Annotated in this window: 48 protein-coding genes and 2 tRNA genes (1 of these 50 running past the window's edge); 32 read left to right on the forward strand and 18 right to left on the reverse strand. The window is 30.1% G+C overall.

Features of this window, described 5'->3' with window-relative positions; genetic code table 11:
• Positions 1 to 24: 24 nt before the first annotated feature.
• The gene (locus tag FIA58_RS12725) at positions 25 to 1893 is read left to right on the forward strand and encodes an OmpA family protein (RefSeq protein ID WP_140962868.1); all 1869 of its coding nucleotides are present in this window, start codon (positions 25 to 27) and stop codon (positions 1891 to 1893) included.
• A gap of 75 nt (positions 1894 to 1968) precedes the next feature.
• Here the strand turns inward: FIA58_RS12725 and FIA58_RS12730 are convergent, their stop codons facing one another.
• Positions 1969 to 2421, reverse strand: a complete 453-nt coding sequence (locus FIA58_RS12730) for a 6-pyruvoyl trahydropterin synthase family protein (RefSeq protein ID WP_140962869.1) — start codon at positions 2419 to 2421, stop codon at positions 1969 to 1971.
• A 100-nt stretch (positions 2422 to 2521) separates the two neighbouring features.
• Here FIA58_RS12730 and FIA58_RS12735 point away from each other — a divergent pair, with 100 nt between their 5' ends.
• On the forward strand, positions 2522 to 3139 hold the full coding sequence (locus FIA58_RS12735) for a 2OG-Fe(II) oxygenase (protein ID WP_140962870.1): 618 nt from the start codon (positions 2522 to 2524) through the stop codon (positions 3137 to 3139).
• A gap of 109 nt (positions 3140 to 3248) precedes the next feature.
• Here FIA58_RS12735 and FIA58_RS12740 read toward each other — a convergent pair whose 3' ends face one another.
• The 5 genes from FIA58_RS12740 to FIA58_RS12760 all read right to left on the reverse strand — a co-directional run bounded on the left by FIA58_RS12740 (position 3249) and on the right by FIA58_RS12760 (position 12828).
• A complete protein-coding gene (locus tag FIA58_RS12740; RefSeq protein ID WP_140962871.1) occupies positions 3249 to 4001 on the reverse strand; it encodes an enoyl-CoA hydratase/isomerase family protein in 753 nt (250 codons plus the stop codon).
• Between the two features lies 1 nt (position 4002).
• Positions 4003 to 7506: a T9SS type B sorting domain-containing protein gene (locus FIA58_RS12745; protein ID WP_140962872.1), complete on the reverse strand. Its 3504-nt coding sequence runs from the start codon at positions 7504 to 7506 to the stop codon at positions 4003 to 4005.
• A 68-nt stretch (positions 7507 to 7574) separates the two neighbouring features.
• The gene (locus FIA58_RS12750; RefSeq protein ID WP_140963030.1) at positions 7575 to 10973 is read right to left on the reverse strand and encodes a hypothetical protein; all 3399 of its coding nucleotides are present in this window, start codon (positions 10971 to 10973) and stop codon (positions 7575 to 7577) included.
• A gap of 69 nt (positions 10974 to 11042) precedes the next feature.
• Positions 11043 to 12296 carry an aspartate kinase gene (locus FIA58_RS12755; RefSeq protein ID WP_140962873.1) on the reverse strand — a complete coding sequence of 418 codons (1254 nt, stop codon included), beginning with the start codon at positions 12294 to 12296 and terminating at the stop codon, positions 11043 to 11045.
• 55 nt (positions 12297 to 12351) lie between these two features.
• Positions 12352 to 12828 carry a GNAT family N-acetyltransferase gene (locus FIA58_RS12760; RefSeq protein WP_140962874.1) on the reverse strand — a complete coding sequence of 159 codons (477 nt, stop codon included), beginning with the start codon at positions 12826 to 12828 and terminating at the stop codon, positions 12352 to 12354.
• A gap of 350 nt (positions 12829 to 13178) precedes the next feature.
• Between FIA58_RS12760 and fbp the strand changes: the two genes are divergently transcribed.
• The gene (fbp, locus tag FIA58_RS12765; protein WP_140963031.1) at positions 13179 to 14183 is read left to right on the forward strand and encodes a class 1 fructose-bisphosphatase; all 1005 of its coding nucleotides are present in this window, start codon (positions 13179 to 13181) and stop codon (positions 14181 to 14183) included.
• 31 nt (positions 14184 to 14214) lie between these two features.
• Here fbp and FIA58_RS12770 read toward each other — a convergent pair whose 3' ends face one another.
• Entirely contained in the window at positions 14215 to 14646 is a 432-nt protein-coding gene (locus FIA58_RS12770) for a tellurite resistance TerB family protein (RefSeq protein WP_140962875.1), read from the reverse strand.
• A 179-nt stretch (positions 14647 to 14825) separates the two neighbouring features.
• Between FIA58_RS12770 and FIA58_RS12775 the strand changes: the two genes are divergently transcribed.
• From FIA58_RS12775 to FIA58_RS12785, 3 genes are read left to right on the forward strand one after another with little or no spacing between them, the layout of a single operon-like run.
• The gene (locus tag FIA58_RS12775) at positions 14826 to 15419 is read left to right on the forward strand and encodes a HupE/UreJ family protein (protein WP_140962876.1); all 594 of its coding nucleotides are present in this window, start codon (positions 14826 to 14828) and stop codon (positions 15417 to 15419) included.
• A gap of 1 nt (position 15420) precedes the next feature.
• A complete protein-coding gene (locus tag FIA58_RS12780; protein ID WP_140962877.1) occupies positions 15421 to 15846 on the forward strand; it encodes a deoxycytidylate deaminase in 426 nt (141 codons plus the stop codon).
• A gap of 4 nt (positions 15847 to 15850) precedes the next feature.
• Entirely contained in the window at positions 15851 to 17422 is a 1572-nt protein-coding gene (locus tag FIA58_RS12785; RefSeq protein ID WP_140962878.1) for a S41 family peptidase, read from the forward strand.
• A 7-nt stretch (positions 17423 to 17429) separates the two neighbouring features.
• Here FIA58_RS12785 and FIA58_RS12790 read toward each other — a convergent pair whose 3' ends face one another.
• From FIA58_RS12790 to FIA58_RS12800, 3 genes are read right to left on the reverse strand one after another with little or no spacing between them, the layout of a single operon-like run.
• Positions 17430 to 18038, reverse strand: coding sequence for an FAD-dependent oxidoreductase (locus tag FIA58_RS12790; RefSeq protein WP_140962879.1), 609 nt, complete (start codon positions 18036 to 18038; stop codon positions 17430 to 17432).
• Positions 18039 to 18060: 22 nt separating this feature from the next.
• Positions 18061 to 18258 (reverse strand): hypothetical protein, encoded by a 198-nt coding sequence (locus FIA58_RS12795; protein ID WP_140962880.1) that lies wholly within the window; start codon positions 18256 to 18258, stop codon positions 18061 to 18063.
• 21 nt (positions 18259 to 18279) lie between these two features.
• Positions 18280 to 18867: a MarC family protein gene (locus tag FIA58_RS12800; protein WP_140962881.1), complete on the reverse strand. Its 588-nt coding sequence runs from the start codon at positions 18865 to 18867 to the stop codon at positions 18280 to 18282.
• A 106-nt stretch (positions 18868 to 18973) separates the two neighbouring features.
• Between FIA58_RS12800 and FIA58_RS12805 the strand changes: the two genes are divergently transcribed.
• The 14 genes from FIA58_RS12805 to FIA58_RS12870 all read left to right on the forward strand — a co-directional run bounded on the left by FIA58_RS12805 (position 18974) and on the right by FIA58_RS12870 (position 38625).
• On the forward strand, positions 18974 to 19540 hold the full coding sequence (locus tag FIA58_RS12805; RefSeq protein ID WP_140962882.1) for a DUF3109 family protein: 567 nt from the start codon (positions 18974 to 18976) through the stop codon (positions 19538 to 19540).
• Positions 19541 to 19807: 267 nt separating this feature from the next.
• Positions 19808 to 20785, forward strand: coding sequence for a ribonucleotide-diphosphate reductase subunit beta (locus FIA58_RS12810; RefSeq protein WP_140963032.1), 978 nt, complete (start codon positions 19808 to 19810; stop codon positions 20783 to 20785).
• 262 nt (positions 20786 to 21047) lie between these two features.
• A complete protein-coding gene (locus FIA58_RS12815; RefSeq protein ID WP_140962883.1) occupies positions 21048 to 23441 on the forward strand; it encodes a ribonucleoside-diphosphate reductase subunit alpha in 2394 nt (797 codons plus the stop codon).
• Positions 23442 to 23555: 114 nt separating this feature from the next.
• Entirely contained in the window at positions 23556 to 23786 is a 231-nt protein-coding gene (locus FIA58_RS12820) for a hypothetical protein (protein WP_140962884.1), read from the forward strand.
• Between the two features lie 41 nt (positions 23787 to 23827).
• Entirely contained in the window at positions 23828 to 25168 is a 1341-nt protein-coding gene (dgt, locus tag FIA58_RS12825) for a dGTP triphosphohydrolase (RefSeq protein WP_140963033.1), read from the forward strand.
• A gap of 18 nt (positions 25169 to 25186) precedes the next feature.
• Positions 25187 to 28009, forward strand: a complete 2823-nt coding sequence (locus FIA58_RS12830; RefSeq protein WP_140962885.1) for a sensor histidine kinase — start codon at positions 25187 to 25189, stop codon at positions 28007 to 28009.
• Positions 28010 to 28108: 99 nt separating this feature from the next.
• The gene (locus tag FIA58_RS12835; protein ID WP_140962886.1) at positions 28109 to 29560 is read left to right on the forward strand and encodes a T9SS type A sorting domain-containing protein; all 1452 of its coding nucleotides are present in this window, start codon (positions 28109 to 28111) and stop codon (positions 29558 to 29560) included.
• Between the two features lie 96 nt (positions 29561 to 29656).
• A complete protein-coding gene (locus FIA58_RS12840) occupies positions 29657 to 31180 on the forward strand; it encodes a T9SS type A sorting domain-containing protein (RefSeq protein ID WP_140962887.1) in 1524 nt (507 codons plus the stop codon).
• Positions 31181 to 31268: 88 nt separating this feature from the next.
• Complete coding sequence (locus tag FIA58_RS12845) at positions 31269 to 32543, forward strand: T9SS type A sorting domain-containing protein (protein ID WP_140962888.1); 1275 nt, start codon at positions 31269 to 31271, stop codon at positions 32541 to 32543.
• Between the two features lie 123 nt (positions 32544 to 32666).
• Positions 32667 to 33926 (forward strand): T9SS type A sorting domain-containing protein, encoded by a 1260-nt coding sequence (locus FIA58_RS12850; RefSeq protein WP_140962889.1) that lies wholly within the window; start codon positions 32667 to 32669, stop codon positions 33924 to 33926.
• Positions 33927 to 34023: 97 nt separating this feature from the next.
• The gene (locus FIA58_RS12855) at positions 34024 to 35529 is read left to right on the forward strand and encodes a T9SS type A sorting domain-containing protein (RefSeq protein WP_140962890.1); all 1506 of its coding nucleotides are present in this window, start codon (positions 34024 to 34026) and stop codon (positions 35527 to 35529) included.
• Positions 35530 to 35542: 13 nt separating this feature from the next.
• Complete coding sequence (locus FIA58_RS12860) at positions 35543 to 36568, forward strand: hypothetical protein (protein ID WP_140962891.1); 1026 nt, start codon at positions 35543 to 35545, stop codon at positions 36566 to 36568.
• 112 nt (positions 36569 to 36680) lie between these two features.
• Complete coding sequence (locus FIA58_RS12865; RefSeq protein WP_140962892.1) at positions 36681 to 37862, forward strand: hypothetical protein; 1182 nt, start codon at positions 36681 to 36683, stop codon at positions 37860 to 37862.
• Positions 37863 to 38007: 145 nt separating this feature from the next.
• Positions 38008 to 38625 carry a response regulator transcription factor gene (locus tag FIA58_RS12870; protein WP_140962893.1) on the forward strand — a complete coding sequence of 206 codons (618 nt, stop codon included), beginning with the start codon at positions 38008 to 38010 and terminating at the stop codon, positions 38623 to 38625.
• A 3-nt stretch (positions 38626 to 38628) separates the two neighbouring features.
• Here FIA58_RS12870 and FIA58_RS12875 read toward each other — a convergent pair whose 3' ends face one another.
• The 3 genes from FIA58_RS12875 to FIA58_RS12885 form a co-directional block, all read right to left on the reverse strand.
• Complete coding sequence (locus FIA58_RS12875) at positions 38629 to 39288, reverse strand: tRNA1(Val) (adenine(37)-N6)-methyltransferase (protein WP_140963034.1); 660 nt, start codon at positions 39286 to 39288, stop codon at positions 38629 to 38631.
• A gap of 64 nt (positions 39289 to 39352) precedes the next feature.
• Positions 39353 to 39883 carry a ribosome maturation factor RimM gene (gene rimM, locus FIA58_RS12880; protein WP_140963035.1) on the reverse strand — a complete coding sequence of 177 codons (531 nt, stop codon included), beginning with the start codon at positions 39881 to 39883 and terminating at the stop codon, positions 39353 to 39355.
• 15 nt (positions 39884 to 39898) lie between these two features.
• Positions 39899 to 40438, reverse strand: coding sequence for a 30S ribosomal protein S16 (locus FIA58_RS12885; RefSeq protein WP_140962894.1), 540 nt, complete (start codon positions 40436 to 40438; stop codon positions 39899 to 39901).
• A gap of 170 nt (positions 40439 to 40608) precedes the next feature.
• Here FIA58_RS12885 and FIA58_RS12890 point away from each other — a divergent pair, with 170 nt between their 5' ends.
• Positions 40609 to 41295 carry a DUF6252 family protein gene (locus FIA58_RS12890; RefSeq protein ID WP_140962895.1) on the forward strand — a complete coding sequence of 229 codons (687 nt, stop codon included), beginning with the start codon at positions 40609 to 40611 and terminating at the stop codon, positions 41293 to 41295.
• A 54-nt stretch (positions 41296 to 41349) separates the two neighbouring features.
• Here FIA58_RS12890 and FIA58_RS12895 read toward each other — a convergent pair whose 3' ends face one another.
• The 4 genes from FIA58_RS12895 to FIA58_RS12910 are packed head-to-tail and all read right to left on the reverse strand — an operon-like array spanning position 41350 to position 45901.
• Positions 41350 to 43962, reverse strand: coding sequence for a carboxypeptidase-like regulatory domain-containing protein (locus FIA58_RS12895; RefSeq protein WP_140962896.1), 2613 nt, complete (start codon positions 43960 to 43962; stop codon positions 41350 to 41352).
• Between the two features lie 3 nt (positions 43963 to 43965).
• Positions 43966 to 44793: a GLPGLI family protein gene (locus FIA58_RS12900; protein ID WP_140962897.1), complete on the reverse strand. Its 828-nt coding sequence runs from the start codon at positions 44791 to 44793 to the stop codon at positions 43966 to 43968.
• A 3-nt stretch (positions 44794 to 44796) separates the two neighbouring features.
• On the reverse strand, positions 44797 to 45609 hold the full coding sequence (locus FIA58_RS12905) for a GLPGLI family protein (RefSeq protein WP_140962898.1): 813 nt from the start codon (positions 45607 to 45609) through the stop codon (positions 44797 to 44799).
• 55 nt (positions 45610 to 45664) lie between these two features.
• Positions 45665 to 45901 carry a hypothetical protein gene (locus FIA58_RS12910; RefSeq protein WP_140962899.1) on the reverse strand — a complete coding sequence of 79 codons (237 nt, stop codon included), beginning with the start codon at positions 45899 to 45901 and terminating at the stop codon, positions 45665 to 45667.
• 308 nt (positions 45902 to 46209) lie between these two features.
• On the opposite strand from FIA58_RS12910, the gene dnaE reads away from it, so the two are divergent.
• The 7 genes from dnaE to FIA58_RS12945 all read left to right on the forward strand — a co-directional run bounded on the left by dnaE (position 46210) and on the right by FIA58_RS12945 (position 53975).
• Positions 46210 to 50730, forward strand: coding sequence for a DNA polymerase III subunit alpha (gene dnaE, locus FIA58_RS12915; protein WP_140962900.1), 4521 nt, complete (start codon positions 46210 to 46212; stop codon positions 50728 to 50730).
• 70 nt (positions 50731 to 50800) lie between these two features.
• Entirely contained in the window at positions 50801 to 51385 is a 585-nt protein-coding gene (locus tag FIA58_RS12920; RefSeq protein ID WP_140962901.1) for a peroxiredoxin-like family protein, read from the forward strand.
• 139 nt (positions 51386 to 51524) lie between these two features.
• On the forward strand, positions 51525 to 51842 hold the full coding sequence (gene trxA / locus FIA58_RS12925; protein WP_140962902.1) for a thioredoxin: 318 nt from the start codon (positions 51525 to 51527) through the stop codon (positions 51840 to 51842).
• 88 nt (positions 51843 to 51930) lie between these two features.
• Complete coding sequence (locus tag FIA58_RS12930) at positions 51931 to 52854, forward strand: DUF58 domain-containing protein (RefSeq protein WP_140962903.1); 924 nt, start codon at positions 51931 to 51933, stop codon at positions 52852 to 52854.
• Between the two features lie 97 nt (positions 52855 to 52951).
• A tRNA-Asp gene (locus FIA58_RS12935) sits at positions 52952 to 53025 on the forward strand.
• A gap of 244 nt (positions 53026 to 53269) precedes the next feature.
• Positions 53270 to 53343 (forward strand) — tRNA-Asp (locus FIA58_RS12940).
• Between the two features lie 251 nt (positions 53344 to 53594).
• Positions 53595 to 53975, forward strand: a complete 381-nt coding sequence (locus FIA58_RS12945; RefSeq protein WP_140962904.1) for a hypothetical protein — start codon at positions 53595 to 53597, stop codon at positions 53973 to 53975.
• Between the two features lies 1 nt (position 53976).
• Here the strand turns inward: FIA58_RS12945 and FIA58_RS12950 are convergent, their stop codons facing one another.
• Entirely contained in the window at positions 53977 to 54477 is a 501-nt protein-coding gene (locus FIA58_RS12950; protein WP_140962905.1) for a DUF456 domain-containing protein, read from the reverse strand.
• 112 nt (positions 54478 to 54589) lie between these two features.
• On the opposite strand from FIA58_RS12950, the gene FIA58_RS12955 reads away from it, so the two are divergent.
• The 4 genes from FIA58_RS12955 to FIA58_RS12970 form a co-directional block, all read left to right on the forward strand.
• Positions 54590 to 54958 (forward strand): BlaI/MecI/CopY family transcriptional regulator, encoded by a 369-nt coding sequence (locus FIA58_RS12955; RefSeq protein ID WP_140962906.1) that lies wholly within the window; start codon positions 54590 to 54592, stop codon positions 54956 to 54958.
• A complete protein-coding gene (locus FIA58_RS12960) occupies positions 54951 to 56243 on the forward strand; it encodes a M56 family metallopeptidase (protein WP_140962907.1) in 1293 nt (430 codons plus the stop codon). The genes FIA58_RS12955 and FIA58_RS12960 overlap by 8 nt, the downstream gene beginning before the upstream one ends.
• 6 nt (positions 56244 to 56249) lie before the next feature.
• Positions 56250 to 57359, forward strand: coding sequence for a tetratricopeptide repeat protein (locus tag FIA58_RS12965; protein ID WP_140962908.1), 1110 nt, complete (start codon positions 56250 to 56252; stop codon positions 57357 to 57359).
• Positions 57360 to 57571: 212 nt separating this feature from the next.
• On the forward strand, positions 57572 to 57671 hold the 5' portion of the coding sequence (locus FIA58_RS12970; RefSeq protein ID WP_140962909.1) for an energy transducer TonB. It continues 386 nt past the right edge of the window; 100 of the gene's 486 nt are visible here — the first part of the coding sequence; its start codon is at positions 57572 to 57574; its stop codon lies off the right edge, out of view.

A 57671-nucleotide genomic window follows, 5' to 3' on the forward strand; every position in this document is an offset into this window, starting at 1 on the left:
TTTTAATTTAAAAGCGATAAAGAAATGAAAAAACTATATATAACATTAAGTTTTGTAATCGCTAGTGGATTGCTAAGTGCACAAAACTCAAAAACTAAAGATGCCGATAAACTATTTAATCGATTTGAATACATAGATGCAGCTTCAGCCTATTTAAAATTAACAGAAAAAGGATATGAAGATAGTTATGTTCAAAAAAGATTAGCAGAGAGTTATTATAACGTTTTTAATACTACAGAAGCTATAAAATGGTATGCAAAACTTGTTGAAGAAAAACAACAAGAAGCAGAAATTTATTATAAATATGCTCAAATGCTAAAAGCGGAAGGAAATTATGATGAGGCTAAAAAGCAAATGCAACAATTTGCTGAATTAAAACCTAATGATGAAAGGGCCATTAATTTTCAAAATAATCCAAATTATTTAACAGCTTTAAAAGCTAAAAGACCACTATTTGATATTAAACTATCAGAAATAAGTAGTGGTAGATCTGATTTTGGAGCAATATTAACGGATGATAGTTTTATTTATTTTGCTAGTGCAAGAAATGAAGCTAGAAAGACCTCTGGATGGAATGATCAGCCTTATTTGGATATGTACCAAGCTATATATAATGAAGATGGAACTATGAGTCAGCCAACTTTAGTAGAAAGCGTAAATACTAAATGGCATGATGGACCAGCAACTGTTTCTACAGACGGTTCAATAATGTATATTACAAGTGAAAGTTTTAATGATAATAAGTTCGAAAAATCAGAGGATAAAAAGTCTAAATTTAGTAGAATGTATTTATTTAAAGCGATTAAAAAAGATGGCAAGTGGTCGGATTTAAAAGCATTACCTATAAATAGTACAGAATACTCATTACGTAACCCTAGCATTAGTAAAGATGGTAAAACCTTGTACTTTTCTTCAGATATGCCTGGTGGTTTTGGTGGAGAAGATATTTGGAAAGTAAGTGTTTCTGAAGACGAATATGGAATTCCTGAAAATTTAGGTGAAAAAATAAATACACCTGGAGATGAAAGTTTTCCTTTTATTACAAGTGAAAATATACTCTATTTTTCTTCTGATACAAAAGAAGGTTTTGGTGGTTTAGATATTTTTGAAATTGATTTAAATGTAGGTTCAGAAGCTGTCAATATTGGAGCTCCTGTGAATACTAAAAAGGATGATTTTGCATTTAGTTTTAATACATCAAAAAAAGTAGCTATTTTCTCAAGTAATAGAGATGGAGTAGATAATTTATATACTGCAAATCCAGTATGTGGTGTAAATGCAATTGTTATGGTTAGAAATGCGACAACTAGAAAGACAATTGAAAGTGCACTTATAAATGTATTAGATGATACTAACTCTTTAATTGCGACGAGTAATAGTGATGGTACTGGTCAGCAAAGTTACGAAGTTGAATGTGAAAAAGTATATACTTTTAAAGTATCTAAAGAAGGTTTTGAAGACGGAATTTTTACAATGCCCGCTTCGCCAAACGGATCTGCTTTAGTAGAAGCTTATTTAGAACCTGTTAAACCTATAATTACAGAGAAAGAAGTTATCCTTCAACCAATATTCTTCGAATACGACAAAAGCAATATCACAGCTCAAGGAGCAGAAGAACTAGACAAGCTAGTAGTGGTGATGAACGAGCATCCTAACATGGTAATATTTGCAAAATCACACACCGATAGCAGAGGTAAAGACAAATATAACCTTGATCTATCAGAAAGAAGAGCAAAATCAACTGTTCAATATATTATTTCTAAAGGAATTGATAAAGAAAGAATATCAGGTCAAGGATTTGGAGAGAGTGAATTAAAAGTACAGTGCGATAAGTGTACCGATGAAGAACATGCTCAAAACAGACGTTCTGAGTTCTTAATCATCAAAAAATAATTGTATTAAATTAAGTTGCAGTTATATCATTAAATTAAAAAACCCTTAAAGATTTACTTTAAGGGTTTTGCTTTTTTATAAATTATCTGAAGCATACCATTCTGCAAAAGAAGTATCAGTTTCTTGTAATTTCAAGGAATGTAATTTAATGTAATTTGGAAGCCTATCTTTTATTTTTTTAGCAAAATCAATTACCATATTTTCACTTGTCGGTTGATATTCCACTAGAATAACATGATGTCCTCTGTCGCTTAGCTCTTTGGCTAGTTCTATATGAGGTGTGTTTTTATTAAAAACTGTTGCATGGTCAAAAATATCAACGATTTCTTCTTTTACAATTTTTTTTAAATCAGTAAAATCGATTACCATTCCATATTTAACATTCGAAGTATCAGTAATAGGTGTACCTATCACTGTTACAGAAAGCTTATAGCTGTGTCCATGAACATTTTTACATTTGCCATCATAACCATACAAAGCATGACCAGTTTCAAATGAAAATTGTTTTGTTATTCTTATTTTACTCATCTTTATTATTCCTAAAATTTCATACAAAGTTACTAAATTTTAATTGTTGTTTTTCGCATCCTTTTTCACACTATATTTGCTCACTTTTTTGAATATAATTATGAGCGAATTTGTTTTAATTCCAATGTATGAAAAGGTCATTCAAGATCTTTTAGAAAAGCAATATAGTGTTGTAGATCATTTTTTCTCCATAGAAGATGTAGAACACCTTCGTGAAAGTCTTTTGCAGAAATATGACGAAGACGAATTTAAAAAAGCGGCAATTGGAAATCAATTCAATGAACAAATCATTAAAACCATTAGAGGTGATTTTATTTCATGGATAGATGAAATTCAAAAAAATGAAGCTGAATCTATTTTTTTCGATAAAATAGAACATTTTACGAATTATCTAAATAGGACTTGTTTTTTAGGTATACAAGAACGTGAGTTTCATTATGCGTTATATCCAATAGGAACTTTTTATAAAAGACACTTAGATACTTTTCAAAATGATGACAGTAGAAAGCTATCTATTGTTTGCTATTTAAATGAGGAAGATTGGCAAGAAGACTTTGGAGGAGAATTAGCCATTTACAAAGAAAAAGAGAGCATAAATATCTTCCCTTTAAAAGGTAGAATGGTTGTCTTTGAAAGCCAAATACTAGAACACGAAGTAAAACCTGTTCAAAGAGAACGTTTGAGTATAACAGGTTGGTTAAAAACGAGAAAATTATAATTTTTTAAGAGCATAACAATACTTTTCAGCAGAAAATCGACCCACTTTCCGCGTTACACAGTAACTTGTTCCACTAAGGAATAAACAGTATTTGAATCTTTTTTAATGACTATTTTTTAAACTGCAACAATGCGTTTTTCGTAAAATCAGATAATACTAATCTCCCAGAAATAGCCGCTCTCTCAAATAATAAACTATCCCAGTTTTCAGTTCCTTCCCATAACACTTTTTTCATTGCTACTAAAGCATCAGGGTTGTAGCTTGCTAATTGTTCTGCAAAAGAGGCTAGGTTACCATCTAAATCTTCAACACTTGAAAAAACTTTAGAAAACAAGCCTTTTTCAAGGGCCCAATTTGCATTTTTCCATGCTGTTGGTTCTAATGTCATTTCAGCCATTGCCGTTTTTCCTATCTTTTTTGAGACAGCTGGTTCTATTACAAAGGGTCCTATTCCTATCGCTAATTCTGATAATTTTACAGCAGCATTATTGTGAGCAAAAACATAATCACAAGCTGCCAGTAATCCTACACCACCTCCAACAGCTTTTCCATGTGCTCTCCCTATAATTAATTTTGGACATTTACGCATGGCATTAATTATATTAGCAAACCCTGAGAAGAATTTACTGCCTTCTTCTAAATTAGTAACGGCTAGTAATTCATCAAAAGAAGCTCCAGCACAAAAGGCACCAGTTCCTTCACTCTTTAAAATAATTACTGAAATCACATCTGATTTGCCAGCAGAATTTAATTCTTGAGTTAGTTGCTCTAACTGGCTACTAGGAAATGAGTTTCCAGCAGGATGAAAAAATGAAATTGTGGCAATATTATCTTGAATATTTGTTGTTATAGTTGCTTGCATATTATCTTTTTAAACTAAAATGGGATTTAAATTCTTTTAAGGAGCCATTGTCTTTATATTCTAACTTAAACCAATAATCGGTTGAAGGTAACAATTCTCCATTATAAGTTCCGTCCCAACCTTCTCCATTAGGACTAATTTGTTTAATTAATTTACCGTAACGATCAAAAATATATAATTTAGGTTCGAATGACTCTGGTAAGTTACTTATGTTCCAAAAATCATTATAACCATCACCATTTGGAGTAAAAAAACCTGGGTAAGTTATAGCATATAATAAACTTGATGATAAAATACCGCAACCTAGAATATCTCTTACATAAACAGTATAACTACCATTTGAAATATTGGTAAAAGTAGAGCTAGATTGCCATTCAATTTGGTCAAGACTATATTCATATGTGCCATATCCACCTGAAGTTATTGTTTCAATAGTTGACAAACCAGAGGAAAAAGTTGGGTTTATGATATTAGCTTCAAAATGTACTGGTTCTGATGAAAAAGTGGCAATAATACTATCATAATTAATACACCCTGTAACATTATCAGTTACAATAACTGAATAGATACCTTCTTGAGTAATATTGTAAATTGGAGTTTCATTTCCTAATCCATTTGTTGATGGGTTTGTTGGTGTCCATAAGTAAGAATAGTTTCCAGACGTACTTGGAGTAGCATCAACTAATTGAGTGCCTAAACCAGTAAAAGGGTCGACACAGAGGGTAAAATCTAATCCTAAATTAATTTCTGGAGTTGTAACAACATGCAAGTTTAAGTAAGGCCCTAATCCAAAACATTCATTATTTATAGTGCTATCTAGTCTTACCCAAAGCGTTTGTGTATTTGGTGTAGTGTTTCTGTAATTGTTAATATTTACTGGGTTTTGTTCAGCCAAAGCTTCTGCTTCATTTTCATAGAAAGTAACTACTAAATTTTGATTGGTAGTAAATAAGTTTTTAAAATGAAAAACAGCGTCTTTTGAAGGATTAGAAATGTCATTTAGATTAAAGTAATCAAACCCATCTGTATTAGTATCATTTATACCAATAAAGTCATCACATTCATATATATCAAAACTATCATTTTGAGAAAGTGAAGTAGCTGAAACGACTAAATTAACTCTTGCTATCCTTGAACAGCCTTTTATAGTTGTTATTCTTGCCCAAACTACACTTCCATTTGTAGCTGTATGATTGGTTTCATTAGAAATAGGATTTGTATTGTTTGTAGCTTCTGTTTGTGTTAAATGATAGCTAAAAACTAAATTGGTGTCATTTGAAATAATACTATTTGCTTCAGTTAAATTAAAACTAGTAATCGCATCATTGTCAGTATCACATTGCTTTAAAGTCACTATATCTTGTATCACTGGAAGTGGGTTCACTACTAAATCCATACTAGTTACAGCATAACATTGGGTACTAGTATTTCTAAGTCTAACATAAATGGTTTTTGAGTCCGAGTAATATAGATTAGGTAAAGGGTTCATTCCTTGTAATGCTTCAGTTTCCAATAAATGATAAGAAACAATCATACCTGTTTGCCCATTTAAAGCTTCTGCATTTTTGGAATTCAAGACAAAATTTACAAATCCATTAACATCATTCCCATCTACATTGTTATCACACAATTCATATGGAGTAATGGATGTAATTTGTGGAACAGGATCAATGGTAACAGACACGGTCGAAAAAACAGCCTCACAAGCATCAGTTGCAGGAATAGTATACATATAATCTCCTGATACATCTACTGATGGATTGATTGTTCCGTCTGGTCTTAGTGCTCCATTGAATGACCAAATACCTGATGTATCAGTTGTGCCTAATAAAAGAAATAAGTCGTCATTTGCATCAGTAATACAATACGATTTTGAAGTACTAGTTCCAGCATCTGGAGCAGTTTGAATAGTTACCTCTATATTTACTGATTCCGTTACGGTAAATCCATCACATGTAACATCATACGTATATTCATAAATTCCAGATGTATCATTAACAGGATCATAAATGTTAGTACCACTAGCTAAAGTTGGATTCCAAGTCCCTCCAGGTAAAGGATTACCTTCAATGGCATCAAATAAATCAATAGTAGCATTTGAGCACACATCAATAAAAGTGTCTCTTGGTTGGCTTCCAAAGCCAGAATAATAACCTCCATAACCTGCTGATTGTCCATCCGAGCCAAAAACACCAACGGCTAAAGCTCCTGTAGATTCTACCACAATATCTCCATTAATTCCATCAATTCGATAGGTTTCCCAACCAGCATTTCCAATTACTGGTTGTGGAGAAGAAGTAGTGGCAATTCCATTTATAGATACTATGGAACCTGACTCTGTAACAACTATTATACCACTATTATTAAAAGATTTATTTCCAATAACATTGTATTGAGGAATCATGTTAACACTTTTTTGCCAATAACAACTTAATGGCGGAATAAAATTTAAACCAGAAGTTGCATCGTTTGTGTTTCCAGCTAAAATTTGATAAAGATAAATAGGTTGATTACTCTCTATGTACATATTGTTATTAGTTCCTATTCCTTGATAATTAGATGTAGGAATGGTAAAATAATCACCTGCATTTAAAGTGGTTATAGGAGTTGTGCTCCCATTTACGAATATTTCTGTATTGTTAACAGTTGCAATAACTAGGGGTAGTTCGGAGTTGTCACTTCCATTTCCTTTAACTACAACATATTTTTGTCCAATATTGTCAAAACCAACGATTTGATCTAAATTAAAATCTTGTCCAGATACTCCAGTACCAGGATCAGGTCCAGTACCACCAGTTGCATTCCCAGTATTAACGACAATAGGTTTGTTAGAAGTTATTAAGGCTCCAATAAACCCTTTCTGATTAGCAATAACATTTGTATATCCAGAAAGAACCACAGTTTGTCCTTTGTTTAAAAGAAAAGTTTGTGAAGAAGTATTAATGTTTCCTGAGGCTGATACAAAGGTTACACCAGCATCATAATCGGAAATGTTTACACTAGTATTGTCCTCTGTAGCCATAAAACTAGTTACAAAGTTTCGTATTGTACTATCATATTGTTGTGGAACACTTCCAATTCTAAAAGCGGTTCCTAATGCAGTTTTTCCTTTTGGAACAAGTATTTCAGCATGAAATTGAGATTGAACCCTAAAGCTTACATAAAAATCTTTTGAAGCTTCTAGAATTAACCCTTTATCTGATTGAACCGTATTTACATCATTTCTGTTTAAAAACATTGAAGAAGGTTGGCTATTTCCTATTGTTATTCTTACAGGTGTGGTTTGAGATATTATAAAAGGTGAGCCTCCAATTGGAACTCCATTTCCTAATGTGACAGTAACTTGAAAGGCCGTTGTTTCTGGTGTAGATAAATAGATATAATGATCATTTACTGTTCCATTATCACGTGAATGTAAGGGTGGAATCCAATGCTTGTTGCTAAGTTGTGAGTAACAAGTTGTGTTAGCAAGTAAAAGGATAAAAATAGCTAATAATTTCTTCATTGGTAAAGGATGAAAAATTAAAATTAAGTAAAGTTAATAAGTTTATCAGACTTTATTGAAATTAAACGTTAAAAAAACGCTCTTAACTGGATATTTCCATTGTGTATTGTTTTACTAGTTTCTGATTTTCTTCCTTGGTAATTAATGTTTATATCTAGATATTTGGTAATATTTTTTTGAAGAAGTAATCTCCAGACACTGTTTTTGCCTGCTTGTAGTCCTTGTAACATTTGAAAGGCAACAGGTGACAATTGATTGCCTGAAAAATTGTTATTGTAAAGAGAATACTCTCCATTTAATGTAAAGCCTTTTTCACTATTAAATGAGAATGAAGTGCCTATTCTATTTTGTTCCAATTTTTCTAATGCATTGATGGTGTTTTCTTGACTTTTGTATTCATAAAAAATGTCCCAACTAGCATTTTTTGAGAATAAATAAGAAAGTTTAGGATTAATATCATTATTATTAATATCAAAATTTCTACTTGAATAATTTTCTGAGGTACTAATTGTATTTCCTAAGCTTGATTTTAATTGTATTAACCAGCTTTTAGCAATTAAATGATTATATTGAAATTGATGGGAAAATATATTATTTTCTTGAGAACCAACATTTAAAAGGCTTTTAATCTTACTGTTTAAATATGTGTATATCATAGAGTGCTTTTGTTTGCCTCTATTGTAAAATAAGCTATTTCTAAAACTGTTATTTAAACCAATGATATTCTCATTGTTTGAAAATGGGTTTAAATCGAAGTCATTTTCATTTCTTGCTATTTTTCGTTCAACTAAAAAAGAGGTTTGATTATAGAAATAGGAGAGCAGTTTCTTAAAAGCAGTTTCATTTTGCCAAATAGAACCATTAAAGTTTAAAGATTGTGAGAACTTATTTTGATGAGTTCTTATAAAAATTTGATTGGGTAAAAATACTCTAACAAATTTAGCCTGATCTGTAAAAGTAGCTACTTCAAATTCTTGTAATTCTTGAATACCATTGTTGTTGTAATCATTCCAAGTATAAACACCTTGTCCTGGTTCTACTTCTAAATAAGTAAACTCTTGTTGTGCTATAGTTCCTGATGTAGTTTCATAAGCAATTGAGGTTTGTAACAAGTTGTTAAATAGGTTGTTATTGTATAAAACTCTTGAATTTAAAGAAGGTTCGTTTTTTTTAGATTCATCTTCGTATTTTAAATTACGATAGTTGATAAAAACGTTCAAGCTACTCTTTGAATTCTTAATTAATTGTGATTTTAAATAATAGGAGTCAGAATGATTTACCCGATTAATTTGTCCGTTTTGTAAACTATCATTAGTTCTGTTTAAGTAACCTATTTCAGTAAAAACTTTTGTAGAATCACCTCTACCAACAAAAGCACCGTATTCAATAAATCGCTGACTTAAATTGGTAAACTCATTTGAAGGAATTAATTTTTCTTTGTTGTTTTCAAATCTTAAAGAACTACCAATCCAATTTTTATGAAAATGATGTCTTACTTGAGATTGATTCCGAATGAAAGTTGAATTTGCAATTGAACTAGTACTATTTAATGTGCTAAAATTTGTATTCAAAGTTGTTTTTCTGAACTTTATAAAGGATTCAATTATGTGCCTGTTTCCAGAAAAATTTTCTGAGAAGTCTAGTTTTTCGAATTGGTATTTTGTAAATCCATTTTTTTTCAAATTTAAGTTCATGCCTGTGGTCAGTAAGCTTTGGTTGCCTAATGGATTGCTTAAATTCCAATCTCTATTAAATTCAATATTAAATAAACGTTCAATAGTTTTGAAGTCTCTATTTATAAATTGAAAATTGCCAAAACTATCTACATTATACTTTCCAGAATAGATTCTCTTATTTAAATTTATTTTTCCTGCAATACCTTTGTTGTTAGTGTCGTCTATTGAGGAAAATAAATTTTTATCATTATTACTTAAGGCTAATTCAAAGTCAATATTGGTTTTTTCTGATGGATTATAGCTACCTAATATGGTAGCAATTTGGATTTTGTCTGGAGCTATTAAAGGAATAATTGGTTCATAATTGCCTTGAGGAATACCAGCATTTGGAGCAATGTATTCATAAATTTTACCAACGGCATTATTATTTAATAAAATGTAGTTTCCAAGATTTTGTCCAATGAATGTAAATCTCACATTATATAGTTCATCATTTGGATTGTTTGAAAACTCAAAAATTTCTGTAGTTCCAATAAATGATTTTTTGTATAAAATTTTATTTTCTGAATATGAATCAAGATAGGCTGATGGAGCATTCATAAGATTAGGATTGTCTCCTGCATCTTTTAAGATAGCGACTTGTTCTTCAGATAAGTTTTGCTGTAAAGGCTGATTTTTTATATCATTCTCAGAATATACAAATCCTCCTATTTTAAATTTTTCTTGTTCATGCATTACACCAGAATAAGTGACAAATCGAGTATAATTCCTATCTGAAAACTGATATTCAATTATAATTCGCATTTCTGAGGTAATTTGAAAAAGTGAGGTAAAAATCACTTCTCCAGCATTATAGTCTATGATATAGTCATTGTTTTCGCCACGTTCAAGTAAAACACCATTAACATATACTCTTTCCGAACCAGAAACAACTAAAACAAATAGTTCTCCATTGTTGCCTTTTAATTTATAAGGACCTTGATTGCCTTCTTGCCCAATAAAAGTACTTCTAGCATATTGACCTCGGACCAGAGCAGCAGCAGCAAAAATATCCGTTTTATTTTCGAGTGTTCCCAATGTGAATTTTGTGGATAATCCTTGTACTTTTTTATTGAAATTTAAAAATTGAGATTGTCTGTTTTCGAGAAATAAATCACCTGCTTTTATACTCCATTTGTCTGAGAATAATTCTATAAATATTTGATCAAATTCATCTAATTTTTGAGAATAACCACCTTCTTGTAATGGTATGTTGCTGTCTTGAATAGAAGCTCTTAAACTGACTTTTTCAGAAATTTTACCAGTTACTTGTAAATCTAAATTTGAGTTTACTACTGTGTTTTGATTGTTTCCAACAGTTATGCCTCTTGAGATACTTCCTGATGTATTTAAGCCATCAAAAGGTTTAAACTCTTGTTTGTCTTGGGTTTTTATGGCGTATAGTTTGCCTGCTTCATTAGGAACCACCTTACTGTCATCATAAATGGAATATTCTTTTGTTAAAAAATCTGGGAATTTTAGATAATTGACAGTTAATGTATCTGTGTTTTTGTAGTTTTCATTAAAGAGCAGCATTCCTTTTTGAAAGTCGACTTTGTAAAACAAAGAATCAACTGTTTTATTGTTTTTATCTTCAATTTGAAAGAAAGAAGGATTGATACTTACTTTTTCTAAAAAAATAGTGTCTTTTGTTGCTATTATTTTCTTTGTCTGATAATGGTTTTGTACTTCCTGAGCAAAACTAGCAGAAAATAGTATTAAAAAAATCCATAAAAACCACTTTTTCATCATAAATAGATAACTCCTATTTTTCAAAAGTAGTATTTATGGATTAATTTATTGTATAAATCGATAAGGTTATTATTCTTTGGTTACAACTTGTAATGTTTCCCTTGAAATTTGTTTAAGTAAAACCGTTTTGTTTGTTTCTACTATTTGAGTTGCGTTTTGATCGAAATGTCTAATCGTGTATAAAGATACATTTTCATTATATGCAATCTTAAATTTCTTTTCTAATATACTTTTTACTTCTTGAAAATTATGGAATTTATCTTCAATACAAACTGAAAAACTAATAGCTGAATTTTGAATTAAATTTACTTTTAATTTGTGTTCGTGGAATAAAGCAAATATCTCGCTAATATGTTCTTCCATTATAAAGGAAAAATCAAGAGAAGAAAGCGAAAGTAATAACTGATTTTTCTTAATGATATAACAAGGTAAATGAGGTTCTAAATCAGCACCTTGAGAAACACTAGTTCCAGGTAAAAGTGGATTAATGAATGATTTTACAAATAATGGTATTTCTTTGTTTTGTAAAGGTTGTAAAGTTTTCGGATGAATTACGCTAGCTCCATAAAAAGCTAATTCAATGGCTTCTCTATATGAAATTTGATTTAAAAGTGAAGTTTCTTCAAAGTAACGTGGATCTGCATTTAAAACTCCAGGTACATCTTTCCAAATTGTTACACTTTTTGCATTTAAGCAATAAGCAAAAATTGCAGCAGTGTAATCTGAACCTTCACGTCCAAGAGTAGTAGTAAAGTTATTTGGATCAGAACCTAAGAATCCTTGTGTTATATATAGTTCGTTCTTTTCTATTTTTTTAGTTATTAAGTTCTGAGTTTGCTCCCAATTTACATTTGCATCTCTGTAGTTTGTATCTGTTTTTATTAAATTTCTAACATCTAACCAAGAGTTCTTTAATCCTCTTTCATTAAAATAATAACTTACAATAGTAGTCGAAACTATTTCACCATAACTTACAATTTGGTCATAAACAAAATTATAATTGGGTGATTTATTGCTCCTTAAAAAATATTCTAAATCATCAAAATGAGCATTAACAGTAAAAAAAACTTCATGATCTTCATCATCAAAAAGGTCTAATAAAATTTGATTGTGATATTTTCTAACTTCTTGAACGGAAGCATTTAACTGGTTTGATTTTTCAAAATAATTTTTAATAATTACTTCCAGTGAGTTGGTCGTTTTACCCATTGCTGAAACAACAATTAATGTGTTTTTATAACCTACTTTTTCTAATACAGAAGTTACATTTTTAACACCATCCGCATCTTTAACAGATGCACCACCAAATTTGAAAATTTTCATACTAAAGCACTTATTGTTTTGTGAATTAATTAAGGTTCACTTTTAGGGTTAACTATTATTTTAATTTTGATATGAATTTTGATATTCCTTTTTCATTCATTTGAACTACTTTCCAATCATCTAAAATGCTTGCACCGCTTTTTTCATAAAAATGAATAGCATTGGTATTCCAATCTAAAACATTCCATTCAATTCTTTTTACACCTTCTTTGTATCCTTGCTTGATAATTTCAGAGTATAAGGCAAAACCTGCACCTGTACCTCTTTTATTTTCTTTTACTACTAAATCTTCTAAGTGAATCGTTTTACCTTTCCAAGTGGAATAACGGTAATAGTACAAAGCTACTCCAATAACTTCATTTTCTACTTCTGCCACAAAAGTTTGAAACAAAGGATTTTCTGAAAAGCCATCTTTTTCTAAGTCTTTGACTGATATTTCTACTGCATTTGGTTCTTTTTCAAATTCTGCTAATTCTTGTATTAAAAGTAATACTGAGGGCATGTCTTTTATAGTTCCTTTTCTAATTATCATTTCTGTTTATTTTCAAGCTAAATTACTATTGTTTTTTTGGATAACAATGGAGGAAATTTATTTAATTTCAACCTTCAAAATTACACATAATTTTATATTTTATAACAAAACAGTATTTTTGTAACAAATTTTTATATTTCTGTATTAAATTTCGGTAAGGTATATTTATAGTTTTTATAATTGGAGGATGCCACTTACGGTTAAGTTTACTAGTGCATTTTGTTTTAAAAATTAACTTTAGTAAGGATTCATTGTTTTATTTGTCAAAATTATAATTATAATAAAGTATTAAATTCTTTTGTAAAAAAAACCGATATTTGCCACTTAAACACAACTACATCGTTTTCGTAATGGAAGAAAAAAACACAACACTTGGTGAATTTATAATTGAACACCAAAATTCCTTTCAATATTCTACAGGAGAATTATCTAGAATTATTAATTCTATTCGTTTAGCAGCAAAAGTGGTTAATTATAAGGTTAATAAAGCTGGTTTAGTAGATATTGTAGGAGCGGCTGGTGAACAAAATATTCAAGGAGAAGATCAGCAAAAATTAGATGTTTTTGCAAATGAAACATTTATACAAACTTTAATTAATAGAGAAATTGTTTGTGGAATTGCCTCTGAAGAAAATGACGATTTTATTACTGTTGCAGGTTCAGATAAAGGACATAATAATAAATACGTGGTTTTAATGGATCCTTTAGATGGTTCTTCTAATATTGATGTCAATGTATCTGTTGGAACTATTTTTTCAGTATACAGAAGAATAACTCCTATAGGAACTCCCGTTCAGATAGAAGATTTTTTACAACCAGGAGTGAATCAAGTAGCTGCGGGTTATGTGATTTACGGAACTTCAACCATGCTTGTTTATACAACAGGTCATGGTGTTAATGGTTTTACACTAAATCCTGCAATTGGTACTTTTTATCTTTCTCATCCAAATATGCAATTTTCACCTGATGGAAACATATACTCTATAAATGAAGGTAATTATATTCATTTTCCGCAAGGAGTAAAAAATTATTTGAAATACTGCCAAATGGAAGAAGGAGATAGACCATACACTTCTCGTTATATAGGTAGTTTAGTTTCAGATTTTCATAGAAATATGATAAAAGGAGGTATTTATATTTATCCTACTAGTTCAAAAGCACCTAATGGAAAATTAAGGTTATTATATGAATGTAACCCAATGGCTTTTCTTGCAGAACAAGCAGGAGGAAAGGCTTCAGATGGATTTAAAAGAATTATGGAACTAGACCCAAAAGAACTTCATCAGCGAGTTCCATTCTTTTGTGGAAGTAAAAATATGGTTGAAAAAGCCGAAGAGTTTATGAAAAATGTTTAAAAAAAAGCTCTGAAATTTTCAGAGCTTTTTTTTATTTATTCATATGTTGAATTTCGTATATAAAAGTGTCTAAATCAACATTTAATACTAATAAAGATAATGCTTTGTCAACGATGTAGTTTACATTACTTGGTGTAAAACCTAAGGCTAATGCAAAACGAGTTAAAATTTGCTTTTGTTTTGGTCCTAAAATGTGGTCAGCATATACCATTCTTGCTAAATCATACAAACGCTCTAATCTGTTTACGTGAAGTACTGGAGGATTAATAGGGTATTTAGTTGGGTTTTCTAAAATTTCTTCATATTCTGATGTAGAGATTTCAAGACGAGTCGCTAATTTGTCTAAGAATTCTCGTTCCTCTACTGTTAATTCTCCATCGGATAAGGCAACTCTAACAATTGAAGAAAAATGGCCTTTATTTCTATTTTTAAATTCGTTATCAAATAAATCTGAAAATGACATATCGTTTTTTTTTAAAAGTTGGACAAAATTACATATAATTTAGCTTTTAAAACAAGCAAAAAAATAAATTTTGATAGTTACTTTGCAATTTGTAATAAATTTTGTCAAGCTTTTCATAAAGCGATTTAATTTTTATAAAATAAATTGTATGTTTGAATTCCCCAAAAATAATAATAATTATGTCTCAGTTTTGGTTGTATTTTAAAGTAGGTCTTACACATGTTTTAGATATTCATGCTTACGACCATGTTTTGTTTTTAATTGCTTTAATGGTGCCTTATGCCTTCAAGGACTGGAAGAGAGTTTTTTTACTAGTTTCTTTATTTACATTAGGTCACACATTGTCATTACTTTTGTCAGTTTTTGGTATTGTTTCTGTCAGAGCATCTTTGGTGGAGTTTTTAATTCCTATTACTATTTTAGTGACAGCTGTTTTTCATCTTTTTACAGCTGGAAAATCTTCTAAAAACGAGAGTGTTACTTTTGTTGCAGGAATAACGTTGTTTTTTGGAATAATCCATGGGTTAGGCTTTTCAAATTACTTTAATAGCATTTTGCCAGGAAAAACTTCGGATAAACTACTTCCATTGTTAGAGTTTGCTTTAGGGATTGAAACGGCTCAAATTATTGTTGTTTTTGTAGTGCTTGTTTTAGCTTATATTGTGCAAACTTTCTTTAGGTTTTCAAAAAGAGATTGGGCATTGGTAATGTCAGCTTTTATAATAGGTGTAGTTGTTCCAATGATAATTGGAAGTGAAATTTGGAATAGATAAAATGGAACATAAGAAATTAAAATACGATAAGGCTTATTTGCGAATAGCAAAAGAGTGGAGTCAACTGTCATATTGTAAGCGAAAACAAGTTGGCGCAATTATTGTTAAGGATAGAATGATAATCTCTGATGGTTATAATGGAACTCCTACAGGATTTGAAAATTGCTGTGAAGATGAAGAAAATTTAACAAAATGGTATGTGCTTCACGCAGAAGCTAATGCAATTTTAAAAGTAGCAAGATCTACACAATCATGTGAAAATGCGACTTTATATATTACGCTATCACCTTGCAAAGATTGTAGTAAGTTAATACATCAATCAGGAATTAAAAGAGTTGTGTATCATGAAGAATATAAAGACACTTCTGGAGTTGATTTTTTGAGAAGAGCAGGTGTTGAAGTAGAGCTGTTAGAAGATTTAAAATAAAACTATGAAAATGAATAAAATATACCTTCCTATACTTATTGCAGTTGCTGTAGCGATAGGTTTGCTATTGGGAAGTACATTAAATTCTTTTCAAGATAAAGATTTTTTAACTAAAAATTCTAAAAGAAATAAACTTAATAAACTGATTGATTTTATCGATAGAGAATATGTAGACGACATAAATACAGATTCTATAGTGGATTTAACTGTTAGTGGAATATTGGAAAATTTAGATCCTCATTCTGTTTATATTAGTAAGAAAGATTTAAAATCAGTTACCGAGAATATGAAAGGTGACTTTGTGGGGATTGGTGTTAATTTTTATGTTTATAAAGACACAGTTGCGGTTATTAAACCTATTAAAAATGGACCTTCAGAAATGGCTGGTATAAAGCCAGGTGATAGAATTTTGTATGCGGATAATTATCAATTATTCGACAAGCAAATTCAAAATGATAGTTTGTTTTCGAAATTAAAAGGAGAAAAAGGTTCTACAGTTTCTATTACAGTTTTTAGAAAAGCTACCAATGAGAAGCTTAAAATTAAAGTAAAAAGAGATGTGATTCCTATAAAAAGTGTTGATATTGCTTTAAAAGTATCAGATGAGGTTGGTTATATTAAAATTAATAGATTTGCTGAAACTACTTATGATGAATTTCATAAAGCATTACTTTCGCTTAAAAGACAAGGGATTAAAGAATTGGTGATTGATCTTAGGGATAATGGTGGTGGTTATTTGGAAATGGCAGTAGCTATCGCTGATGAAATTTTGAAAGACAAAGAATTAGTGGTTAAAACAAAAAATAAGAAAGGAACAGAAGATCAAACTTTTGCTACATCAAAAGGAGATTTTGAAAATGGGAAAGTGTATGTTCTAATCAATGAAAATAGTGCTTCTGCTAGTGAAATTTTAGCTGGTGCTATTCAGGATAATGATAGAGGAACTATTGTGGGTCGACGTTCTTTTGGAAAAGGATTAGTACAACGAGAAATGCCTTTAGGTGATGGTTCTGCGGTACGATTAACCATTGCTCGTTATTTTACTCCTTCAGGACGTTCCATACAAAAACCATATGAGGATAAAGGAGAAGCTTATTTTAACGAATTTGAAAAACGCTTTCAAAGTGGTGAATTATATGAAGCTGATAGTATAAAAGTAGCTGATAGTTTAAAGTTTAAAACTAAAAAAGGTAGAGTAGTTTATGGTGGTGGTGGAATTACACCAGATGTTTTTGTGCCTTTTGAAGCCAAACATGGTGAAGAAGCTACTGTAATGATTATGCAATCTGGTGTGGTGAGTTATTTTGTTTTTGAACAACTAGATAAAAAAAGGGCATTTTTTAATGAGCTAGACTTTAAGTTATTAAAAGCGGAAGTTCTTGAAAAGGATGACTATTTAGATGCTTTTAAACAATATATTTCAGAAAGTGGAATTCTTTTGAATTTTTCAGATAAAGAAAAAATTAAGAAATACTTATATGCTGAATTTGTAAAACAACTTTTTGATGATAATAGCTACTATGAAATTATTCTTTCTGAAGATGCTATGATTAAAAAAGTTTTGGAGATTAAGTAATGAATAATTACTTCCCTAAAGCATCGTGAATCTGTGCATGATCACCATCATTCCATAGCGTTAAAATGTCTCCAGCTACACTCGCACCACTTCCTGCAGCAATGGTCAATTGACTCCTATGACCAGCTAATGTTCCGCAAACATAAATACCTTCGGTAACTAAATGATCTTCGTTTTGTAATTGTATTCTGTTTTTTACAGCAAGTGCTTTTTTGTGAGGAATTATATATTGTTCTAAACCTTTAATTAAAAACGGATTTCCAGATCCAATAGCAACAACTACGATTTTAGATTGATAAACATTTTTATTCGTCGTAATTGAAAAATTCTCAAATGTACCTTCAATTTTTAACACTTTTTCTTTAAGAATTTGATCCACATGAGGATAAGTGTTCTCTAAATGTTCTAAGCTTTCTAATAGCAATTCTGATCCAAGTTTTCCAGCAGGAATACCATAAGCATTATTAAAAATAGCATTTTGCAAGGAAGATGCTTTTTGATGAGCTATTAGTCCTATTTTTTTATCCAATGCAAATTCTTTATTTTGAGCTGATCCTAAAATTAAAGCACAAGAAACTCCTGAAACACCAGCTCCAATTATTATAACATCATACATAGCAAATAGTTATTTTTTTAAATTAATCTTTAGTTTTTTCTTCTATTTTTTTGGATACCAAAAAAATTAACATTAAAACGATAGCGCAAAAACCAGAAATAATACCAATTAATGCCACTTTGCTATTGCCCTCAAATGGAGATTCAAAATTAACTTTTGTTACATTAAATATAATTAATGCGAAGGCTAGAATGATTACAACGATGCTAAATATTTTCATTTTATATGAGATTAAAGGGTGTTAAATAAATAATTGTTTGACATTGGCTCCAAATAATTTTACTGAAATAGCCAATAAAATGATACCAAATATTTTACGAATAATACCTAAACCATTTGGACCTAATATTTTTTCAATTTTACCTGATAATTTTAAGACAATATAAACCACTATAACATTGATTAATATAGCAATTATGATGTTAATCTTAGCGTATTCTGAACGTAAAGACAATAAAGTTGTCATGGTTCCAGCACCTGCAATTAAAGGAAAGGCAATTGGAACAATGGAAGCTGTTGTTGGGTTGTCTTCTTTGTATAAACGAATTCCTAATATCATTTCAAGTGCTAAAAAGAATAAGACAAATGAACCGGCAACAGCAAACGAGTTAGTGTCTATTCCAATTAATTTTAAAATTTCTTCTCCTAAAAAAAGAAAAGCAATCATAATTATGGCAGCCACTATAGTTGCTTTTTCGGATTGGATGTGTCCAATCTTACTTCGTAAATCTACAATAATAGGAATACTACCTATAATATCGATTACAGCAAACAATATCATGCTTACCGTAAAAATATCTCTCCAGTTTATTAGCTCAGTAAAATTCATTATGCAAAGATAAGAATAAGTAGTAAAGAAATACAGCATGCTTTGTAAAACTAGTATTCATTTAATGAAATCAAACGCTTATCTTTGCCAATTAATAATATAGTTTATGTTTCAACTTAATAAAACCATAGTCTCAGAAGAAATCCTAGAAAAAGAATTTGTATGCAATTTGTCAGCTTGTAAAGGAGCTTGTTGTGTAGATGGAGATGCTGGTGCTCCTTTAGATGAAGCAGAAACAAAAATGCTAGAAGAAATTTACCCAAAAGTAAAACCTTTTCTTCGTAAAGAAGGAATCAAAGCCATTGAAGAACAAGGAACTTTTGTAACAGGTGAAGACGGTGAATTTGAAACTACTTTGATAGAGGGAAAAGACTGTGCTTATGTAATATTTGACAAGCAAACTGCTCTTTGTGGAATTGAACAAGCTTATAATCAAGGGTTAATAGACTGGAAAAAACCAGTTTCATGTCATTTGTATCCTATAAGGGTTAAAGAATATTCTGATTTTGCAGCAGTTAATTATCACAAATGGCACATTTGTTCAGATGCTTGTTCGCTTGGGAAAGAATTAGAAGTTCCTATCTATAAATTTGTCAAAGAAGCCTTGGTTCGAAAATTTGGAATACAATGGTATGAAGAGTTGGAAAAAGTAGCACAAGATTTAAAAAAATAACTTTCTTTTTTAATCCAAATAAACCTCTCTTAGTAAATGTGTTTACTGCTGTTCACGGCTATTTAACGTTTGTTTTGGTTAATTGTAATGTGTTGTTATTCAGTTATTTGAAAAATATTTTTTGAATAAGAAAAATTTTACTCGTTGTTAAAAACTTGCTGTAATTGTGAATAAGTTTGACTTTCATTTGTCATCTATATTTACAAACTTTGTAATCAGAAATATTAAGAGCAATTCTTGCTTTAAATCCATAAAAATCAAATGAATATGTCGGCTGTTGAACCCATTTTGCAAGAGAACAAAGATCGTTTCGTAATTTTTCCTATAAAACACCATGATATTTGGGAATGGTATAAGAAAATGGAAGCTAGTTTTTGGACTGCTGAAGAAATAGATTTACATCAAGATATTACCGATTGGAATACCAAATTAAGTGATGATGAAAAATACTTTATCAAACACATTTTAGCTTTTTTTGCAGCTTCTGACGGAATTGTAAACGAAAACTTGGCAGAGAATTTTGTAAATGAAGTGCAATATGCGGAAGCAAAATTTTTCTATGGTTTTCAAATCATGATGGAAAATATTCACAGTGAGACCTATTCTTTGTTAATCGACACTTATGTTAAAGATGAGGTAGAGAAAGATAAATTGTTTCATGCTATTGAAGTATTTCCAGCTATCAAGAAAAAAGCAGATTGGGCTTTGCAATGGATAGAATCAGATTCTTTTGCTGAACGACTAATTGCCTTTGCAGCTGTTGAAGGGATATTCTTTTCAGGAGCATTTTGTTCCATTTTTTGGTTGAAAAAACGTGGTCTAATGCCAGGATTAACCTTTTCAAACGAATTGATTTCTCGTGATGAGGGAGTACACTGTGATTTTGCAGTGCATTTACACAACCATCACTTAGTAAATAAAGTTCCAAAAGATAGAATTAGAAAAATAATTATTGATGCATTAACTATCGAAAGAGAGTTTGTTACCGAATCACTTCCTGTAAGTTTAATAGGAATGAACGCTATTCTTATGACACAATATTTAGAATTCGTTACTGATAGATTATTGGTAGAATTAGGATGTGAAAGGGAATACAATGCATCCAATCCATTTGATTTTATGGACATGATCTCACTTCAAGGAAAAACAAACTTCTTCGAAAAAAGAGTAGCAGAATATCAAAAAGCAGGTGTGATGAATACTGACTCTGAGTCAGGTAAAATTAGCTTTGATGCTGATTTTTAATTCATTATAAAACATCTTCTGATTCATTTTAGTGTTTCAGAACCTTATTGTAATAACAAATAAATTGTATTGTTTATCTACAACAATAACATTTAAATATTTTAGAAGCGAATCCTTTAGGACAAAAATAAAACTTTGTTCCTGTAGTTCGTTACAATCTTTTGTTTTTTCAATTAAAAAATAAAAGAATTTCAACTTCCATCAAGGCTAGGAAGTAAAATGTAGTCTAAGCAATTAACCAAACAATAAAAAAAATTTTAATATGAATGTAGTAAAGAGAGACGGCAGAAGAGAGCCAGTAATGTTTGACAAAATTACTGACAGAATTAGATTTTTATGCTATGAGCTAAATGAATTAGTAGATCCTGTTAAAGTTGCTATGAGGGTGATTGAGGGATTGTATGATGGTGTTACCACTTCAGAATTAGATAATTTAGCAGCAGAAACAGCAGCTTCAATGACGATATCTCATCCAGATTATGCGCAATTAGCAGCTCGTATTGCAGTTTCAAATCTACACAAAAACACCACAAAATCATTCTCTGAAACGATGACAGAGATGTACCATTATGTGAATCCTAGAACCAATCAAGAAGCTCCTTTGCTTTCTGATGAAGTGTATCAGGTAATAATGGAAAACGCAGAAAAGTTAGACTCTACAATTATATATAATCGTGATTTTAATTACGATTACTTTGGTTTTAAAACCTTAGAACGTTCATACTTGTTGAAAATAAACGGTAAAATTGTAGAACGTCCACAACACATGTTAATGCGTGTTTCTGTTGGAATTCATTTAAACGATATTGATTCGGCTATTGAAACGTATGAATTAATGTCAAAGAAATTCTTCACACATGCGACACCAACATTATTTAATGCGGGAACACCAAAACCACAAATGTCTTCTTGTTTTTTATTAACGATGCAAGATGATAGTATAGATGGTATTTATGATACATTAAAACAAACAGCTAAAATTTCACAATCAGCTGGAGGAATTGGTTTGTCTATTCACAATGTAAGAGCAACAGGTTCATATATTCGTGGAACAAACGGAACTTCGAATGGAATTGTTCCAATGTTACGTGTTTTCAATGACACAGCTCGTTATGTAGATCAAGGAGGAGGAAAACGTAAAGGTAGTTTTGCTATTTATATTGAACCTTGGCATGCAGATATCTTCGATTTCTTAGATTTGAAAAAGAATACTGGAAAAGAAGAAATGCGTGCAAGAGACTTATTCTTTGCTATGTGGATGTGTGACTTATTCATGAAGCGTGTTGAAGAAGATGCGAAATGGACATTAATGTGTCCAAATGAATGTCCAGGGTTGTATGATGTGTATGGTGATGAATTTGAAACTATGTACACGGATTATGAAAATGCTGGAAAAGGAAGAAAAACTATTAAGGCGCGTGAGCTTTGGGAAAAAATATTAGAATCACAAATCGAAACAGGTACACCATATATGTTGTACAAAGATGCTGCAAATAGAAAATCAAACCAAAAGAATTTAGGAACAATTCGCTCGTCTAATTTATGTACTGAAATACTAGAATATACTTCTGAAGATGAAATTGCGGTATGTAACTTAGCTTCTATTTCATTACCAATGTTTGTTGAAGACGGAGCATTCAATCACCAATTTCTATTTGATGTAACCAAAAGAATTACACGTAATTTAAATAAAGTCATTGATAGAAATTATTATCCAGTAAAAGAAGCAGAAAATTCAAATTTACGTCATAGACCAGTTGGTTTGGGTGTGCAAGGTTTGGCTGATGCTTTCATTTTATTGAGAATGCCATTTACAAGTGACGAGGCTAAAAAATTAAATCAAGAAATTTTTGAAACGATTTATTTTGCTGCAGTTACAGCTTCAATGGAATTAGCTACAGAAGAAGGACCATATTCTACTTTTGAAGGTTCTCCTATTTCTAAAGGAGAATTCCAATACAATATGTGGGGCTTAAAAGATGAAGAATTATCAGGAAGATGGGATTGGGCTTCTCTTCGTAAAGAAGTAATGGAGAAAGGAGTACGTAACTCTTTATTATTGGCTCCAATGCCAACAGCTTCAACTTCTCAAATTTTAGGAAATAATGAAGCATTCGAACCTTATACTTCAAATGTATATACTCGTAGAGTATTGTCGGGAGAATTTATTGTAGTGAACAAACATTTATTACATGATTTAGTTAACTTAGGCTTATGGAATGAAACCTTAAAACAAGAAATCATGCGTAATAATGGTTCGGTTCAAAATATAGATGTAATTCCACAAGATATTAAAGAATTATATAAAACAGTTTGGGAATTAAGCATGAAAGATATTATTGATATGTCCCGTCAACGAGGTTATTTTATTGATCAATCTCAATCTTTAAACTTATTTATGGAAGGTGCTACAATGGCCAAATTAACATCAATGCATTTCTATGCTTGGAAAAGCGGCTTGAAAACAGGTATGTATTATTTAAGAACAAAATCTGCAGTAGATGCTATTAAGTTTACTTTAAATAATGATAAAAAAGCAGCTCCAATTCCAGTAGCAGTTGAAGTAGAGCCAGAAATGTCAGCAGCTGAATTTAAAGCAATGATTGAACGTTCTAAAAATGCAGAACCAGACGATTGCGAAATGTGTGGTTCTTAAAAGAGAACAGGATAAAGGAAAAAGAGCAAACAAAAACAGTCATCAAACGATGGCTGTTTTTGTTTTACAGAATTGCATTTCAATTCGTACCTTTGGCAAAAATAAAAATACATCATGTCTAAAGAGAAAAAAGGAGTTCATACAGGAAAAATCGAACAAGATGAAAAAGGAAATTTTTTTTGTGGAGAATATTTATTGGATTATAAATACACCATGTCAAAATTTAAAATTGGTGATGAAATCAATATTAAATCGGTGATTGAAAATCCTAGTGATATCAGTTATGATAAATATCCAAAAAAGTCAAGTAATTTCTTTTTGGCAAACGATAAACCCATTAAATAATTTTATCCGTATTTCTAATTTCAAACTTTTAACTTCAAATGATGCATTGGGAACAATTACTTTCTTTAAAAAGACAAGGGGATAAAGCAAAACGATTAAGAAAAGATCAAGACGACACACGTTTGGGCTTTGAGGTAGATTATGATCGTATTATTTTTTCGGCTGCTTTTAGAAGTTTGCAAGACAAAACACAAGTAATTCCATTGTCAAAAACAGATTTTGTTCACAATCGTTTGACGCATAGTTTAGAGGTTTCTGTAGTTGGGCGTTCGATCGGACGTTTGGTGGGAAAACAAGTCATTGAAAAGCATCCTTATTTAAAAGAATTAGGTTACCATATGAATGATTTTGGTGCGATTGTAGCTGCTGCAGCTTTAGCTCATGACATAGGAAATCCTCCTTTTGGTCATTCAGGTGAAAAAGCAATTGGTGAGTATTTTAAAACAGGAAATGGACTGCAATATAAAGACCATTTAACGGATAAAGAATGGCAAGATTTAATTGATTTTGAAGGAAATGCTAATGGTTTTTCGGTCTTAGCAACTTCTAGAGAAGGTATTGAAGGTTCTTTACGTATTTCTTATGCTACTTTAGGTGCTTTCATGAAATATCCAAAAGAGAGTTTGCCTAAAAAACCAACTGCAAAAATTTGTGATAAAAAATATGGTTTTTTTCAACAAGACAAAGTCTTTTTTACTGATGTAGCGCAAGAATTAGGCATGATTTCTAATAAAACGGGTAATGATATCGGTTTTGAACGTCATCCTTTAGCTTATTTGGTGGAAGCTGCTGATGATATTTGTTATACCATTATTGACTTTGAGGATGGTATTAATCTAGGGCTAATTCAGGAAGAATTCGCATTAGAGTACTTAATAAAATTAGTTAAAAATGGAATTGATACTAATAAGTACAATCAATTAACTACTAAAGAAGATCGAATCAGTTACTTGAGAGCTCTGGCAATAGGAAGTTTAATCAGTGATGCAGTTAAGGTTTTTATGGAAAATGAAGAAGCTATTCTAAAAGGAGGATTCCCTTATTCTTTAATGGATAAAAGTCAGTATTTAGCTCAAATGAACGATATCATTCAAATTAGTATTAAGAATGTATACCAATGTAAAGAAGTAGTTCAAAAAGAAGTAGTGGGTTACAAAATTATCAATACTTTATTAGATAAATTTTGTACAGCATATCACAATAAGATAGAAGGGAAAGCTTCTAACTATGATACTATTATTCTAAAATTATTACCAGAACGATTTTTACATCAAAAAGAAAAAGTATATGACCAATTATTGCATATTTGTCATTTTGTTTCTCTTTTAACAGATGGGAAGGCTTTAGAAATGTATAATATAATTCAAGGAAATAGGAATTAAAATTCAATTTTTATATAAGTGAGATTCTTTTTTGTAGTATTATTTTTCACAAGTTTTTTGGGTAATGCTCAATATAAAATCACGCATTACAATACAACAAATGGATTGCCTCATGATTTATGTTATGGAATTATTCAAGATTCAAAGGGGTATATTTGGATAGGAACAGATGACGGTTTAGCAAAATTTAATGGGAAAGACTTTAAAGTATTTCAAATAAATGAAGGGCTTTTTTCTAATTATGTGATTGATATTTGCGAAGTAAACGATTCAACTTTTGCGATTGCTACTTGGGGTGGAGGAATGCAAATACTTCAAAAAGATAAAATCATACCACATAAGAATCAGGTAAAATCTAAAATCAATAAAATTGGGAATTTATCTAAATACTTATTTGCAAAAGGAGTAGGTCATAAATATCATTTCTATTCTAAAGAAAAAGATGATTTTAAAGAGACAATAGTTAGTTATTATTTAGATAATACGCTTTTTCCAACAACTAGTGCTGTAGTAAATAGTACTGTAAAACCACAGTTTGAAGTCGTTGATAATGAGATTTATCTTTTTAATGATGTTTTGTTTTCAAACGAAACCATAAAAGGGGTTTATAAAGTGATTAGTCCAACTCAAATTGAATTAGTATTTCCTTTTTTGAAGAATGAATATGTTAATGATATTAAAAAGATTGCTGACAATTCCTTTCTTGCGGTTACTACTAATGAAGTTGTTTTTTTTTCAAAAGAGAAAATAATTAGTAGAAAAACACTTCCATTTAAAAATAGCACCATTAGAAAAACAAGTATAAAAAACAATATTATAGTGCTTGTTTTACAAGAAAATAATGGAAAAGCTGAAACAGTTGTTGTTTGGGATATTAAAAAGAACACTTTCTTTACTGTAACAGAAAAAGAGTTAGGTGGTAAGCAGATTAGTGATATTCTCATAGCTAAGGAGGATAGTGTTTGGATAAGTGTTTATGGATCAGGTGTTTTTAAGCTTTTTTTTGAGAATCGATTTCAAATTAAGAATAATTTACAAAACAATAATATCTATGATGTAGTAACTGTTAACTCAAAAATATTTTTTTTAACATCAAGTAAAATAATAGGTATTGATACCAATACAAATGAAAGAGACTCTTTGCTTTATGAAGAATCACTTTGGAAATTTGATGATTTGATTAAAGATACTATTCTTGTAAAAACAAAGGAGAGTATAAGAAACTCTGAAATAAGAAAAATATTTGGCACTAATGTCAAGATATCAAGTTTTGAACACTTAGTGTTTCAAGATTCTACTATACTTATTAAACATGGAGATAATAGTATTCTAGTTAAAAAAAGAGATAAGAGCTATAAGTTTCTTTTTGATGGAGTGATAAGGAGAGTGGTAAAAAAAGAAGATAAAATTTATTCATGTACCAATAAAGGTTTATTTATTTATGATTTAAATACATTGAGATTAAAAAAGGTAATAACTTCTCAAAAAGGTATTTTAAATGATGATATTAGAGATGTTGTCGTAGATGAGTCAAAGATATATATCGCTACAATTAACGGATTAAGTATTGTAGAAAAGGACGTGATAAAAAATTATAATGAAAACATAGGATTATTATCCTTAAATATAAACTGTCTCTTACTTGATGATCATGGAATATTATGGTTAGGAACACAAAAAGGTTTTTCTGTATTTAAAGATGAAGTTTTTTATAGTTTTTACAAAAACGCTAAGGGAAATTCATCTTACATTCAAAAAATAGTAGAAGACGAAAATCAGCAAATTTGGTTAGTGGGTAACAATGGAAGCATGAAAATAGATAATAAAAATGCTTTTTCTCCAGTTTCAAGCCCAATTCTAGATATTAATAGAACGGAAAATAAATTTTCTATTAATGTAATTTCCTATGATGATTTTGAAATTATTACGGAATGTAAAATAAATAATAGTGAATGGGAATCTTTAAAAACAGATTTAGTAGATTTCACTAAGTTTCAATATGGAGAATATAATGTAATTTTTAGAACAAGAAATACGAACAGTGACTGGAATTATTCACCAAAATACAACTTTATAAACCAAGCTCCATGGTATAAGCAATGGTGGAGTTATTCTTTAATTACTTTGATAGTTTCAAGTCTGATCACCTTATTTTTGTATTTCAGATTCAAACATGTAAAAGAGCGTAATGAACTATTGAGGCAAACCATTACATATAATGAAAATTTGCAAAAAGAATTAAGTGAAGTAAGGGAAAACGTTGCGCAAGATTTTCATGATGAGTTAGGAAATAAATTAGCTGGTATTACAGTGCTTTCAGGTATGATGATAGAAGATGAAGTATTTAAAGCTTCAAATTGGTACAAACAATTATCTAGAATTAATAAAGATGCACAAGATCTTTATTTTGGGATTAAAGATTTTATTTGGAGTATTGATAGTAAAAATGATGATCTAAATGAATTGGTTTTCTATCTGAAAGACTTTGGTGAAGAACTTTTCTCCTCGAGTAATATAGAATTTAATAGTACTGTTGCTATTGAAGCTCAACAAATAAAATTACCTTATTATTGGTCAAGACAATTGTTGTTATTGTTTAAAGAAGCCATGACTAATACATTAAAATATTCTGAAGCGACTAAATGTAGTTTAGAAGTAAAAGTAAACCGTAATAAATTAAAAATAACTTTTGTAGATAATGGAAAGGGATTTGATATAACCAGTCTAAAACGTAAAAATGGATTGATTAATATGGAAAAACGAGCTTTGAAAATACATGGGAAGTTAGAAATAGATACAAGCAAAGGAACAAGAATAAAATTTATAGGTCATATTTTATAATGTAATAAGTTTTATTTACGTATAGAAAAATCACCCATTTCGGGTGATTTTTTATTTTATAACTATGTCGAATTTTGCATAAAAATAATTTAAGATAAAATGAAGAAAACAGTACTTTTTTTAGTTTTAAACATTGGATTTGTAACTGCGAATGCACAAACCTTAATTGGAAATTTTATTAATGGTAGTTTTGGTCAAGAATTAAGTTTAGATATTGCGATAAATAGTAATGGTGATAGATTGATGTTTGGAATGCCAGATTATCCAAACAATAATAATGGAATAGTTTCAGAATATTCGTTATCAAGTAGTTGGTATGCTGTGAATGTATTAGACAACGAACCTATAGAAGCTTCTCGGTTTGGAACTAGTTTAAGTATTTCAAATAACGGCAATCGAATTGCAATTGGAGCTCCATTTCATTGGTATCATCAGCCCTATAATATTGGGAGAGTTTACGTGTATGATTATGATGCTTCAACTACTCCAAACTGGCAACAAGTGGGGAATGTTATTGAGGGTGTAAACGCTAAAGATCTTTTTGGAGAAAAAATTTCATTAAGTTCTGATGGAAATCGTTTGGCTGTCTCTGGATACTTAGCAGATATAAATGGAATAACGGACTCTGGATTAGTAAGGGTTTTTCAATTTAATTCTTCTAATTCTCAATGGGAACAAATGGGAAATGATTTTTACGACACTGAAAGCGCTAACGAATATGGCCGTTCTTGCGTTCTTAGTAAAGACGGTTCAACACTTGTTATAGGTAGTCCTGGTAAATCTTCTGGTTATGGCGAAACAAGTGTATATAGATGGAGTGAAAGTGGATCTATATGGGAACAAGTAGGTGCAACATTAATTGGCGATAATTCTGAAAGACTTGGGACTAGTCTAGTTGTTAATCAAGATGGGACATTATTAACCATTGGCTGTGTTAATGCTAGCGTAAGTAATGTAAATTATATTGGTAGAGTAAGAACTTTTAAGTTGATTTCTGGATCTTGGGTTGAATTTTCAACTTCTTTATTTGGAGAAAATCAAAGCAATTATTTTGGATATAATCTATCAATGTCCGATGATGGAACTGTATTAGCTGTTGCCGCAATTGGTTGGCAAAGTTTTCGAGGAAGAGTATATGTGTATTCTCTAGTAGGGAACGAATGGGTTCAAAAAACTTTCTTTGAAGGAACTTCTAATTCTCGTTTAGGAGATGCACTTTCATTAACTTCTGATGGTAATAGAATAGCATTAGGAAGTAAGCCAAATGGGAGTTATAGAGTAATGGCATATGATATTACTAACGTATTAAATGCAAATCAGTTTGTTACTGAGAATACAAAAATTTATCCAAACCCAACTAAAGAAAAGATAATTGTTTTCTTGAATAATTCATTAGAATTTATAAATTCTCGAATTTATAATGCAATGGGACAACTTGTTAAAGAATCCAAGTCAAAAGAAATTAATGTACAACATCTTTCAAAGGGATTGTATTTTGTAGAAGTTGAGACTAGTAAAGGTAAAGGTGTTCAGAAATTTATAAAAGAATAAAACACATAAGATTTAGTTAACTACTTAGAATACATAGAAATGTTTTTTTGTTTTATAACTATGTCGAATTTTGCATAAAAATAAATTTAAGATACAATGAAGAAAACACTACTCCTTTCAACCTTAGCTTTCACAAGCTACAATTATGCACAAAACGTAAACATTCCAGATGCTAACTTTAAAAACGCACTATTGGCACATGGAGAAACAATTACAAGTTATGGTGTTTCTAAAATTGATACCAATGACGACGGAGAAATACAAGTTACAGAAGCTATTTCTTACACAGGTAGAATAGCTGTTGAATCAAAAGATATTTCAGATTTATCAGGGATAGAAGCTTTTGTTAATATTACAAGTTTATCTTGTTTTAATAATCAATTATCGAGTTTAAATGTGACTCAAAACACTGCTTTGACCGATTTGTTTTGTAGTCAGAATCAATTAACGAGTTTAGACGTGACTCAAAATACATCTTTAAGTGTTTTCGATTGTTCTTACAACTCATTTACAAGTTTGGATTTGAGTCAAAATGCAGCTTTAACATATTTATATTGTTATTCTAATCCGTTGATGAATTTAAATGTGACTCAGAATATAGCTTTAAAAGATTTACGTTGTCAAAATAATCAATTAACAAGTTTAGATGTAACACATAATACCGCTTTAACACATTTATTTTGTCTTGATAATTCATTAACAAGTTTAGATGTTACTCAGAATACTGTTTTAGAATATTTAATTTGTTCTTCCAATCAGCTATCGAGTTTAGATGTTACTCAGAACACCATTTTAAAACGTTTTTATTGTAATTCGAATCAATTAATAAGTTTAGATGTTACTCAAAATAGTGCTTTAGAATATTTATATTGTTACTCTAATCAATTAACGAGTTTAGATGTAAGTCAAAATATAGTTTTAATCGAATTGTTATGTTATGAAAATCAACTGATAAATTTAGATGTAACTCAGAATGCTGCTCTAATATTTTTACATTGTACATTCAATCAATTATCGAGTTTAGATGTGACTCAGAATACTGCTTTGACAGCTTTATATTGTTCTACTAATCAATTAACGAGTTTGGATGTGACTCAGAATGTAGTTTTGTTAAGTTTACATTGTGGATCTAATCAATTAACGAGTTTAGATGTTTCTCAAAATATAGTTTTGCAGCAATTAGTTTGTGAAGGCAATCAATTAACTAGCTTAAATATTGCGAACGGTTATAATAATAATATAGGTTATTTTGGTGCTATTGGTAATCCTAATTTAACGTGTATTCAAATTGACAATGGTTTTACACCACCAAGCAACTGGCAAAAAGATGCTATAGCATCTTATAGTACCAATTGTGCTTTAGGTGCGAATGATTTTGAACTTTCCAATCAAGTTGTAATTTACCCTAATCCAGTAAATGATGTATTAACTATTCAAAATCAAGACGAAATTTCTTTTAAAAACTACTCCGTTTTAAATATTAACGGAAGAGTTTTAGTTAGCCAATCAAAAGCGATTCAAAATAATCAAATCAATCTTACGAGCTTAACTTCTGGAGTCTATTTCCTTCAATTAGAAACAGATAAAGGATTGATAACCAAAAAAATTATAAAAGAATAATTCTTGTTTTTTTTAAAAATCACCTTTTTCGGGTGAGAACTTGTGTTGTGAAATTAAAGAATTTTGCCCAAACTTAAATTACAAAAAAATGAAAAAAACATTACTTATTCTTACTTTATTTTTAGCATTTGAAAACCATGCACAAACAGTAACTACAATTGCAGGAAATGGATTGGCAGGTTTAGTAGATGGACCAGCAAATGATGCACAGTTTAATCAACCCATTAATCTTGTTGTTGATAGTAATGATAATATTTTTGTTTTAGATATAGGAAATCATTGTGTGCGAAAAATATCACCTAGTGGTGTAGTGTCTACTTTTGCGGGTTCTGTCCAAGGTTTTGAAGATGGAGCAGGTGTAAATGCAAAATTTAATTCACCATTTGGAATTGCTATTGATGCCAATGATAATCTTTATATAGCAGATTCTTTTAATCATAAAATTAGAAAAATTGATCCTTCAGGGAATGTGATTACGCTTGCTGGATCTAGTTCTGGTCATTTGGATGGGATAGGCATAAATGCAAAATTTAATTATCCACGAGGTTTAGCTTTTGATTCTAACGGGAATATTTTTGTAACCGATGCTTGGAATAGAAGAATTAGAAAAATAACACCTAATGGGGAAGTAACTACTTTTGCAGGATCAGCTCAAGGAAATCAAGATGGAACGGGTACAATGGCTCAGTTTTATGAGCCCGCAGGAATTGTAATTGATAGTAATAATAATTTATTTGTATCAGATCATGAATCTCATCGTATTCGTAAAATTAGTCCTTCAGCAGAGGTAACTACTTTTGCAGGTACATTATTAGGTTATAATAATGGTACAGGTACATCTGCTTCGTTTAATTATCCACATGGTTTAGCCATTGATAATAACAACATAATTTATGTAGCCGATATGAATAATGATGCAATAAGAAAAGTTACAACAAATGCATATGTAGATAGTTTTGCAGGTTTAGTTCAAGGTTATCTTGATGGTGTTGGTACTGCAGCTAGATTTCAAAATCCATATGGCATAGCAACAGATACAAATGGTAATATTTACGTAGCTGATACTAACAATCACCGTATAAGGAAAATAACTGTTAACAATCTAGCGGTTTCGGGTTTCCATTTAAACGAAGAAGTTATATTGTATCCCAACCCAGTAAAAGATGTATTAAGCATCCAAACTGAAAATGGTATTTCTTTTAAAAACTACTCCGTTTTAGATATAAACGGAAGAGTTTTAGTTAGCCAATCAAAAGAAATTCAAAATAATCAAATCAATCTTACGGGTTTAACTTCTGGAGTCTATTTCCTTCAATTAGAAACGGATAAAGGATTTATAACCAAAAAAATTATAAAAGAATAATTCTTAATTTTTTTCAAAAGCCGATTTTAAATTGGCTTTTTATATAAAAATTAACCCCTTTTGGGTGAAAACTAATGCTGAGAAATTATAGAATTTTGCCGAAATGTAAATTGCAAAAAAAAAATGAAAAAAACTTTACTTTTTATAGTCTTAATTTTAGCAAATTTAAACTTTGCTCAAAATGTAAATATCCCAGATTCGAATTTTAAAAACGCACTATTAGCACATGGTGTAACAATTACAGGATCTGGTATTTCAAAAATAGACACGAACAATGATGGAGAAATACAAATTACAGAAGCAACAGCATATACGGGGCTTGTAAATGTTGGTTCTAAAAACATTTCCAGTTTAACGGGTATTGAAGCTTTTGGGAATATTGCAAAATTATATTGTAATTCTAATTCATTAACGAGTATAAATGTAACTCAAAATACGGCTCTAATATATTTATATTGTAATAACAATCAATTAACAAGTTTGGATGTTTCTCAAAATGTAGCTTTAACGGAGTTAAGATGTGATTTCAATCAATTACTAAGTTTAGATATAACTCAGAATACAGCTTTAATACAACTAATTTGTTCTTCTAATCATTTGACAAGTTTAGATGTAACACAAAACACTACATTAGAGTTTTTGATATGTGATTACAATTCATTAACAAGTTTGGATGTTACTCAGAATACAGTTTTAGAATATATATATTGTCATAATAATCAATTAACAAGTTTAGATTTATCCCAAAATATAGCTTTATTAGAGTTGGATTGCTATTTCAATCAATTAACAAATCTGGATGTAACTCAAAATACGTCTTTAATATATTTATATTGTAATAACAATCAATTAACGAGTTTAGATGTTGCTCAGAATACAGTTTTAAAAGAATTGATTTGTTCATACAATCAATTAACGAGTTTGGATGTGGCTCAAAATACGGCTTTAGAATATTTAGCAAATTCTTCTAATCAATTAACGTATTTGAATATTGCGAATGGTAATAATGTTAGTTTGACTTATTTTTATACTCAGAACAATTCTAATTTAACTTGTATTCAAATTGACAATGGCTTTACGCCACCAAGTAATTGGAATAAAGATACAACAGCATCCTACAGTACTAATTGTGCTTTAAGTACAAATGATTTTGAATTTTCTAAACAAGTTACCATTTACCCAAATCCAGCAAATGCCCATTTTCAAGTAGATTTAGAAAATAGTTTAGAGTTAAAAACAATAACAGTTTATAATAACTTAGGGCAACAGGTACTAACAACCAACTTGGCTAAAGTAAATACAAGCTCTTTATCAAAAGGAATGTACTATGTCGAGATTGTTACCAATGCAGGAAAAGCAAATAAAAAAATAATCATAGAGTAATCAAAAGATTACTTTTAAAATAAAAAATCACCCATTTCGGGTGATTTTTTATTTTAAAAGTATGTCGAATTTTGCATAAAAATAAATGTAAGATACAATGAAGAAAACACTACTCCTTTTAACCTTAGCTTTCACAAGCTACAATTATGCTCAAAATGTAAACATTCCAGACGTTAATTTTAAAAACGCACTATTAGCACATGGTGTAACAATAACAGGATCCTATATTTCAAAAATTGATACTAATGACGACGGAGAAATACAAGTTGCAGAGGCAGCAGCTTACACTGGGACTATAGATGTTGGTGCTAAAAATGTTTCCAGCTTAACGGGTATTGAGGCATTTGTGAATATTATAAGGTTGTATTGTTATTCCAATCAATTAACGAGTTTAGATTTAAGTCAAAATGTGGCTTTACTGCATTTATATTGTTATAATAATCAATTAACAAGTTTGGATGTGACTCAAAATGTAGCTTTACTCGATTTACGCTGTCATTCGAATCAATTAACAAGTTTAGATGTGACTCAAAACACTGATTTAACAAATTTATATAGTCTTAATAATTTATTAACAAGTTTAGATGTGACTCAGAACACCTCCTTAATACGTTTTTATTGTAATTCGAATCAATTAACAAGTTTAGATGTAACTCAAAATACGGGGCTAACGTATTTAAATTGTAATTCTAATTCATTAACGAGTTTAGATGTTACTCAGAATGCATCTTTAACTGAATTAATCTGTCACTCCAATCAGTTAACAAATTTAGATGTCACTCAAAATGTAACATTGTCTGTGCTTTCCTGTGGGAGTAATCAACTAACCAGTCTAGATGTAAGTCAAAATACGCAATTAACTGAGCTTGCCTGTTATTCTAATCAATTAACTAGCTTAAATGTAACTCAGAATATAGTATTAGAATATCTTAACTGTGATAGGAACCAATTAACAAGTTTAGATGTAAGTCAAAATACAGAATTAAATTCGGTTAACTGTGAAAAGAATCAATTAACAAGTTTAGATCTAAATACAGCCCTGACAATTTTATATTGTAACAATAATCAATTAACGAGTTTAGATATAACCCAATGCACAGGATTAATAAGACTTTATTTCCATTTTAATCAATTAACAAGTTTAGATATAAGTCAGAATGCTGCATTAACTACGCTTTGGTGTTATAATAATCAGTTAACTTATTTAAATGTAGCGAATGGAAGTAATAGTGATTTTATCAGTTTTGAAGCTACTAACAATCCTAATTTAACGTGTATTCAAATTGACAATGGTTTTACACCAACAAGTAGCTGGTTTAAAGACACAACAGCATCGTATAGCACCAATTGTGCATTAAATACCAATGATTTTGAACTTTCAAAACAAGTTACAATTTATCCAAATCCAGCAAATGCCCATTTTCAAGTAGATTTAAAAAATAGTTTAGAATTAAAAGCAATAACGGTATATAATAACTTAGGACAACAAGTTGCGACTACCAATTCATCTAAAGTAAATACAAGCTCTTTATCAAAAGGTATGTACTATGTAGAAATTGTTACCAATTCTGGAAAAGCAAATAAAAAAATAATAGTAGAATAAAAAAACATAAAAAATGAAAAAAATATTTTTAGTAGCAGTAAGTATAGTACTGTTTTCTTGTAGTAAAGACCATAGCGCAACAGAAACAAATACAGAGAAATCGGTATATGCAGTTGGGCAAGAGTATAACGGAACAAATAGTGTAGCCAAACTTTGGAAAAACGGAGTAGCAACAAATCTAACAGATGGAAGTCAAGATGCAATGGCTAGATCTGTTTATGTTTCAGGGAATGATGTTTATGTAGCAGGTTATGAAGAGAACGGAACAAATGATGTCGCCAAACTTTGGAAAAATGGTGTGGCAACTGCGCTTACAGATGGGAATCATCGTGCCTATGCAACCGCTGTTTATGTTTCAGGAAATGATGTGTATGTGACAGGTTATGAATATAATAGTAATAACATGGGAGTAGTTAAACTTTGGAAAAATGGAGTCGTTACAGACCTTACAGATGGAACAGCAGATGCATATGCGTACTCTGTTTGTGTATCAGGTAATAATGTTTTTGTGTCTGGTAGAGAGTCTAATGGAACAAAAAATATAGCTAAAATATGGAAAAATGGTGTTGCAACGTCATTAACAGATGGAAGCGAGCATGCTGAAGCTAAATCGGTTTTCATATCTGGAAATGATGTGTATGCTTCTGGTCAAGTATCTAATGGAGGTCCATATGTTGCTAAGTTTTGGAAAAATGGAGAAGTAACTGCATTTACAGATGGAAGCTATCAAGCAGCAGCAGAGTCTATTTGTGTTTCAGAAAACGATGTGTATGTTGCAGGTTATGAATATAACGGGACTAAAAGTGTTGCAAAAGTTTGGAAGAATGGTGTTGCAACAGATCTTACAGATGGGAGCCAGTATGCCTATGCTAATTCTGTTTGTGTTTCGGAGAACGATGTATATGTTGTTGGTACAGAATACAATGGAGTTGGAGGAGAAGATGGTTTTTCTGTAGCTAAACTTTGGAAAAATGGAGTAGCAACAAATCTTACAAATGGAACAACAGATGCGTATGTAAGTGCGGTTTTTGTAAAATAAATACAATATAAACACAAAAAAATGCCTAATCTGTGGTGGTTTTATGTGTTTTCTCCAAAAGATAATTTTAATAGAAATGGTATTTAGAGGTGTGATTTTAAAAGTAATTAAAGTGAAAATAATTTACATTCTTTGTTTTCTATCTCTTAGTAATGTACTCATTGCCCAAGTAGCTAAAGAAAAGTATCAATTCTCTAAAGATATTAATGCTGCAATTGAAAAGGATACATTGGCTTGGAAATACCAACTTGGAGCTGTAGAATATGCTACAAGTGGTTATTATCGTGAGGCATTAACCACTTGGGATAAGAATGGAGGAGGTTTTAAAAAACTTTCTGCGAAAGATAGTTTGTACTTTAAGAATTTTAAGCCCAAAAGCGCAAAAGAATATATTATAGAACGTTCAAAAGCAGAACAAATAATTATAATAAATGAAGCGCACCATAATGCAAGACATAGAGTGTTTACCACTTCATTATTAAGAGGACTATATGAAAATGGATACCGATTTTTGGGACTCGAAGCTTTGTCGGATACCTTAATTAATGATAGGAAATTTCCAACTATAAAAAGTGGTTACTATGTTAAAGAACCACAAATGGCAAATCTAATTAGAGTGGCTTTAGAAATGGGGTTTACTTTGTTTGAATATGAAGCTACTGATGGAAAAAATGGTAAAGAAAGAGAAATAGAACAAGCGGAGAATATTAAAAAAATCATAGACGAAAATCCAAATTCTAAGTTTTTAATTCATTGTGGATACGATCATGTGATAGAAGGAACACCTAAAATAAAGCGTTGGGAGAAAGCGATGGCAGGAAGGTTAAAAAAAATAACAAATAGAAATCCATTTACCATAGATCAAGTAACCTACTCTGAGAAGAGTGATTTAAAATTTACTAACCCGATAATTGAATTGGTTAACAAAGCTACTTCAGTAGTATTGATTGATGAAAAAGGCAGTCTTTTTAATGGATTAGCTGACAATGATAAAGTAGATTGTCAAATCATACATCCAATCACTAAATATATTAGCTATAGACCTAATTGGCTATTGTTAGACAAAGAGAGAAAAAAGTATACTATTCCTAAATCAAAAATAAATCAATATCCAGCTCTAGTTTTAGCTTTTAAGTATAACGAATATGAGCATCAAGGTATTCCTGTTGATGTTGTTGAAATTTTAAATAAAGAAGAAATTCCCAAGCTTATGTTGCCTGCTGGGAAGTATCAAATACTAATAAAAAATAAAATGTATGAAATCGTAAGCATATATACTTTAACCATTAAATGATAGGATTAGTTAAGGTAAAATGGATTGAAAAAATGTTTTTATAGTTATTCTTGTGTATTAAAGAGTAAAAAAGGTACTTTTATTATTTTATAAAAATGGTATATCCAAAATGTAAAAGAAAAAAAAGTTTTTTTAAATATGAAGTATGAAAAAAATTGTTCTAATTGAAGATTATGAATTAGTAAGAAATACCTACAAAGAGATAATAGACTCTGATGAGAGTTTTGAAGTTATAGGTGATTTTGAAAGTTGTGAATTAGCCATCCCTGAATTAAAAGAACTACAGCCTGATGTCATTTTTATGGATATTAATTTACCAGGAATAAATGGTATAGAAGGAATTAAAATCATTAAAAAACAGTTTCCTAAAATTGCAATTATAGTAGTAACAGTAAATGAAGAGTCTAATTATGTTTTTGAGGCATTATGTGCAGGTGCAGTTGGTTATATCACTAAAATAAGTGGAAAACAAAAAATAATTGAAGCACTTGAACAGTTAGATCAAGGTGGAGCGCCTATGAGTATTAAAATTGCACGAATGGTTGTAGAGTCATTTCAAGAAAAGAAATTAAACGAACTTTCAGATCGTGAAAATGAAGTATTAATCCTTTTGGCAAAAGGCAAAAGTTATGCGTCAATAGGGGATGAGTTAAATGTGAGTGTTAATACCATTAAAACACACGTAAGAAATATTTACGAAAAACTACATGTAACGAGTAAGGGTGAGGTTATTGAAATTTATAATAGAACTACTAAGAAATAATAATTACATTTTTAAATAGAAATCTCTCGTTAATGTGATGTATTCGTGAGTATATTGATGACGTTCCATTTCAATAACAAGTTCATCTATTAAAGGAGTTTGTTGGATTCTTGTAAAGGCCAATAAACTTCTTTTGATTTCAGTAGTAGGTGTTCCTTTTACACGAGTAATTTTTAAAGGATATAATTCAAAATCTTTAGCAAGAGCCAAAAAACGAGTTTCTTCTTTAAAAGGAATAATTACAGAAAATAGACCGTTTTCCGAAAGTAATAAATCAGCAGCTTCTACTAAATCTTCAAAAGGTAAAGCATCTTCAAATCTTGCCAAATCTCTTGATGTGTTTTTGGTTTTGTAATCTTCCGTATAAAAAGGAGGATTTGAGATAATCAAATCGTATTCGTCTTCGGGCTCGTCCATGAATTCATCTAAACCAGCGTGAAAACAATACAAACGATCATTCCATGGAGAAGCTTCAAAATTGTCAGTAGCTTGTTCGAATGCGTTATCGTCAATTTCAATAGCGTCAATTTGTTCTGCGGTACTTCGTTGGGCTAGCATTAAAGCCAAAACACCAGTTCCAGTTCCAATATCAAGAATGTTGTAAGGATTGTTTATTAGAGGCGTCCAAGCTCCTAAAAGAACAGCATCTGTGCCAATTTTCATAGCACAACAATCTTGATTGATAGTGAATTGTTTGAAGTTAAAGACTGACAAAAGTTAAGTTTTTTTATTGGTCCAAGTATAAGTCTACTAATCCAACAGGAGTATCGAGGATTACTTTTTTATTAGCTCTATCAATTTTTACAATAAATGCGTCAATCATCGGAACTAAAATTTCAACTTCATCTTTTAAAATTTCAAAAAGAGGTTGTGCATTACTATCATTCACTCTTATCATTTTTCCAATGTTGCCAAGACGAAGATCTTCTACATCAAAATCAATAATTTCATGATAGTAAAACTTGTTTCCTTCAAGTTTTGGTAACATCGAAAGAGGAAGATAAACTTCACAATTCATAATTGCGTCAGCATCAGCTTCTGTGTCTACATCTTCAAAACGAACACGTAAAAATTTATCTTTATGAAGTGCACTTTTTTCAATAAAAAAAGGAACCAGTGTTTTGTTTAATTCAACAAAAACTGATTCCAAATTTTGATACATTTCAGGTTCATCAGTGTCTAAAAAGACTAAGACTTCACCTTTAAAACTAAATTTTCTCGCAATTTTGCCTAAATAGAAACACTCTTTTTTATGCATCATTACGTTTGAAAATTAAGCTTCTGTTTCTTCGTTGTTTTCTTCAACTGCTGGAGCTTCAGTTTCTTCTGTAGCTTCTTCAGTTGCAGCTTCCTCAGCTTTTAAAGCTTCAGCCTGAGCAGCAATACGTTTTTCGTTTGCTTCTTTTTCAGCTTTTAAAGCTTTGGCTCTAGCGTCAGCTTGAGCTTTTGTTAAACCGTCTTTTTTAGCATCAACTTTTCCTGCTTTTTCATCTAACCATGCCGCTAACTTTTCTTCTGCTTGTTCAGCAGTTAAAGCACCTTTACGAACTCCTCCATCTAAGTGGTGTTTTAATAAAGCACCTTTGTAAGATAAAATTGCTCTTGCAGTGTCAGTTGGTTGAGCACCATTGTGTAACCATTGAACAGCGCTATCCAAATTTAAATCGATAGTTGCTGGGTTAGTGTTTGGATTGTAAGTTCCAATTTTGTCTAAGAATTTACCATCTCTTTTTGAACGTGCATCTGCTGCTACGATCCAGTAAAAAGGTTTCCCTTTTTTACCATGTCTTTGTAATCTAATTTTTACAGGCATAATCGTTTGATTAATTTTGAGGTTCCCGACCTCAGTTATTTAAGGGTGCAAATGTACAAAACTTTGTTTTACAATAGTATATGTTTTTTAAAAATATTTTTATGTTTTTTATCTTATGTTTAAATTAAAAAAATTATTTTTGTCTAATTATGTATTAAAGAAGATATTAAATGAAAAAAATAATTGCTTTATTAGGGTGTGTTTTATTGTTGACTTCTTGTGTAAATGAAACTCAAGTAAACAATCCTGCTTTTCAAGCAAAATTAAATGATGTTAATTGGAAATCTCAAGAGACTACTTTGTCAATTGGAGCCAATGGCGGTTTGATTATTACAGCTTTAAGAGGAAATGAAAAATTAGTCCTTACAACTAGTTCTGCTAATCGTGGAACTTATATTTTAGGTACAACCAACCAAGCTAACTTTGCAACTTACACTTTGAAATCTGGAAATGTTTCTGATGTTTTTGATACAGGTGCTTATCCAGGGCCTGCATTTTTAACTAGAAAGTTAACCTCAGGGAATGCGTATGTAAATAATAGCTCAGCACTAACTAGTGGTGGTTCAGGAAGTGGTTTGGTGTTTAAAATTACTGTAAATAATATAGGAGCTATTGCAACTGATACTATTAAAGCTAGAGGAGCTAATTATTTGGCAGGAGATGTTGTTACAGTTGATGGAGGAAATAACAATGCAACTTTTAGGGTAATGAATACCCAGCAAAGTAATGGGGAATTAGTTATTGAAGAGGTTGAAAATGGTACTTACACAGGGTCATTCAAACTAAATGTGGTTAATGAAGACGGACAAGTGGTTACTTTTTCTCAAGGTGTTTTTTATAGAATTCCTATTAGCTAAGCAGGAAAGAGTTCAAAAATATAGCAAAAACCATCTCAGCTGAGATGGTTTTTTTTAGAATCTATATCGTACTGTAAGTAAAGCATATCTTTCAATTAAAGGAATACTTCTAGTTGTTTTTGTATAATCGTTTAAAGAGGAGATTTTAAATTCATTTTCGTTAAATAAATTATTCAATACCATTCGATAAGAAAACTTACTCTTTTTTGGAGTATAATTCAATTCTGCATTTAAAAAAGTATAGTTTTGGTCTAGCCAATAAAAATCACTTTTTAACTCCATAATAAAGGTTTCATTCAGTTTATAATTAACTGCACAATTCGCTTTAGTAACTACATTACTACTTTTGGAATCATTATAAGTAGTATAACTACGATTTTGGGTAATAGTAAAATCAAAATTATACGGTTTTTCTAAATAGGTAGTTCCAGATACTATATAGGTGCTAAATAAAGTGTTAATGTCTACAAAATCATTGGCATTAACTTTAATAGGAGCAGAAACCCAAGTTTGTTGGGTTTCGAGTTTGGTTGCCATTTGTATTTTTCGAATAAAATTCATGAGTTTGAAGTTGAATCGATAACTATCTCCACCAGCCACAAAAGCCGTATTGTTAAAGATAAAATTATTTGTAATCGTAGTTTCTGAAGCATTAATTTTTCCTGATTTCGTATAAGATAAGCTAGTTGACGTAGAATAGCGGATAGAACTTCCAGAATAATAATGTGACAATGTGATACTCTGACTATTTAAAACAGGTAATTCTTCGTTTAGTATTCCTTTGGAAAAACTGCGGTAACTTACTAATTGATAGTTGTTAATTAAGGCAGAGGTTTGAGGCAGAGTTTGGTTAAAACTATGATATAAGTTGAAACTACCTGTTTTCTTACTGTCGTAATTTAAGCCGTTATGAGAATTAAGAAGTGTGTATAATTTAGAAAAATTGTCACTTTTAAAAGCATTGAAGTCTAAGGTGATTTGCGAATCTAATTTAAAATCATCTGTAAATTCATATTTAAAACCGTTATCAAGGCTGATGCTATTTTGTTTAAAATGTAAGTTATTTTTGTATTCAGTATTTTGTGTGTTGTTTACTAAAAAGTCTGTATTGTTTTTTTCTATACTGCTTTCTATTTTGGCTCCAATAACATGTTCTATTTTCTTGTATTTTGAAATGAGTTTGCTTTTGATTCCGTTATAAGTAATGGTATTAGTGATTTTTTCTTTGATGAGAGCTTGACTATCAATATTAAAAAATTCATTTAAATAAGGAGAAACGATTTTGTTTTTTTCTGACAACTGATCCGTTCCAAAGTAAAGATAATTGACCAATACTTTGTTACCTTTGATTTTATAGGTATGATATAAGTGATTGTAAAAACTATAATTGTTGTTTTTGGAAGCTACATCTACGAAATCGCTATTGAAAAGAATATTGTCATTTATTCTCCTTGGGTTATTTTTGAATATAATATTCGCAGTAAAATAATTCTTGGTATTTAAGCTGTATTTTAATTCAATTTCACTACCTATTTTTTTGTTTTGTAATGCATAATTTTTTTGTTCAGAGTTAAAAATAGGAGAAGGTTCAACTAAGTATGCTGTAGTGGATAAACTGTTTTGAATTTGTTCATCTAAAGCAAAATAACTCACACTACGTAACGAGAAATTCGATTTTAGTTTTGTGTTAAAGGCCAGCGTATTGAAAAAAGCATCATTAAAAATACTTTGGGTGTTACTAAAGGTGGTGTTTTCTCCGCTATTGGAATAAAATACACTCCTTGCTTCTTTTTCATATCGGTCTTGTCTGTAAATATCATAGGAAGGAAAGCTTTTAGAAATCTGACTGCTGGCTTTAATTCCTGAATTGTTATAATCAGCTAAATTTAAAAGTTTGATTTTTTTTCGAATGAGTCCAATATTTAAGCTTTCTTTCCAGCGATTCTCTGAAACAACTCCTGCGCCTAAAGTAAGATTTCCAAACCAAATGTTTAATAGATTTTTTTTTAATTTCAAATTCACAGCAACTGACTTAGAATCACCTAATTGTTTTAAAATAGGATTGTCTTCAAAGTTCTTCAAAATTTGAACCGCATCGAGTACTTTGCCATCTAAATTTTTAGACAACAATTTATAATCTTTATCAAATAAATCATCACCTTCCAGTAAAAGTTTTTCAATTCGCTTCCCATTAGCTTTAATAGTTCCATCTTCTTCTATCTCTATTCCTGGAATTCGTTTTAAAACATCTTCTACGGTTTGCTCCGTGTCGTTAGTAAAATATTTGGTTTTTATGGTAATGGTATCGCTGTCAATTTTTATTTTTTGATCGGTTTTTAGTACCACTTCATTCAATACTTCTGCTTTTTCTTCTAATTCAAAAGATTGTTTTATAAGAGTTTTATCGGACAAAATAATAGTAATTTCCTTTTTTTTGTAGCCCAAACTAGAAACACTTATTGTGATTTTTTCATTAACTTTTGAATTAATAGGGATGCTGTAAATACCTAAATTATTGGAATAAGTATATCCTAACATGTTTTCGCTGTCATCTAAAACAACAACAGAAGCATTATCTATACTTCTGTTGTTGCTTGTTATTGTTCCAGTAATGGTGTGTTGTTGAGAAAAGCAAAAGGTAGTTAAAAAGAATAAAAAATATTTCATTTGTTATTCTGTTATTTCAATATACAAATTTTCCATTTTTTGTTTTGTAGGTATGTATTTTGGTAATTCTTTAGCTATTAGCAATGATCTTTCATATTTTTGTTCTATTAGGTTATTTGCGTGTTTTAAATAGGTGTCATATCTAAACCATTGGGTAAATCTTTCTTCTACATCTTGTTTGATAAAATCAATTTTGATGGGTTCTTTTACAGGGTATTCAATGTTTTTAAAATAGAAATAAATATGATAGTCACTATCATAAGCTTCTAAAACTAAACCGGGTAACCCGTTTAATTTCCAAGGGCCATAAGGAATGGGAATAGCTGTCGTATACCAAACTGTATATTCTCTTCCTCTAAAAGAGGCAGTTGCTTTAAGACAAGTATAGCTACCTATTTTTTTAGTTTCTTTTTCAAATTTCCAATTAATGGTAGGTCTTTTTTCTTTGACATAAATATTGCCCATACCCATTACATAAGACCACAAAGTGTCTTTCTCTCTATCAAAATACACTTGATTTCCTACATAGTTAACAATTTGCCTACCGCCTCTTAGATTAATAGTTGCAGGTGTGCCTTTTTCATCATTTCCTTCAGTAAAAACGGGTTCAATTTGAGGCTCTGCACTTCTTTCTAAGGAGTCTTTTTGAGTAACAAAGTAAGAATGCTTGCTGTCAAAAGTTAATTGTGCTTTGTATTCTTCCCCTTGTTTTTGTCCATATATCAAACTTTTAATATAACCATAATTAACAATTCCTTGTTTTTCTTGAGCATTTAAAAGACTATTTATAAATAGTAATATAAATATAAAGTAAAAGTTTAATTTTTTCATTTTTTAATTAGTAATTTCTATATATCTTTCTCGAATCTTGGGTTTAACTGGGAAGAAATTTTCCATTTGTTTCGCGGCTAGTAACATTTTTTCATATTTAGTTGCGTTATCTTCTTCAATAATTTTTAAATAGTCTTCATAAGTATACCATTTTATAAATGAACTATCAGGAGATTCTTTAATAAAATCGATTTTTATTATTTTTTCTAAAGGATATTGTATGTTTTTGAAAAAGAAATAAATATAAAAATCGGTGTCATATGCTTCTAAAACAAGACCAGGTAAACCGTTGAATTTCCATGGGCCGTAAGGAATTGGGATTTCTGTAGTGTACCAAACGATATAATCCCTTCCTCTAAAAGTAGCGGATGCTTTGTGACAAGTATAGACTCCTATTTTCTTAGTTTCTTTGTTAAAATTCCATTTTATTAGAGGTTTTTTTTCAGAGATATACATGTTTTTTGGATTTCTTAAATAACTCCAAAGACTATCTTTGTTTTTATTGTAGTAAATTTGATTGCCTGTGAAGGTTGTTAAAAAAGCTCTGTTTCCAATAGCACCAATCGTTTTTGTATTACCATCTTTTTCATTTGTAGCTAGAGTTTGTATTTGAGTATTGTTGTTGATGTCATTTTCTAAGGAATCTTTTTCTGATACAAAATAAGACTGGTTTCCATCAAAAATTAATTGAGCATTAAATTCATGACCGTTTTTGTTACCTAACAATAAACTTTTAATATAACCATAATTGACTATACCTTGTTTTTCTTGAGCAAAAGAACTTATAAATAATAATAAGAAAAATAAACTTTTCATCTGTTATCTTTTTAATAGTCAACCTTTATTTTTTAAAGGTTGACTAAATGTAATTCTACCAAATACCTAAAGATCTACATAAATTATTTCCTGTTGATAATGCAACATCAAAATCATCAGTGTTAGTTTGAAAAATGTAAGATTCACCATCTTTACAAATTACGTACCAAGTAAATTTTGGATTCTTAAGGTTTTCTAACTTAACGTCTTCTTTCTCTTCGGTTTCAACTTTTTTAATTTCAATAATTTTTGTTTCTTCAGTTTTAGAAACCTTTTTGTTGTTAGCTTGCATAAAGAAAGACGCACTCAATGCCTCGATTAAAAATAATTTTTCATTTTAAATATTTTAAAATGTTTATAATAATTGTTAACACAAATAAAAAGAGAATATTTTGTAATTCAAATACTTTAATGAGATTTTATCTAAAACTATGTCATCTGTTTTTTAATTAATAATGCATAATGTTTATTTGTTTAGAAATAAGGTTAAAATAGCTACTGTTAACAACTAAAATTGCGCTTTATTTTTAATAATTGTACTTTTGAAGATTGTAATTTTATTGTAATTTGACACTTTAATCATTTGGAAATTAACCGACTATGTATTTAATATTCGATACCGAAACTACTGGATTACCAAGAAGTTGGGCAGCACCTATAACCGATACTGATAACTGGCCTCGTTGTATTCAAATTGCTTGGCAGTTACACGATGAATTGGGGAATTTAATAGAGCATCAAGATTATTTGGTAAAACCAGAAGGATTTAATATTCCTTATGATGCAGAACGTATTCACGGTATTTCAACAGAATTAGCGGAAAAAGAGGGGATTCCTTTGTTAGAAGTATTAGAGAAATTTAATATTGCTTTATCGAAAACGAAATTCATTGTAGGTCAAAATGTAGGTTTTGATGTCAATATCATGGGTTGTGAATTTCATAGAATGAACGTGGGTTCAGATATGTCAAAAATGCCTGTTTTAGATACATGTACAGAAGTGACTGCCCAATTGTTGAAATTGCCAGGTGGTCGTGGAGGAAAATTTAAATTACCAACACTAACGGAATTACATGAATATCTTTTTGGTGTTCCTTTTTCTGAAGCACACAATGCCACTGCCGATGTGGAAGCAACAACACGATGTTTTTTAGAATTGATTAAAAGAGAGGTGTTTACCAAAGAAGAATTAGACGTTACACCAGATTATTTTACTAAATTTAAGGAACACAATCCAAAAGAAATTCAACTTATTGGATTAAAACATATCAATTTAAAGAAAGCTTCTGACGAAATTAGAAAGCAACTTCAAAAAGTTGAACAACAAAATACACAAACAACCATTTCCGAATCGGATAAAAAAGATTTTTCAAAAGCTAAGTTTGCTCATTTACACAATCATTCTCAATTTTCGGTTTTACAATCTACAATCGGAATTCCTGCGTTGGTTTCGGCTACAGCCAAAAATAAAATGCCAGCGGTTGCTATGACTGACACGGCAAATATGATGGGCGCTTTTCATTTTGTGAGTGCAGTGATGAATCATAATAAAGCCACTAAAGCAAAGATTGAAGCAGCCATTGAAGCAGGTGAAGAACCTACAGAAACTGAAATCAAACCCATTGTAGGTTGCGAATTCAATATCTGTGAAAATCATCTAGATAAAACCAAAAAAGACAATGGCTATCAAGTGGTTTTGTTGGCTAAAAATAAAAAAGGCTATCACAATTTGGCAAAGATGTCATCTATTGCTAACATTGACGGATTTTATTATGTGCCAAGAATAGATAAAAAAGTTGTTGAAAAGTACAAAGAAGACATCATGGTTTTGTCTGGTAATTTGTACGGAGAAATTCCAAGTAAAATTTTAAATATTGGTGAAAATCAAGCAGAAGAAGCTCTGATTTGGTGGAAGGAACGATTTGGTGAAGATTTCTATCTAGAAATTATGCGACACAATCAGGAAGATGAAAATCGTGTCAATAAAACCTTAATTGAATTTTCGCAAAAACACAATATTAAGCTAATTGCAACTAATAATACGTATTACGTTAATAAGGAAGACGCTAATGCACACGATATTTTATTGTGTGTAAAAGATGGTGAAAAACAAGCGACACCAATAGGTAGAGGTAGAGGTTATCGTTACGGTTTACCCAACCAAGAATACTATTATAAATCGGAAGAAGAGATGAAAAAACTCTTTGCTGATTTACCAGATGCTATAATTAATATTCAGGAAATTGTCGATAAGGTCGAAATTTACTCGCTTTATAGAGACGTTTTACTTCCTAAATACGATATTCCAGTCGAGTTTGTAAATCCAGAAGATGAAAAAGACAATGGAGTAAGAGGAGAAAATGCCTATTTACGCCATTTAACTATGGAAGGTGCTAAAAGGAGATATGGAGAAATTACACCTGATATTCAAGAACGCTTGGATTTTGAGTTATTAACGATTTCTAATTCGGGTTATCCAGGTTATTTCTTAATTGTACAAGATTTCATTGCAGAAGCTAGAAAAATGGATGTTTCGGTTGGTCCAGGTCGTGGTTCTGCTGCTGGTTCAGCAGTGGCTTATTGTTTAGGAATTACAAATATTGACCCAATCAAATACGATTTACTTTTTGAGCGTTTCCTAAATCCAGATCGTGTGTCGATGCCCGATATTGATATTGATTTTGATGATGAAGGTCGTGGCCGTGTAATGGATTATGTAATTAAAAAATATGGAGCCAATCAGGTAGCGCAAATTATTACATATGGTAAAATGGCAACCAAATCAGCTATTCGAGATACGGCTCGTGTATTAGATTTACCACTTTTTGAAGCAGACAGAATTGCGAAGTTAATTCCAGGAATGATGCCTTCTAAGTGGAATTTGGCACGCTTTATTTCAGAAAAAGAAGATGATGTTAAAAAAGCCTTACGTTCAGACGAATTTGACAAGGTTAAAGAATTAATTGCGATTGCTAATGAAGGAGACTTAGCAGGAGAAACAATACAGCAAGCCAAAATTCTGGAAGGTTCCATGCGAAATACAGGAATTCACGCTTGTGGTGTAATTATTACTCCATCTGATATTACGAATTATGTTCCGGTAACTACTGCAAAAGATTCCGATTTATATGTAACCCAATTTGACAACTCCGTTGCAGAAAGTGCAGGATTATTAAAAATGGACTTCTTGGGTCTGAAAACCCTAACCTTAATTAAAGATACAGTCAAATTAGTCAAATATCGAAATGGTATTGATCTGGATCCAGATACTTTTCCTATTGATGATAAAGAAACGTATGAATTGTTCCAAAGAGGAGAAACCGTTGGGATATTTCAATACGAATCTCCTGGAATGCAGAAATATATGAAAGATTTAAAGCCAACTGTTTTTGGAGATTTAATTGCTATGAATGCATTATATCGTCCAGGACCTTTGGAATACATCCCTTCATTTGTAAGAAGAAAGAATGGTGAAGAACCTATTGTGTACGATTTAGAGGCTTGTGAAGAATACCTAGGTGAAACCTACGGAATTACGGTCTATCAAGAGCAAGTGATGCTTTTGTCACAATCTTTAGCTGATTTTACCAAAGGTGAAGCCGATGTTTTGCGAAAAGCTATGGGTAAAAAGCAAAAAGAGGTACTAGATAAAATGAAACCAAAGTTTGTGGAACAAGCTTCCGCAAAAGGACATGACGCTAAGGTTTTAGAGAAAATTTGGAAAGACTGGGAAGCCTTTGCAAGTTACGCTTTCAATAAATCACACTCTACTTGTTATGCTTGGATTGCTTATCAAACTGCTTATTTAAAAGCGCATTATCCAGCAGAATATATGGCTGCGGTACTTTCTAATAATATGAACGATATTAAACAAGTTTCCTTCTTTATGGAAGAATGTAAACGAATGGGGCTAGATGTTTTAGGACCAGATGTGAATGAATCATTTTATAAATTTACAGTTAATGAAAATTATGCGGTTCGTTTTGGAATGGGAGCGATTAAAGGAGTTGGAGCTAACGCAGTAGACACAATTGTACAAAGTAGAAAAGAAGCACCTTATAAATCGATTTTTGATGTAGCTAAGAAAATAGATTTACGCGCAGCGAATAAAAAAGCTTTTGAAAGTTTAGCCTTAGCTGGAGGATTTGACTGTTTTGACGAGACGCACAGAGCACAATATTTTCATGATGATGGTGATGGAATTACTTTTTTAGAAAAAGCTGTAAAATATGGTGCTAAATTCCAAGAAAATGAAAATTCATCACAAGTAAGTTTGTTTGGTGATGCTTCAGAAGTGCAAATTGCAGAGCCTGTTGTTCCTCCTTGTGAAGAATGGAATACTATGGAGAAATTGGCCAAAGAAAAAGAAGTAGTTGGGATTTATATTTCTGGACATCCGCTTGACGATTATAAATATGAAATGAAATATTTCTGTAATGCTAGATTAGAAGAACTAAAAGAGTTGAATAATTTCCTTGGTAAAAATATTAGTATTGGAGGAATCATTACTAGAGTGGAACATCGAGTAGCAAAAAACGGCAAAGGTTGGGGAATGTTCACATTAGAAGGGTACGATGAAACTTACGAATTCCGAATTTTTGGTGAAGAATATTTAAAATTTAGGCATTTCTTAATTCAAAATAATTTTACGTTTATAAAATTGGTAGTCAAAGAAGGTTGGACTAATGCTGAAGGAAAAAAAGGAGATCCAAGAGTGCAATTTGTAGAAGTGAAAATGCTTCAAGACGTACTTACAACTTTTGCTAAAAAAATAATACTGCAATTTAGTATCAATGATTTAAGTGAAAATTTGATTCAAGCTTTGTATGATTTGTTTGCCAAAGAAAAAGGAGATAACACCGTTACGATTGAGGTAATGGAGTTGGAAAAAGTGAAAAAGCAAATTGTAGAAAGGATTGAAAATGAAACGATAGATGTAAGTGATGATACAGATAGTGACGAAGAATTAGAAGCTGTAGAAATTGAACCTACAATCAAAGAAGTTGAAGAAATAAAAGTGGTTACGAAATTGAGTATGCCTAGTAGAAAAATGAAAATTAAAATTTCAAACGAGTTATTACAGGAGTTAGAAAATATGCAAATTAACTTTAAACTCAATTAATGTTAGCTGGCAAACAAACTAGAAAACATACATGAAATACCTTTGTAAATAAATTTTCAAATTAATAACAATGAAAAAAGTACTTACAGTCGTATTGTTCAGTTTAAGTTTTGCAATACAAGCCCAAATGGCTGACAAACCAGAAAATGTTTCTCCTTTGTTAATTGGTGAAAAAATACCGAATATAAAGCTTCAAGATATAAAAGGAAAAGAGGTAGAAACCAATACACTTCTTGATAAAAAAACGGTTTTAATTGTTTATAGAGGTGGTTGGTGCCCTTATTGTAATGCACAATTAGCCGATATGCAAGAAATAGAACAAGATATTTTATCTTTAGGTTACCAAATTGTAGCAGTTAGTCCAGATTCACCATCTTTTTTGAAAGAAACGGAAGATAAAGGAAAGTTAGGGTATATGTTGTTTTCAGATAGTAATGGTGTTTTTTCAAAAGCCCTAGGAATAGCTTTTACGGCTCCTGAAAAATACGGAAAAGTGTTAAGTAACTATTCTGGAGGTAAAAACACAAATTGGTTACCTGTTCCAACGGTTTATGTTTTGAATGAAAAACAAGAGATTGAATTCATGTATATAAATCCTGATTATTCGAAAAGGTTAAATGGGAATTTGTTGTTGTCAGTATTAAAAACCTTATAAATTCAATTTTTAAATTGAGCCATAAGTAAAATTTATATTAAACTATAAAATTTGGAATAATTATTTCTAAATTTGTATTCAAGTTCACTATAACTTTAAACTAGGTAATAAAGCAATTGTAAACATAAAATAAAAAAAAATGGCATTAGCAATAACAGATGCTACTTTTGATGAAGTAGTATTAAAATCAGATAAACCAGTAGTAGTAGATTTTTGGGCAGCTTGGTGTGGACCATGTAGAATGGTTGGACCAGTTATCGATGAGGTAGCTACAGAATATGATGGAAAAGCAATTGTAGGAAAAGTAGACGTAGATGCAAATCAAGAATTTGCTGCTAAATATGGTGTTAGAAATATTCCTACAGTTTTAGTTTTTCAAAATGGAGAAGTAGTGGGAAGACAAGTAGGAGTTGCTCCTAAAAAAACATATACGGATGCAATTGATGCATTACTATAATTGATTTACAATGACAATGTTTAAAGGTCTAACTATAAAGTTAGGCCTTTTTTTATGATTAAAGAATTTATCTCATTATATTTGATTTATGAAGATTGAAAGTCAATTAGAAAAAATTTCAAGTTTTAAAAATTTAGAATTACTTGCAAACCAAGTAGTAGAAGGTTTTATTTCTGGAATGCATAAAAGTCCATTTCATGGGTTTTCAGCAGAGTTTGCAGAGCATAAGATTTATAATCCAGGAGAAAGTACTAAGCATATAGATTGGAAGCTCTTTGCAAAGACAGATCGATTATATGTAAAACGTTATGAAGAAGAAACAAATCTTCGTTGCCATTTAATTATTGATAATTCTTCATCAATGCACTATCCTTTGCTGACTAAAAGAGATGTTTTTTATGAAAATAAAATAGGTTTTTCGGTTTTAGCTTCAGCTGTTTTGATGAACCTACTTAAGAAACAAAGAGATGCGGTTGGATTAAGTATTTATTCCGATAGTTATGAGTTTTATGCTAGTGAAAAAGGTAGTGATAGGCATCATCGTATGATTCTTAGTAAATTAGAAGAGATTCTGCAAAGTAATAATACTAAGCAGACAGATACGGTTGCATTTTTGCATCAAATTGCAGAAAACATTCATAGACGTTCAATGGTTGTTTTGTTTACAGATATGTTTCAGTATGAAGATGAAGATAAAATTTTTAAGGCATTACAGCATTTGAAACACAATAAACATAAAGTGGTTGTTTTCCATGTTTATGATAAAAAAACAGAATTAGCATTTGATTTTAATAATGCACCAAGAAAATTTATAGATGTTGAAACAGGAGAAAGTGTTCAAATATTTGCTGAGAGTATAAAAGAAGAATATGAAAAAGAGATTCAAAGTTATTTTAAAAAAATAGCAAATACCTGTTTGCAGTACAAAATTCAATATGTGCCTGTAGAAATAGGAGAAAATTTCGAAAAAATTTTAACTACCTATTTGGTTGAAAAACAAAAGTTTGGGTAAATTTTGTTTCTATTTTTTTAAAAAAAAACATATTTTTTTAAAAAAATATTTGGAAGATTGGAAAAGCGTTGTATATTTGCACTCGCAATAAGGCACTGGTTTGGTAGTTCAGTTGGTTAGAATACATGCCTGTCACGCATGGGGTCGCGGGTTCGAGTCCCGTCCAGACCGCTAAATTGGGAGAAGCATTCTGAGAAATCAGAATGCTTTTTTGCCCCATAAAAGCATCTAAAGTAGTTGTGTTGTTTAGTCCTGAGTAAGATCAGGATGGTTTAGTAGTTAGACCGATGAAAAGCTTTTCACCTTTATGGTGGATGGCTTTTTTGTTTAGAAACTATTTAGTTTGAAAAAAAGTATTAAAATAATAAGATAAATGTAGATTCTGTGTTAATTTCTGCAATTATTTATAAAGTTTGGTTTGGTAGTTCAGTTGGTTAGAATACATGCCTGTCACGCATGGGGTCGCGGGTTCGAGTCCCGTCCAGACCGCTAAATTTTTTAAAAAAGCATTTCATTAATGAAATGCTTTTTTTTGTTTAACAAAAGATCTAGAATAGTTGTGCTGATTAGTAGGTTGAAACACGGGAAGTAGTTAAATACTATGTTTTTTCAGAGTATTTTTTAAATATTTTCTTTATTTCATTTTCAAAGTTTAACAAAATGTATGTTTTTCTTGTAAAATTTATTCTCATGTTTGGATTATATTTGAGAGAGGTTTATAATGATAATAGCTTGTTTTTATGAAAATTGAATTACATGAAGAGAAAATAGTAATAAAAGGAAAGCATTTAATTGAGATAAATTACAATGAAATTGAATCTGTGGATCTAAAAGTGGGTGGTAATAATAGAAGAAAGTTCGTTTTGTTGATTTATTTAATTTTGTTATTTATTGTTTTTTCAAAAATTGATTTGTCAATTTTTAGCATGAGTATTTCAATTTTATTTTTATGTATTCTCTTGTTCTATAAGTTTGATTCTATAAAAGGTAAGGCAATCCTTTTTTATAAGAATAAAAAGTTTAAAATGACTTTAGATACTGAAAATTTTGAATCTACTATTAAACTAATAGATATTTTACAATTAAATAAGTATAGAAGATTAACAAATCCTAATGGTTGATTTAAAAGAATGCCTCAGAATTCTTCCAAATAATCATAATAAATAAACCCAAATAGATTATAGAAACCACAAACTTCATGAAAGTGCTTGCTAGGAAACCAATTAATGAGCCAGTTGCGGCTTTTAATGCTCTATTATGATCTTTTTTATCAAAAAGAAGTTCTCCGACTAAAGCTCCTATAAAAGGACCTATTAGGAATCCAAATGGAATAGGTGTTAATAAACCTACGATTAGTCCAATATTTGTTCCCCAAATACCATATTTACTACCTCCAAATCGTTTTGTACCCTTAGCAGGTATAATGTAATCTAATATAACAATACTTAAAGCAATAAATAAAGTGATTCCTAAAATCCAATAATTTGTTTTTACTTCAGGAGTTAAGTATAATAATAATATACCTAACCAACTAATAGGAGGTCCTGGTAGTATAGGTAAAAAACTCCCTATTATTCCTGTAATCATGCAAATAAACCCAATAATTAATAAAATGTACTCCATTTATTTTTTAAATATTTTCTAAATGTATAAAATAAAAAATGAACTAAAAAGTTAGTTGAACTAAAAAATTAGTCCTATATTTGTTTTTTAAACTAAAAAATTAGTTGAAAACATGACGAAACAACTCACAAAAGCAGAAGAGGAAATTATGCAAGTGCTGTGGCAGTTAGAAGAAGCAAATGTAAAAGACATTATTACGTTATTTCCAAATCCTAAGCCAGCTTACAATACTGTGTCTACAATTATTCGTATTTTGGAAACAAAAGAATTTGTTTCTCATAGACAAAAAGGTAAAGGGTATATTTATTTTCCAATTGTAAAAAAATCTGAGTATAGTAATAGTTCTTTAAATAAATTGGTGGAAAATTATTTTCAAGGATCTTTTAAAAATATGGTTTCTTTTTTTGTTAAAAAGAATGATGTAGATTTAAATGATGTAGAACAGTTGTTAAATGAAATAAAAAGGCAAAAAGATGAGTAATTTTATTATTTATGGTCTTCAAATTATGCTAATTCAAGCGTTCTTTTTGTTGGTATACCAAATGCTATTAGACAAAGAAACTTTCTTTAAGTGGAACCGATTTTATCTTTTGGGAACTATTTTGTTTTCTTTTATAGTTCCGTTTATCACAATTTCTGTTTTTAAAAATGCTAATCAGTTTGTGCAGCTTAACGAAGTTGTTTTGTATAATAAAAAAAGTAATGAAATTACAATGGCTGTTAAAAATCAATTAGATGCTAATTCTGTTGTTTTTTATGTTTATCTATTTGGATTGATTCTTTTTATGGTTCTTTTTTTTATTAAACTGAGGAGTATTTGGAAGCTAAAAAAGAATGCTAAAGTAATGATGTATAATAAAAATAAGATTTATGTTCTTAAACATTCAAATCAGGCTTTTTCATTTTTGAATTTCATTTTTATAGGAGAAAAAAACAAGAGTAATCAGGTTATTTTAAATCATGAATTAGTTCATAAATCAAAAAAACACTCTGTTGATTTATTGTTTTTAGAAATAACTAGAATTTTATTTTGGTTCAATCCAATGTTATTGGTTTATCAAAATAAGTTGACTGAGGTTCATGAATTTGAGGCTGACGCAACAGTAGTGAAATTAGATAAAGTAGAATATTTTGAAAGTATAATTAATCAAATCTTTCAAGTCAGAAATTGGTCTTTTACCAATGATTTTTTCAATCAATCATTAATCAAAAAAAGAATAGTTATGTTACAAAAATCAAAATCAAAAAAAAGCGCAGTAATTAAGTATGTTTTAGTTGTGCCAATGTTACTATTGAGTATTTTATTCTTTTCAAATTGTGTTGAAAAAGAAGAAGACCCCAGTGTTTATAGAACTAATATTGTTGAAGGTGATGAAACGGTTTTAGTAAAAAAGGAAGAGACAATTTCTTTTGAACGTTTTGAAAATGTTGATGAAACACCACGTTTTAAAGATTGTGAAGATGTTGCTGATGAAGAAACATTAGCTTGTTTTAACGAACAATTGAATTTGCATATCAAAAAAAACTTTGCCTATCCAGAGGTAGCTGCTGAAGAAAATATTCAAGGTAGGGTGGCTATTCAATTTATTATTGATGAAGAGGGTAATGTTACGAATGTTATGGCAAAAGGACCAAAAAACGGAAAGCTTCTAGAGGAAGAAGCTATTCGAATAGTGGAAGCTTTACCTCAATTTATTCCTGCCAAGTTAAATGGAAAATGCGTAAATGTAAAATATGGACTTCCTATTACATTTAAACTAATGTAGTATTACATGAAAAAAGGATACTTATTGTTTGCATTATTTGTTTCTCAAATAGTTTGTACGCAAAATTTTAAATTGGCTGATAGCCTTCTTGCTGTTGGCCAATTTGACAAAGCTATTGAATCGTATCAAAAAGAAACACATCTTAATAAATATTTCAAAATAGCAAAAGCCTTTGAAGCTAAAGGGAATACTAAAGAAGCCTATTTGAGTTACCAAAATTATTTAAAAAAAGATTCTTTAAATCAAATGGTTAATTATAATTATGGATTGATGTTAATAGAATTGGCTAAATTCAAAGAAGCACAAATTTGTTTTAATCAATTGGTTAAAACCAATGAAAATCCAACATTTTATTATTATTTAGGTTTGTCATATGAGAAGCAGAATGCTATTTCAGAAGCCTTATATCATTATCAAAAAAGTTCAAAATTAGACTCTCTTTACTTTAAAAGTAATTACAAATTAGCAGTGCTGTTAATTAATCAAAAAAAGATTGAGGAAGCGAAAAAGATATGTACTCGTTTTTTAAACGAAAATCAAGAGGATATTGAAATGCTCAAACTAAGGGCACAAATCAATTATGTTCAGGAAAATTACAATCAAGCAATAATTGATTTTAACCAATTATTACTTTTAGGTCAAACTGAAACTTTCATTCTTGATAAATTGGCAAAGTCTTATTATGAAAAAAAAGAGTATCAAAGAAGTAGTATCATTTTTTCTACTTTAATAGATGAATTAGATGAGGCTTCATATTATTTTTATCGAGGAAAATGTTATGGTTTCTTAAATGAATTAGAGAAAGCGGAAGTAGATATTAAAACAAGCATTGAACTAAAGAGTTTTACATTTGAAAACGAATATTTTTATTTGGGATATTTCTACCAAAGAAAAAAGAATTTCAAAAAAGCTCTATATTATTATAGAAAAGCTATCAAGGAAGATAAAAATCACTTAGAGGCTAATTACCAAATACTTATTATAAAAGATTACTTGGGAAATAGTAATAATGAAATGCTTAAAGAATATCAATTGTTTTTAAAAAAATTTCCAAGTCTAGCAGAAGAAAAAAAACAATATTTAAGTAATAGAATAAATCAATTAAAAGAAAAATAAATTCGGGGTTTTGAAATTTGCAATTATGAGATTGTTATTTTAAATTAAATTAATTTTGTATAAAATATTTTTTATAGTCTTTTTTTATTGACTTAATATTTTTTTTGTATTTTAGATATGGATTTTCTATCAATTCAACGTTTGAATAGAGTTTTGTTGATTGAAAAACTGAAACTATAAAGTGCTTTATTGGTGTCCTAAAAAAACAAAATATGATTGAAAATACTATCAAAATAAAATTAAAAAGTAGAGCGTTATTATTTTTTATTTTCATAATATCTCTATCAATTACTTCGTTTGAAAATATATCAT

This window comes from Flavobacterium jejuense, from assembly GCF_006491595.2.
GTDB lineage: Bacteria > Bacteroidota > Bacteroidia > Flavobacteriales > Flavobacteriaceae > Flavobacterium > Flavobacterium jejuense.

Excerpts from the sequence above, each read along its gene's own strand:
- FIA58_RS12965 (WP_140962908.1), top strand. The coding sequence starts at position 56,250 with ATGAAAAAAGGATACTTATTGTTTGCATTATTTGTTTCTCAAATAGTT.
- FIA58_RS12740 (WP_140962871.1), bottom strand. The coding sequence starts at position 4,001 with ATGCAAGCAACTATAACAACAAATATTCAAGATAATATTGCCACAATT.
- FIA58_RS12955 (WP_140962906.1), top strand. The coding sequence starts at position 54,590 with ATGACGAAACAACTCACAAAAGCAGAAGAGGAAATTATGCAAGTGCTG.
- FIA58_RS12890 (WP_140962895.1), top strand. The coding sequence starts at position 40,609 with ATGAAAAAAATAATTGCTTTATTAGGGTGTGTTTTATTGTTGACTTCT.
- FIA58_RS12910 (WP_140962899.1), bottom strand. The coding sequence starts at position 45,901 with ATGCAAGCTAACAACAAAAAGGTTTCTAAAACTGAAGAAACAAAAATT.
- FIA58_RS12780 (WP_140962877.1), top strand. The coding sequence starts at position 15,421 with ATGGAACATAAGAAATTAAAATACGATAAGGCTTATTTGCGAATAGCA.
- FIA58_RS12810 (WP_140963032.1), top strand. The coding sequence starts at position 19,808 with ATGTCGGCTGTTGAACCCATTTTGCAAGAGAACAAAGATCGTTTCGTA.
- trxA (WP_140962902.1), top strand. The coding sequence starts at position 51,525 with ATGGCATTAGCAATAACAGATGCTACTTTTGATGAAGTAGTATTAAAA.
- rimM (WP_140963035.1), bottom strand. The coding sequence starts at position 39,883 with ATGCATAAAAAAGAGTGTTTCTATTTAGGCAAAATTGCGAGAAAATTT.
- FIA58_RS12730 (WP_140962869.1), bottom strand. The coding sequence starts at position 2,421 with ATGAGTAAAATAAGAATAACAAAACAATTTTCATTTGAAACTGGTCAT.
- dgt (WP_140963033.1), top strand. The coding sequence starts at position 23,828 with ATGCATTGGGAACAATTACTTTCTTTAAAAAGACAAGGGGATAAAGCA.
- FIA58_RS12785 (WP_140962878.1), top strand. The coding sequence starts at position 15,851 with ATGAAAATGAATAAAATATACCTTCCTATACTTATTGCAGTTGCTGTA.
- FIA58_RS12875 (WP_140963034.1), bottom strand. The coding sequence starts at position 39,288 with ATGAAAATTGGCACAGATGCTGTTCTTTTAGGAGCTTGGACGCCTCTA.
- FIA58_RS12735 (WP_140962870.1), top strand. The coding sequence starts at position 2,522 with ATGAGCGAATTTGTTTTAATTCCAATGTATGAAAAGGTCATTCAAGAT.
- FIA58_RS12860 (WP_140962891.1), top strand. The coding sequence starts at position 35,543 with ATGAAAAAAATATTTTTAGTAGCAGTAAGTATAGTACTGTTTTCTTGT.
- FIA58_RS12845 (WP_140962888.1), top strand. The coding sequence starts at position 31,269 with ATGAAAAAAACATTACTTATTCTTACTTTATTTTTAGCATTTGAAAAC.
- fbp (WP_140963031.1), top strand. The coding sequence starts at position 13,179 with ATGGAAGAAAAAAACACAACACTTGGTGAATTTATAATTGAACACCAA.
- FIA58_RS12840 (WP_140962887.1), top strand. The coding sequence starts at position 29,657 with ATGAAGAAAACACTACTCCTTTCAACCTTAGCTTTCACAAGCTACAAT.
- FIA58_RS12790 (WP_140962879.1), bottom strand. The coding sequence starts at position 18,038 with ATGTATGATGTTATAATAATTGGAGCTGGTGTTTCAGGAGTTTCTTGT.
- FIA58_RS12855 (WP_140962890.1), top strand. The coding sequence starts at position 34,024 with ATGAAGAAAACACTACTCCTTTTAACCTTAGCTTTCACAAGCTACAAT.
- dnaE (WP_140962900.1), top strand. The coding sequence starts at position 46,210 with ATGTATTTAATATTCGATACCGAAACTACTGGATTACCAAGAAGTTGG.
- FIA58_RS12800 (WP_140962881.1), bottom strand. The coding sequence starts at position 18,867 with ATGAATTTTACTGAGCTAATAAACTGGAGAGATATTTTTACGGTAAGC.
- FIA58_RS12835 (WP_140962886.1), top strand. The coding sequence starts at position 28,109 with ATGAAGAAAACAGTACTTTTTTTAGTTTTAAACATTGGATTTGTAACT.
- FIA58_RS12905 (WP_140962898.1), bottom strand. The coding sequence starts at position 45,609 with ATGAAAAGTTTATTTTTCTTATTATTATTTATAAGTTCTTTTGCTCAA.
- FIA58_RS12885 (WP_140962894.1), bottom strand. The coding sequence starts at position 40,438 with ATGCCTGTAAAAATTAGATTACAAAGACATGGTAAAAAAGGGAAACCT.
- FIA58_RS12820 (WP_140962884.1), top strand. The coding sequence starts at position 23,556 with ATGTCTAAAGAGAAAAAAGGAGTTCATACAGGAAAAATCGAACAAGAT.
- FIA58_RS12870 (WP_140962893.1), top strand. The coding sequence starts at position 38,008 with ATGAAAAAAATTGTTCTAATTGAAGATTATGAATTAGTAAGAAATACC.
- FIA58_RS12775 (WP_140962876.1), top strand. The coding sequence starts at position 14,826 with ATGTCTCAGTTTTGGTTGTATTTTAAAGTAGGTCTTACACATGTTTTA.
- FIA58_RS12950 (WP_140962905.1), bottom strand. The coding sequence starts at position 54,477 with ATGGAGTACATTTTATTAATTATTGGGTTTATTTGCATGATTACAGGA.
- FIA58_RS12750 (WP_140963030.1), bottom strand. The coding sequence starts at position 10,973 with ATGATGAAAAAGTGGTTTTTATGGATTTTTTTAATACTATTTTCTGCT.
- FIA58_RS12900 (WP_140962897.1), bottom strand. The coding sequence starts at position 44,793 with ATGAAAAAATTAAACTTTTACTTTATATTTATATTACTATTTATAAAT.
- FIA58_RS12760 (WP_140962874.1), bottom strand. The coding sequence starts at position 12,828 with ATGATAATTAGAAAAGGAACTATAAAAGACATGCCCTCAGTATTACTT.
- FIA58_RS12895 (WP_140962896.1), bottom strand. The coding sequence starts at position 43,962 with ATGAAATATTTTTTATTCTTTTTAACTACCTTTTGCTTTTCTCAACAA.
- FIA58_RS12930 (WP_140962903.1), top strand. The coding sequence starts at position 51,931 with ATGAAGATTGAAAGTCAATTAGAAAAAATTTCAAGTTTTAAAAATTTA.
- FIA58_RS12945 (WP_140962904.1), top strand. The coding sequence starts at position 53,595 with ATGAAAATTGAATTACATGAAGAGAAAATAGTAATAAAAGGAAAGCAT.
- FIA58_RS12850 (WP_140962889.1), top strand. The coding sequence starts at position 32,667 with ATGAAAAAAACTTTACTTTTTATAGTCTTAATTTTAGCAAATTTAAAC.
- FIA58_RS12755 (WP_140962873.1), bottom strand. The coding sequence starts at position 12,296 with ATGAAAATTTTCAAATTTGGTGGTGCATCTGTTAAAGATGCGGATGGT.
- FIA58_RS12815 (WP_140962883.1), top strand. The coding sequence starts at position 21,048 with ATGAATGTAGTAAAGAGAGACGGCAGAAGAGAGCCAGTAATGTTTGAC.
- FIA58_RS12745 (WP_140962872.1), bottom strand. The coding sequence starts at position 7,506 with ATGAAGAAATTATTAGCTATTTTTATCCTTTTACTTGCTAACACAACT.
- FIA58_RS12770 (WP_140962875.1), bottom strand. The coding sequence starts at position 14,646 with ATGTCATTTTCAGATTTATTTGATAACGAATTTAAAAATAGAAATAAA.
- FIA58_RS12795 (WP_140962880.1), bottom strand. The coding sequence starts at position 18,258 with ATGAAAATATTTAGCATCGTTGTAATCATTCTAGCCTTCGCATTAATT.
- FIA58_RS12725 (WP_140962868.1), top strand. The coding sequence starts at position 25 with ATGAAAAAACTATATATAACATTAAGTTTTGTAATCGCTAGTGGATTG.
- FIA58_RS12805 (WP_140962882.1), top strand. The coding sequence starts at position 18,974 with ATGTTTCAACTTAATAAAACCATAGTCTCAGAAGAAATCCTAGAAAAA.
- FIA58_RS12920 (WP_140962901.1), top strand. The coding sequence starts at position 50,801 with ATGAAAAAAGTACTTACAGTCGTATTGTTCAGTTTAAGTTTTGCAATA.
- FIA58_RS12960 (WP_140962907.1), top strand. The coding sequence starts at position 54,951 with ATGAGTAATTTTATTATTTATGGTCTTCAAATTATGCTAATTCAAGCG.